Origin of the sequence: Mesorhizobium sp. M0615 (assembly GCF_040320805.1) — a bacterium.
Lineage (GTDB): Bacteria > Pseudomonadota > Alphaproteobacteria > Rhizobiales > Rhizobiaceae > Mesorhizobium.
Genome location: NZ_JAMYQI010000011.1, coordinates 280,864 through 321,934, shown reverse-complemented (window position 1 = coordinate 321,934; position 41,071 = coordinate 280,864). Strand labels below are relative to the sequence as shown.

48 protein-coding genes (1 of these 48 cut by a window edge) are annotated in these 41,071 nt (G+C 63.3%); 25 read left to right on the top strand and 23 right to left on the bottom strand.

All coding sequences use genetic code 11. The annotated features are described in order from the left end of the window. Window positions 1-106: 106 nt before the first annotated feature. The 6 genes from NKI46_RS21780 to NKI46_RS21755 are packed head-to-tail and all read right to left on the bottom strand — an operon-like array spanning window position 107 to window position 5,541. Window positions 107-1,717, bottom strand: coding sequence for an NTP transferase domain-containing protein (locus NKI46_RS21780; protein ID WP_352747860.1), 1,611 nt, complete (start codon window positions 1,715-1,717; stop codon window positions 107-109). Then, complete coding sequence (locus NKI46_RS21775; RefSeq protein ID WP_352747858.1) at window positions 1,714-2,418, bottom strand: XdhC family protein; 705 nt, start codon at window positions 2,416-2,418, stop codon at window positions 1,714-1,716. Before NKI46_RS21775 ends, NKI46_RS21780 begins: the two co-directional genes overlap by 4 nt. A gap of 2 nt (window positions 2,419-2,420) precedes the next feature. Continuing rightward, window positions 2,421-2,759 carry an XdhC family protein gene (locus tag NKI46_RS21770; RefSeq protein ID WP_023669077.1) on the bottom strand — a complete coding sequence of 113 codons (339 nt, stop codon included), beginning with the start codon at window positions 2,757-2,759 and terminating at the stop codon, window positions 2,421-2,423. Between the two features lie 58 nt (window positions 2,760-2,817). After that, window positions 2,818-4,083, bottom strand: a complete 1,266-nt coding sequence (locus tag NKI46_RS21765; protein ID WP_023708627.1) for a vWA domain-containing protein — start codon at window positions 4,081-4,083, stop codon at window positions 2,818-2,820. A 4-nt stretch (window positions 4,084-4,087) separates the two neighbouring features. Beyond that, window positions 4,088-5,017 carry an AAA family ATPase gene (locus tag NKI46_RS21760; protein WP_023700847.1) on the bottom strand — a complete coding sequence of 310 codons (930 nt, stop codon included), beginning with the start codon at window positions 5,015-5,017 and terminating at the stop codon, window positions 4,088-4,090. Further along, window positions 5,014-5,541 carry a flavin reductase gene (locus NKI46_RS21755; protein ID WP_352747855.1) on the bottom strand — a complete coding sequence of 176 codons (528 nt, stop codon included), beginning with the start codon at window positions 5,539-5,541 and terminating at the stop codon, window positions 5,014-5,016. Before NKI46_RS21755 ends, NKI46_RS21760 begins: the two co-directional genes overlap by 4 nt. Before the next feature lie 180 nt (window positions 5,542-5,721). Between NKI46_RS21755 and NKI46_RS21750 the strand changes: the two genes are divergently transcribed. Both NKI46_RS21750 and NKI46_RS21745 read left to right on the top strand, forming a co-directional pair. Beyond that, window positions 5,722-6,792, top strand: coding sequence for a branched-chain amino acid ABC transporter substrate-binding protein (locus tag NKI46_RS21750; protein WP_352747852.1), 1,071 nt, complete (start codon window positions 5,722-5,724; stop codon window positions 6,790-6,792). Next, a complete protein-coding gene (locus NKI46_RS21745; RefSeq protein ID WP_352747849.1) occupies window positions 6,792-7,808 on the top strand; it encodes a P1 family peptidase in 1,017 nt (338 codons plus the stop codon). The genes NKI46_RS21750 and NKI46_RS21745 overlap by 1 nt, the downstream gene beginning before the upstream one ends. 7 nt (window positions 7,809-7,815) lie before the next feature. Here NKI46_RS21745 and NKI46_RS21740 read toward each other — a convergent pair whose 3' ends face one another. Beyond that, a complete protein-coding gene (locus NKI46_RS21740; RefSeq protein ID WP_023669083.1) occupies window positions 7,816-8,070 on the bottom strand; it encodes a DUF2171 domain-containing protein in 255 nt (84 codons plus the stop codon). Between the two features lie 137 nt (window positions 8,071-8,207). On the opposite strand from NKI46_RS21740, the gene NKI46_RS21735 reads away from it, so the two are divergent. Genes NKI46_RS21735 through purB form a run of 3 tightly spaced genes read left to right on the top strand, consistent with a single transcriptional unit; the run spans window position 8,208 to window position 10,815 of the window. Continuing rightward, window positions 8,208-8,933 carry a DUF2259 domain-containing protein gene (locus NKI46_RS21735; RefSeq protein WP_023724193.1) on the top strand — a complete coding sequence of 242 codons (726 nt, stop codon included), beginning with the start codon at window positions 8,208-8,210 and terminating at the stop codon, window positions 8,931-8,933. Between the two features lie 56 nt (window positions 8,934-8,989). Continuing rightward, window positions 8,990-9,454 carry a hypothetical protein gene (locus NKI46_RS21730; protein WP_023726917.1) on the top strand — a complete coding sequence of 155 codons (465 nt, stop codon included), beginning with the start codon at window positions 8,990-8,992 and terminating at the stop codon, window positions 9,452-9,454. Between the two features lie 59 nt (window positions 9,455-9,513). Next, window positions 9,514-10,815: an adenylosuccinate lyase gene (purB, locus tag NKI46_RS21725; RefSeq protein ID WP_352747846.1), complete on the top strand. Its 1,302-nt coding sequence runs from the start codon at window positions 9,514-9,516 to the stop codon at window positions 10,813-10,815. A 174-nt stretch (window positions 10,816-10,989) separates the two neighbouring features. Here purB and NKI46_RS21720 read toward each other — a convergent pair whose 3' ends face one another. Beyond that, window positions 10,990-11,805: a VOC family protein gene (locus NKI46_RS21720; protein WP_023669088.1), complete on the bottom strand. Its 816-nt coding sequence runs from the start codon at window positions 11,803-11,805 to the stop codon at window positions 10,990-10,992. A gap of 193 nt (window positions 11,806-11,998) precedes the next feature. On the opposite strand from NKI46_RS21720, the gene NKI46_RS21715 reads away from it, so the two are divergent. Continuing rightward, on the top strand, window positions 11,999-12,553 hold the full coding sequence (locus tag NKI46_RS21715; protein ID WP_023684890.1) for an RBBP9/YdeN family alpha/beta hydrolase: 555 nt from the start codon (window positions 11,999-12,001) through the stop codon (window positions 12,551-12,553). Window positions 12,554-12,572: 19 nt separating this feature from the next. Here NKI46_RS21715 and NKI46_RS21710 read toward each other — a convergent pair whose 3' ends face one another. Together NKI46_RS21710 and NKI46_RS21705 are read right to left on the bottom strand one after the other, a co-directional pair. Further along, window positions 12,573-13,346: an HpcH/HpaI aldolase family protein gene (locus NKI46_RS21710; RefSeq protein ID WP_023669090.1), complete on the bottom strand. Its 774-nt coding sequence runs from the start codon at window positions 13,344-13,346 to the stop codon at window positions 12,573-12,575. A 185-nt stretch (window positions 13,347-13,531) separates the two neighbouring features. Next, window positions 13,532-13,852, bottom strand: a complete 321-nt coding sequence (locus tag NKI46_RS21705; protein ID WP_023669091.1) for a DUF1476 domain-containing protein — start codon at window positions 13,850-13,852, stop codon at window positions 13,532-13,534. A 275-nt stretch (window positions 13,853-14,127) separates the two neighbouring features. Here NKI46_RS21705 and purC point away from each other — a divergent pair, with 275 nt between their 5' ends. The 7 genes from purC to NKI46_RS21670 all read left to right on the top strand — a co-directional run bounded on the left by purC (window position 14,128) and on the right by NKI46_RS21670 (window position 17,588). Beyond that, entirely contained in the window at window positions 14,128-14,922 is a 795-nt protein-coding gene (purC, locus tag NKI46_RS21700) for a phosphoribosylaminoimidazolesuccinocarboxamide synthase (protein ID WP_013532127.1), read from the top strand. 88 nt (window positions 14,923-15,010) lie between these two features. After that, window positions 15,011-15,253 carry a phosphoribosylformylglycinamidine synthase subunit PurS gene (purS, locus tag NKI46_RS21695; RefSeq protein WP_023715988.1) on the top strand — a complete coding sequence of 81 codons (243 nt, stop codon included), beginning with the start codon at window positions 15,011-15,013 and terminating at the stop codon, window positions 15,251-15,253. A 42-nt stretch (window positions 15,254-15,295) separates the two neighbouring features. Then, window positions 15,296-15,532, top strand: coding sequence for a hypothetical protein (locus tag NKI46_RS21690; RefSeq protein ID WP_352747843.1), 237 nt, complete (start codon window positions 15,296-15,298; stop codon window positions 15,530-15,532). 62 nt (window positions 15,533-15,594) lie between these two features. Beyond that, window positions 15,595-15,819 (top strand): hypothetical protein, encoded by a 225-nt coding sequence (locus tag NKI46_RS21685; protein ID WP_155921663.1) that lies wholly within the window; start codon window positions 15,595-15,597, stop codon window positions 15,817-15,819. Further along, complete coding sequence (gene purQ / locus NKI46_RS21680; RefSeq protein ID WP_023715991.1) at window positions 15,816-16,484, top strand: phosphoribosylformylglycinamidine synthase subunit PurQ; 669 nt, start codon at window positions 15,816-15,818, stop codon at window positions 16,482-16,484. Before NKI46_RS21685 ends, purQ begins: the two co-directional genes overlap by 4 nt. A 44-nt stretch (window positions 16,485-16,528) precedes the next feature. Further along, window positions 16,529-16,939, top strand: coding sequence for a hypothetical protein (locus tag NKI46_RS21675; protein WP_023715992.1), 411 nt, complete (start codon window positions 16,529-16,531; stop codon window positions 16,937-16,939). Window positions 16,940-16,943: 4 nt separating this feature from the next. Next, window positions 16,944-17,588, top strand: a complete 645-nt coding sequence (locus tag NKI46_RS21670; RefSeq protein WP_023715993.1) for a Pr6Pr family membrane protein — start codon at window positions 16,944-16,946, stop codon at window positions 17,586-17,588. 12 nt (window positions 17,589-17,600) lie between these two features. Here NKI46_RS21670 and NKI46_RS21665 read toward each other — a convergent pair whose 3' ends face one another. Further along, the gene (locus NKI46_RS21665) at window positions 17,601-17,846 is read right to left on the bottom strand and encodes a DUF1127 domain-containing protein (protein WP_023715994.1); all 246 of its coding nucleotides are present in this window, start codon (window positions 17,844-17,846) and stop codon (window positions 17,601-17,603) included. Between the two features lie 93 nt (window positions 17,847-17,939). On the opposite strand from NKI46_RS21665, the gene NKI46_RS21660 reads away from it, so the two are divergent. Then, window positions 17,940-19,352, top strand: a complete 1,413-nt coding sequence (locus NKI46_RS21660; protein ID WP_023715995.1) for an aminotransferase-like domain-containing protein — start codon at window positions 17,940-17,942, stop codon at window positions 19,350-19,352. Window positions 19,353-19,394: 42 nt separating this feature from the next. Here NKI46_RS21660 and NKI46_RS21655 read toward each other — a convergent pair whose 3' ends face one another. Further along, on the bottom strand, window positions 19,395-19,559 hold the full coding sequence (locus tag NKI46_RS21655) for a hypothetical protein (RefSeq protein ID WP_023669098.1): 165 nt from the start codon (window positions 19,557-19,559) through the stop codon (window positions 19,395-19,397). Between the two features lie 188 nt (window positions 19,560-19,747). On the opposite strand from NKI46_RS21655, the gene purL reads away from it, so the two are divergent. The 3 genes from purL to NKI46_RS21640 all read left to right on the top strand — a co-directional run bounded on the left by purL (window position 19,748) and on the right by NKI46_RS21640 (window position 22,833). Continuing rightward, the gene (purL, locus tag NKI46_RS21650) at window positions 19,748-21,979 is read left to right on the top strand and encodes a phosphoribosylformylglycinamidine synthase subunit PurL (protein WP_352747836.1); all 2,232 of its coding nucleotides are present in this window, start codon (window positions 19,748-19,750) and stop codon (window positions 21,977-21,979) included. Continuing rightward, window positions 21,976-22,500, top strand: coding sequence for a hypothetical protein (locus NKI46_RS21645; RefSeq protein ID WP_023715997.1), 525 nt, complete (start codon window positions 21,976-21,978; stop codon window positions 22,498-22,500). Before purL ends, NKI46_RS21645 begins: the two co-directional genes overlap by 4 nt. 99 nt (window positions 22,501-22,599) lie before the next feature. Then, on the top strand, window positions 22,600-22,833 hold the full coding sequence (locus NKI46_RS21640) for a BolA/IbaG family iron-sulfur metabolism protein (protein ID WP_010909092.1): 234 nt from the start codon (window positions 22,600-22,602) through the stop codon (window positions 22,831-22,833). A gap of 12 nt (window positions 22,834-22,845) precedes the next feature. On the opposite strand, the gene NKI46_RS21635 is transcribed toward NKI46_RS21640, so the two are convergent. Then, entirely contained in the window at window positions 22,846-23,655 is an 810-nt protein-coding gene (locus NKI46_RS21635) for a phosphodiester glycosidase family protein (protein ID WP_023715998.1), read from the bottom strand. A gap of 160 nt (window positions 23,656-23,815) precedes the next feature. On the opposite strand from NKI46_RS21635, the gene grxD reads away from it, so the two are divergent. Together grxD and NKI46_RS21625 are read left to right on the top strand one after the other, a co-directional pair. Next, on the top strand, window positions 23,816-24,151 hold the full coding sequence (gene grxD, locus NKI46_RS21630) for a Grx4 family monothiol glutaredoxin (protein ID WP_023669102.1): 336 nt from the start codon (window positions 23,816-23,818) through the stop codon (window positions 24,149-24,151). Between the two features lie 118 nt (window positions 24,152-24,269). Next, window positions 24,270-25,538 (top strand): multidrug effflux MFS transporter, encoded by a 1,269-nt coding sequence (locus tag NKI46_RS21625; RefSeq protein WP_023715999.1) that lies wholly within the window; start codon window positions 24,270-24,272, stop codon window positions 25,536-25,538. A gap of 63 nt (window positions 25,539-25,601) precedes the next feature. Here the strand turns inward: NKI46_RS21625 and NKI46_RS30960 are convergent, their stop codons facing one another. From NKI46_RS30960 to rpsD, 4 genes are all read right to left on the bottom strand, one after another. Then, window positions 25,602-26,012 carry a UCP034077 family protein gene (locus tag NKI46_RS30960; RefSeq protein WP_023716000.1) on the bottom strand — a complete coding sequence of 137 codons (411 nt, stop codon included), beginning with the start codon at window positions 26,010-26,012 and terminating at the stop codon, window positions 25,602-25,604. A gap of 85 nt (window positions 26,013-26,097) precedes the next feature. Continuing rightward, window positions 26,098-26,925, bottom strand: coding sequence for an inositol monophosphatase family protein (locus tag NKI46_RS21615; protein WP_352747831.1), 828 nt, complete (start codon window positions 26,923-26,925; stop codon window positions 26,098-26,100). Next, window positions 26,915-27,802: a tRNA 2-thiocytidine(32) synthetase TtcA gene (gene ttcA, locus NKI46_RS21610; RefSeq protein ID WP_352747829.1), complete on the bottom strand. Its 888-nt coding sequence runs from the start codon at window positions 27,800-27,802 to the stop codon at window positions 26,915-26,917. The genes NKI46_RS21615 and ttcA overlap by 11 nt, the downstream gene beginning before the upstream one ends. Window positions 27,803-27,909: 107 nt before the next feature. Further along, window positions 27,910-28,527 carry a 30S ribosomal protein S4 gene (gene rpsD / locus NKI46_RS21605; protein ID WP_023669107.1) on the bottom strand — a complete coding sequence of 206 codons (618 nt, stop codon included), beginning with the start codon at window positions 28,525-28,527 and terminating at the stop codon, window positions 27,910-27,912. Window positions 28,528-28,913: 386 nt separating this feature from the next. Between rpsD and NKI46_RS21600 the strand changes: the two genes are divergently transcribed. Beyond that, window positions 28,914-29,114: a hypothetical protein gene (locus NKI46_RS21600; RefSeq protein WP_023690200.1), complete on the top strand. Its 201-nt coding sequence runs from the start codon at window positions 28,914-28,916 to the stop codon at window positions 29,112-29,114. Window positions 29,115-29,197: 83 nt separating this feature from the next. On the opposite strand, the gene NKI46_RS21595 is transcribed toward NKI46_RS21600, so the two are convergent. Continuing rightward, complete coding sequence (locus tag NKI46_RS21595) at window positions 29,198-29,386, bottom strand: DUF3008 family protein (RefSeq protein ID WP_023684876.1); 189 nt, start codon at window positions 29,384-29,386, stop codon at window positions 29,198-29,200. 162 nt (window positions 29,387-29,548) lie between these two features. Between NKI46_RS21595 and NKI46_RS21590 the strand changes: the two genes are divergently transcribed. After that, the gene (locus tag NKI46_RS21590) at window positions 29,549-30,931 is read left to right on the top strand and encodes an RNB domain-containing ribonuclease (RefSeq protein WP_352747827.1); all 1,383 of its coding nucleotides are present in this window, start codon (window positions 29,549-29,551) and stop codon (window positions 30,929-30,931) included. An 84-nt stretch (window positions 30,932-31,015) separates the two neighbouring features. On the opposite strand, the gene murI is transcribed toward NKI46_RS21590, so the two are convergent. The 3 genes from murI to NKI46_RS21575 form a co-directional block, all read right to left on the bottom strand. Next, a complete protein-coding gene (murI, locus tag NKI46_RS21585) occupies window positions 31,016-31,804 on the bottom strand; it encodes a glutamate racemase (protein WP_023684874.1) in 789 nt (262 codons plus the stop codon). Window positions 31,805-31,950: 146 nt separating this feature from the next. After that, window positions 31,951-32,559 (bottom strand): DUF805 domain-containing protein, encoded by a 609-nt coding sequence (locus NKI46_RS21580; protein WP_502896827.1) that lies wholly within the window; start codon window positions 32,557-32,559, stop codon window positions 31,951-31,953. Window positions 32,560-32,640: 81 nt separating this feature from the next. Beyond that, window positions 32,641-33,489 carry an RNA methyltransferase gene (locus NKI46_RS21575; protein WP_352747823.1) on the bottom strand — a complete coding sequence of 283 codons (849 nt, stop codon included), beginning with the start codon at window positions 33,487-33,489 and terminating at the stop codon, window positions 32,641-32,643. 217 nt (window positions 33,490-33,706) lie between these two features. Here NKI46_RS21575 and NKI46_RS21570 point away from each other — a divergent pair, with 217 nt between their 5' ends. From NKI46_RS21570 to NKI46_RS21560, 3 genes are read left to right on the top strand one after another with little or no spacing between them, the layout of a single operon-like run. After that, window positions 33,707-34,918, top strand: coding sequence for an NADP-dependent isocitrate dehydrogenase (locus NKI46_RS21570; protein WP_023669114.1), 1,212 nt, complete (start codon window positions 33,707-33,709; stop codon window positions 34,916-34,918). A 10-nt stretch (window positions 34,919-34,928) separates the two neighbouring features. Further along, entirely contained in the window at window positions 34,929-35,543 is a 615-nt protein-coding gene (locus NKI46_RS21565) for a glutathione S-transferase family protein (protein WP_023825120.1), read from the top strand. A 14-nt stretch (window positions 35,544-35,557) separates the two neighbouring features. Continuing rightward, on the top strand, window positions 35,558-36,139 hold the full coding sequence (locus NKI46_RS21560) for a demethoxyubiquinone hydroxylase family protein (protein WP_352747821.1): 582 nt from the start codon (window positions 35,558-35,560) through the stop codon (window positions 36,137-36,139). Window positions 36,140-36,255: 116 nt separating this feature from the next. On the opposite strand, the gene alaS is transcribed toward NKI46_RS21560, so the two are convergent. Beyond that, window positions 36,256-38,922 carry an alanine--tRNA ligase gene (alaS, locus tag NKI46_RS21555; protein ID WP_352747818.1) on the bottom strand — a complete coding sequence of 889 codons (2,667 nt, stop codon included), beginning with the start codon at window positions 38,920-38,922 and terminating at the stop codon, window positions 36,256-36,258. A 271-nt stretch (window positions 38,923-39,193) separates the two neighbouring features. Continuing rightward, the gene (gene recA, locus NKI46_RS21550) at window positions 39,194-40,297 is read right to left on the bottom strand and encodes a recombinase RecA (protein WP_023669117.1); all 1,104 of its coding nucleotides are present in this window, start codon (window positions 40,295-40,297) and stop codon (window positions 39,194-39,196) included. Window positions 40,298-40,578: 281 nt separating this feature from the next. Between recA and NKI46_RS21545 the strand changes: the two genes are divergently transcribed. After that, window positions 40,579-41,071, top strand: partial view of a carbohydrate kinase family protein gene (locus tag NKI46_RS21545; protein WP_352747815.1) — the 5' portion only. It continues 452 nt past the right edge of the window; only the first 493 of its 945 coding nucleotides appear in the window; it begins with the start codon at window positions 40,579-40,581; its stop codon lies beyond the right edge, outside the window.

Sequence of the window (41,071 nt, the reverse complement as noted above, 5' to 3'; positions counted from 1 at the left end):
CCCCTCTGGCCTGTCGGCCTGGCCGGCAGGCCAGAGGGGGGTAGAAGCGCTGAGGCAAGTAAAGAGAGAGCCATGCTAAAGGCATGCGTTTTTCGGCTTCGCTTTGTCAATCCTGCAGCACGCCGCCGGCTCCTTCCATTGCTTCACGGGTGTCGACATCGATCGACGCGCCGTCGCCGATCTCGACGTCGATGACATCCAGTCCCTCGGCCTCGACCAGATGGCGGGCGCCGGTGTCGCCCTCGAGGTGGGCGATGCCTCCAAACAGCGCGCGTGGCAACAGCACCGGATTGCCGCGGCGGCCGTCATGGGCGGCACGCACCACTGAGCGGCCGCCGTCCCTACGGAAGGCCTCGATCAGCCTGTCGAGATCGGTCGAGGAAATGCCCGGCATGTCGCCGAGGACGATCATGGCGCCGGCCGCCTCGGCTCCAACGCGGGCAATGCCGGCTTTTAGAGACGAGGACAGGCCGTCGGCAAAATCCGGGTTGTCGGCAAAGATCACGTCGAGGCCCGAGAGCACGGCGTGCACCCGCTCGCGCTGATGGCCGGTGACGACAACGGTGGCAGAAGCCTTGGAATCGAGCGCCCGTTCAGCGGTGCGGCGCACCAGCGGCTTGCCGTCGAACAGCGCCAGAAGCTTGTTCGGCCCGCCCATGCGGCTGGAGCGACCGGCGGCCAGAAGCACGATCTCGACCTTCAGCCCGGCTCTCGCCGGCAGCGGCTCGCGCGGCTGCGGCCGGGTCGGGATTTCCATCAAGAGGCCGCCAACGCCCATGCCGGCAATGTCCTTGGCTGTGACGTCGAGGCCGGCGATCAGCCTGTCGAGCACCCAATCGAAACCGTTCTCCTTGGGGCTGCGGGCGCAACCGGGCGCCCCGATGACGCGCTTGCCGTCGAGCGTGCCCAGCACCAGTAGATTGCCGGGATCGACGGGCATGCCCGCGCGGATCACCGTGCCACCTGCTGCCTCGATCGCCGCCGGAACGACATCGTTGAAATCGCTCATCGCCGAGGCGCCGAAGATCACCACCATGTCGTTGTCGCGCGCCAGCGCGGCGGCGGCCTCGGCGACGGGCGCAATTTCGTGCGGCGTGCGGCGCTCCGTCGTCAGCCGGCCGCCGGAGCGTGCCAGCCGCGCTTCGGTGACGCGCAGCGTTTTGTCGAGCACGCCGGCCTTGATGCCGGGCAGAACCGTCTGGATGACGCCGATGCGCACCGGCCGGTAAGCGTTGACGGCGAAGATCTCGCCGCCGGCGCAGATCTTCGTCACCTTGTCGACCAGAGCCGTGGCAACAGCGAACGGGATGATCTTGACCGTCGCCACCATTTGCCCCGTCTCGACAGGTGCGTGCTGCGCCAGCGTGGCGATGGTGATGGTCGGGTCGACGGCATTGATGGCGTCGATCATCGTGGCATCGACGGTGAAGACGCCGGCGGCCTTGGCGTGAAGGTTGACCCGGCCGGTCGCGGCAGGTTTTGCCTCGATGTTGCGGGGGGCCATGCTGGCAGCAATCTTTTCGGCCGCCGCATCCTCGCTGAGGTCATCGGCGGCAAGCACCGCCACGACGATCTCGGTAATGCCGGCCGCCTTCAGCACGGCCACGTCCTGCGTGCTTAGCCTGTGCGCCTTGCGGAAACGCCGCTCGCCGGCCGTCGTGGCATGCGCCAGCACCGCGCCTTGCGCCTGGTCGATTGGAACCGGACCGAATCTCACGCCGCAGCGCCTTTCGATTCCAGCCCGCGCGAGCGGAAGGCGTGGATCGTCTGCGCCAGGACGGCGACGGCGATCTCGGCCGGGCTCGCCGCGCCAATGTCGAGGCCGATCGGGGCGTGGATGCGAGAGATCTGGTCGGCGGTCGCGCCCAGCGCCAGCAAGCGCTCGACGCGCTTGGCGTGGGTTTTGCGGCTGCCGAGCGCGCCGACATAGAAACAGTTGGCGTCGAGTGCGGCCTTCAGCGCGAAATCGTCGATCTTCGGATCATGGGTGACGGCGGCCAGCGCCGTGTAGCTGTCGAGCGGCTGGCGCTTCACCACATCCTCCGGCCATTCGGCATGCAGGGCTACATCGGGAAAACGGTCCGGGGTGGCGAAGGCGGTGCGCGGATCGACGATCTCCAGGGGATAGCCGGCGATCCTGGCCATCGGCGCCAGCGCCTGACTGATATGGACGGCGCCGACTACCACCAGGCGCGGCTGCGGCAAATGCGCGTTGAGGAAGAAGGTGCGCCCTTCAGCCTCGACCGAACCGGAATTGCCGGTGCGAAATGCCTTGGCGATCGCTTGCCCGAGTTCCCCGGCAACCTGGTCGCCTTCGCGCACGATGCGGTCGCGGCCGTCGCCGAGATCGGTGACCAGGATCGCGGCGCGGCGGGCCCGGCGTTCGGCATTGAGCGTTTTGAGAGCGTAGGGATCCATGCCTAACCAAGCCGCTCCACATAGACCTTGATGCGGCCGCCGCAGGACAGGCCGACCTGCCAGGCGGTTTCGTCGGCAACGCCGAACTCCAGCATCTTCGCTTTTCCCGAGTCGATGACGTCCATCGCCTCGCTCACCACGGTACCCTCAACGCAGCCGCCCGAGACCGAGCCGTGAAAATTGCCTTCGGCGTCGATGACCAAGTGGCTGCCGGCCGGCCTCGGCGCCGAACCCCAGGTCTCGACCACAGTGGCGATGGCGACATCCTTGCCGTCCTTCATCCAGCCTTCCGCGATGATCAAGGGGTCGCGGGCCTCATCGAGATAGATGCTGTTGTCCATGATCGCTTGCCTCAAAGTCTGTTTTTCTCTGGGAGCCTGTTTTCGGAATCCAATATGGCTATGCGGCGCGCCTGACACCAGCGTCCAGCCAGCGACGCGGATCGACCGAAGCGGCGGATTTCTTGTCCAGCGAGGCGCAGAGGTCGGCCAGCGCATCGAGATTGTGTACCGAGCGGAACTCGTCGACATGAGGCAGCATCGCTCTGACGCCGCGGGCGCGGGCCTCGAAACCGTCGAAGCGCAATAGGGGATTCAGCCAGATCAGCCGCCGGCAGGATTTGTGCAGGCGATCCATCTCCTCCGACAGGCCGGCGACATCGTCGCGCTCCAGCCCGTCGGTGATCAGCAGCACCACCGCGCCCTGCCCGAGCACGCGGCGTGACCAGTGCTTGTTGAACTCCGCCAGCGTATCGCCGATGCGGGTGCCGCCCGACCAGTCCTTGACCGCCGCCGAGCAGTCGGCAAGGGCGGCATCGGGGTCGCGATGGCGCATCTGCCGCGTGAGATTGGTCAGCCGCGTGCCGAAGACGAAGGTGTGCACGCGCCGCCGTTTTTCGGTCAGCGCATGCAGAAAGTGCAGGAAGATGCGCGTGTACTGGCTCATCGAACCGGAGATATCGGCGAGAACCACCAGCGGCGGATGCACTTCGCGGGCTGAGCGGAATTTCGGCAGGATCAGTTCGCCGCCGGTGCGCGCGGCCGAGCGCATCATGGCGCGTGGATCGATACGGCGGCCATGCAGGTCTGCCTTGAAGCGTCGGGTACGGACCATGTCGAACGGCAGCCGCAGCCGGGCAATCGCCTTCTTGGCGTCTGCCATCTCGTCGGCATTCATCTGGGCAAAGTCCTTGCCGCGCAGCACTTCATTCCCGGAGAAGGTTAGCCGGGCGTCGACTTCGATCTCCGGGATTTCCCTGACCGGCCGATTCTTCTCGTGGCCTTCGAACATGGCCTGGCTGACGCGGTTTTCTGCCGCGCGCGGCTTTTGCTTCTCCCTGGTGTCGGGCGCCACAGGCGAGAACATCGCCAGAAGTTTCTCGATCAGCTCGCGCGATTTCCAGAACAGCCGGAAGGCTTCGTCGAAAACAGGGTGATCCTCGTGCCGCGACACCAGCACGGCATGCAGCGTCCAGTAGAAATCGTCGCGCGAACCGATGCCGGCTGCCAGCACCGCCTCGATCCCATCCTTGACCGAAGCCGGCCCGACCCGCATGCCGGATTTGCGCAAGGTGCGGGCGAAATAGACGATGTTGTCGGCGATGCGCCCGTCTTCCGTCGCCTCTCTGGGGTCGGTCTCTTTGGGGTAAGCACCCGGCGCCTTCACTGCCCTACTCCGCCGCCGCCAGTTCGGCCTTGACCTCATCGAGGATGCGCCGGCCCTCGCCCGCGCCGATGCGGGCAATGTCGTCCTGGTATTTCAACAAAACGCCGATCGTGTCGGAGACGGTTTCGGGATCGAGCGCCACCTTGTCGAGTTCGGTCAGCGCGCCGGCCCAGTCGATGGTTTCGGCGACACCCGGCGCCTTGAACAGCTCGACCCGGCGCAGCTTCTGGATGAACGACACCACTTCCGCGGAAAGTCGGCTGTTGGCCTGCGGCACCTTGCGGCGCACGATCTCCAGCTCGCGCTCGGCATTGGGATAGTCGACCCAGTGATAGAGGCAGCGCCGCTTCAGCGCGTCGTGGATTTCGCGGGTGCGGTTGGTGGTGATGATGACGATCGGCGGCTCCTCCGCCTTGATCGTGCCAAGCTCGGGCACCGTCACCTGGAAGTCGGACAGAATTTCGAGCAGGAATGCTTCGAAAGCCTCGTCGGTGCGGTCGAGCTCATCGATCAGGAACACCGGGGCCGCACCCGCCTTGCCGGTCAGAGCATCGAGCACCGGGCGGCGGATCAGGTATTTTTCGGAAAAGACATTGCGCTCCATGTCGGAGCGGTCGACCGAGCCTGCCGCCTCCTCCATGCGGATTTCGATCATCTGCGCAGCGTAGTTCCACTCGTAGACGGCGGACGAGACGTCGAGCCCTTCATAGCATTGCAGGCGGATCAGCCGGCGGCCGAGTGCCTGCGCCAGCACCTTGGCGATCTCGGTCTTGCCGACGCCGGCCTCCCCTTCAAGGAACAGCGGCCGCTGCATGCGCAGGGACAGGAACAGCACCGTTGCCAGCGAGCGGTCCGCGACGTAGTCCGCGCCGGTCAGGAGATCGAGCGTTTCGTCGATCGTCCGCGGCGCGGGGCGCGGTTTCAGCTCGGTCATTCTTTCTCCGTTGCCGCCTCTGCTCCGCTCTGCAGCACGTGGTAGTCGCGGGCGTGGTAGATCAGCGGCCGCAAATTATCGCCCATGCGCAGGCCTGTCACCTTGCCAAAAAGCACACGATGGGTGGCGAGATCCTTGGTGTCGATCAATTCGCAGTCGAAAACCGCAAGAGCGCCCTTCAGGGTAGGCGCGCCCGTCGATATGACATCCCACTCGCCAAGCCCGAAACGCTCATCGGCCGACAGCCCGGTCAGGCCTGAAAACGCCACCGATAGGGGCTGCTGGTGCGAAGCCAGCGTGTTCAGCGCAAACCGGCCGTTTTGCATGAACAGCTCGTTCTTGGCATTCTCGCGGTTGAGACAGACGAGAACCGTCGGCGGCGTGTCCGACACCGAACAGGCGGCAATCACCGTCGTGCCGCGTTTGCCGGCGGCCCCGTCGGTGGTGACCACATGGACGTGGCCGGCAAAATGCGCCATCGCGTCGCGATAGGCCTGAGGCCCTATGTCGTTCAACTTCAACACCGATGATTTTCCATAAGCGGGAACCCAAGCGTTATATATGGCGGCACACAATAGGCCACAAGCGAAGTGGTTGACGCCAATCCGGAAATTCCCGTGTTGCGCCTGGGGCGGGCAGCCTTTAGGTCTTGGCGGAAGAGACGCTGGAAGCATGCGACCGGCACGGAGGAATTCGTCGTCAGAATGCGACCCCCAACAGCTGTAATAGCGGCACTGCTCTGGCTGCTGCCGGCAAGCGCCGGCGCGCAGACGCTGCTTGTCGGCGTCGCCGCGCCCCTGTCCGGTCCGTCGGCGATCCTGGGCAAGCAGATCGAGGCGGGTGCTGCCCTGGCAGCAGAAGCCAACGGCGCCGAGATCAGGACGGTCGACGATGCCTGCACCGCCGATGGCGGGGCTGCCGCCGCCAGGGAATTCGCCGCTGCGAAGGTCGATATCGTCGTCGGCTTCCTCTGCACCGAGGCGATCCAGGCGGCGCTGCCGATCCTCAAGGACGCCAACATACCGGTCATCACCGTTGGCGTGCGCACCGAAAGCCTGACCGATCGCCGCGCCAAAACCGGCTGGCCGGTCTACCGGCTGGGGCCACGCGGCGACGACGAGCGCAATGCCGTGGCCGGCATCCTGACCCGGCTGTGGCAGAGCGAATTGTTCGCCATCGTCGACGACGGGACCATCTATGGCCGCGAAATTGCCGAGACGCTGCGCGCAGCGGCCGAACAGGCGGCGCTGAAGCCGGTCTTCACAGACACGTTCCGGCCCCAGCTCGACAACCAGATCGGGCTGATCGGCCGGCTGAAGAAATCAGGCGCGACGCATGTCTTTGCCGGTGGCGACGGCGACGACATCGCCATTATGGGCCGCGACGCCGGCCAGCTCGAGGCCGGCATCGTCTTTGCCGGCGGCGAGAATTTGCGCACGCCACCCGGCGATGTGCCTTACGCCATCGGCACGCTGATGATCGCGCCGCCGGAATGGGCCGATGTCGCCGATCCCAAGGTGCTGGCGGCGTTTACGGCCAAAAGCATCGCGCCGGATGGCTATGCCTTGCCGGCCTACGCGGCGGTGGAGATTGCCAAGGCGGCCTCGGCCGCGCCCGAGACCTCGGGCAAGGGGCTGGCCGACGCGCTAACCGGGCATGATTTCACCACCGCGATCGGCCCGCTGCGGTTCGACGACAAAGGCGATCTGAGCCAAAACCTCTATCGCGCCTTCCGCTTCGACGGGACGCGTTTCGTGCCGGCGGAGACGAACTGATGTTTCGCACCGGGCCGCGCAATCTGATCACCGATGTCGCCGGCCTGCGCGTCGGCAACGCGTCGGACGCCAAGCTGAAATCGGGCGTCACCACCGTATTGTGCGACGAACCGGCGGTCGGTGGCGTGCAGATCCTCGGCGGCGCGCCGGGCACGCGCGAGACCGACCTGCTCGAACCGCACAATTCCATCGAGGCGGTTCATGCCGTCGTGCTGTCGGGCGGCTCGGCCTTCGGCCTCGACGCCGCCTCCGGCGTTCAGGCAGCGCTGCGCGAAAAAGGCATTGGCGTCGATGTTGGCGGCTTTCGCGTGCCGATCGTGCCGGCGGCGATCCTGTTCGACCTGCGCAATGGCGGCGACAAGGATTGGGGCCGTTATCCTCCCTACCGCGACCTCGGCTACGAAGCCGCCCAGGCGGCAACAGTCGACTTTCCGCTCGGCACAATCGGCGCCGGCACCGGGGCGCTGAGTTCCGGGCTGAAGGGCGGCCTTGGCTCTGCCTCGACTGTGCTCGACAGCGGCGTCACCATCGGCGCACTGGCCGCCGCCAACCCGACCGGCTCGGTAACGATCGCGCGGACCCGCTATTTCTGGGCAGCACCCTTCGAGATCGGCGATGAATTCGGAGGCCTCGGCTATCCCTCGATGCCGGACGACGCCAGGCGGATCCTGTTGAAACACCGCGACAAGCGTGTCGGTGGACAAGCCGAGGCCGGTGGCAACACCACTATCGCCGTCATCGCCACCGACGCCGTGCTGACCAAGGCGGCAGCCAAGCGGCTGGCCATTTCAGCGCATGACGGTTTCGTGCGCGCCATCTGGCCCGTGCACACGCCGGCTGACGGCGATCTGGTGTTCGCGCTGGCGACGGGGAAGAGCGGCACAGAACTCAGCGCCGACGATGCCATCGATTTCTTTGCCGCCGCCGGCGCCACCATGGCGCGCGCCATCAGCCGCGGCATCCATGCCGCGACGCCGGCCGATGGCGATCTGTTTCCGGTGTGGTCGTCGCGCTGACTTTCAGTCAGGTCGGGTCGGACTCCTCTTCCTCGAAGCTGACCGCGACATCCGAATTCGCCGACAGCCAGACTTTCTGGCCCTCGACCTCGGCAAGCAGGCTCAAGGGAATGTAGTGGTGATGCCCCTGATGGGCGCCCTCGCCGCTGTCGGCCTTGGTCAACTTGATCCGCTCGCCATCGACCCTGTCGACGGTGCCGATGTGAACGCCGTCGGCGCCGACCACTTCCATATGCTCGCGAATCTTGCTGGCCTCAGTCATGGGGTGTTCTCCTTTTGAAAACGATCGACGATAACAAACAGAGGCGGAATTGGATGCATCGCCCTTCGAATAGCACGATGTTTTGACTGTCTCGTGATAGGGAACGATCGAACCACGGCAGGCGGAGCGGAACCCCGATGCGAAATCTCGTCCTGATTGGCGTTTGCCTGCTGGTCCATCTGGCATCCGCCATGGCCGCCCGAGCGGGCGATGTCGCCGAGCTTGAAATCCTCGGCTTCAGCAAGGATGGCGGCGTCTTCGCCTTCGAGGAATATGGTGTGGCAGACGGTTCGGGCTTTCCCTATGCCAACCGCTACTACATCAACACCGCCGACGACACGTTCCTGAAGGGCACGCCAATCCGGGTCCGGCTGGAGGATGAGACCGCCTCGCTCGACACGGCCCGTCAGCAAGCCAGGCAGAAGGGCGAAGCCGTCGTTGTGCAGGCCGAACTCACCGCAAACCGCGGCATCACCGCCGGCTTCAACCCGGTGACCGAATTGTCGGCCGACCCGTTCCGCATGGTGGTGAACCCACGGCCGATCTTTTCGCCGGTCGACCCGCCGCTGGAATTCCGGCTGGACGAGATCGGCATGAATGACACCGAAAGCTGCCAGAGCCAGGGCGAGGTCAACGGTTTTCGCCTGCTGCGGATCGAGGCCAGGGATGGCGGCCAGACCCATCTGCTGCATGAGGATAAATCGATCCCGAAAAGCCGTGGCTGCCCGAACGGCTACAGGATCGGCGCGGTGCAGACGTTCTCGATGGACAGCATCAGCGCCTATGCGGTGCTGATCGCAGTGCGCCAATACGGCTTCGAAGGACCGGATTTTCGCTGGATCGCCGTGACCGGACGCCTGTGACATCGCTCGATCAATCCAGTTGGCGCAAGCGCGCCGGAAATCGCGTCAGCCGCGCCATACCATCGACGGGCGCGGCGCTTGTCGGCGCCTTGCTGTGGGCGATGGCCATGGGCGCCAGCGCGCTGACCGGTCTTTGGCTCGACAATTGGGAGACCCCGGAAAAGATCCGCTTCGTCGCCCTGCTGTTTGCGACCGGCGCGGCATTGGCCTTTCCCGTCGGGTTGTTCGCGGCGCGGCTGGTCTCGCTCGACCGGCATTGGGAGGTGGCGTTCGCCGCCGCCTTCGTCTGCCTGCTTGCCACGACGCTCGCCTTCACCGGCGGGTTGTTTGCGCTGCAATACCGCTCCTATTATGCCGAATGGCACGCGGAGGCCTTCACCGCCCGGTGGGCGTTCGAACTGGTCTTCACCTCGCTGACGGCGCTCTACCAGTTCGTGGTGCTGGGTATCAGGCTCTATTTTCCGCTCGGATTCATCGCGCTTGCCGCCGCCAGCGTGTGGTTTGCACGCCAGCAGCGTTGAGCATTCGGTCCGCCTCTGATAGGAGGCGCACTTAACCACCGACATATCAGGACTGACGGATGATCCCTCGCTATTCCCGGCCGGAAATGGTCGCCATCTGGTCGCCGGAAACCCGCTTCCGCATCTGGTTCGAAATCGAGGCCCATGCCTGCGATGCGCTGGCCGAGCTCGGCGTCATCCCCAGAGAAGCCGCCAAGACCATCTGGGAAAAAGGCGGCGCCGCCCAATTCGACGTCGGCAAGATCGACGAGATCGAGGCCGTCACCAAGCACGACGTCATCGCCTTCCTCACCCATCTCGCCGAATTCGTCGGGCCGGATGCGCGTTTCATCCACCAGGGCATGACCTCATCGGATGTTCTCGACACCTGCCTTGCGGTGCAGCTCAGCCGCGCCAGCGATATTTTGCTGGCCGACCTCGACGGCCTGCTCGCCGCGCTGAAGCGCCGGGCCTTCGAGCACAAGGACACCGTCACCATCGGCCGCAGCCACGGCATTCATGCCGAGCCGACCACGTTCGGCGTCAAGCTGGCGCAGGCCTATGCCGAGTTCTCGCGCTGCCGCGAGCGGCTGGTGCACGCGCGAGAGGATATTGCCACCTGCGCTATCTCCGGCGCGATCGGCACCTTCGCCAACATCGATCCCTATGTCGAAGAGCATGTGGCGAAAAAGCTTGGGCTCAAGCCGGAGCCGGTGTCGACGCAGGTCATCCCTCGCGACCGCCATGCCATGTTCTTCGCCACGCTCGGCGTCATCGCCTCGTCGGTCGAGCGGCTGGCGACCGAGATCCGCCATCTGCAGCGCACCGAGGTGCTGGAAGCGGAAGAGTATTTTTCGCCGGGCCAGAAGGGCTCGTCGGCAATGCCGCACAAGCGCAACCCGGTGCTGACCGAAAACCTCACCGGCCTTGCCCGCATGGTGCGCTCCATGGCGCTGCCGGCGATGGAAAATGTGGCGCTCTGGCACGAGCGCGACATTTCGCATTCCTCGGTCGAGCGCGTGATCGGCCCGGACGCCACGGTAACACTCGATTTCGCGCTGTCGCGGTTGACCGGCGTCATCGACAAATTGCTGGTCTATCCCGACAACATGCTGAAGAACATGAACAAGTTCCGTGGCCTTGTGCATTCGCAGCGCGTGCTTTTGGCGCTGACGCAAGCCGGCGCCAGCCGCGAGGACGCCTACCGCCTGGTGCAGCGCAACGCCATGAAGGTATGGGAACATGGCGCTGATTTCCTTGGGGAATTGTTGGCCGACAAGGAAGTCACCGCAGCGCTGCCCGAAGCCGAGATCCGCGAGAAATTCGACCTGGGCTATCACACCAAGCATGTCGACACGATCTTCAAGCGGGTTTTCGGATAGGCCCGCTACGCCCTCGCTACGCGCAAGGACGGACAATGGTCGTTCAGCCATCACGTGGTCAATTATGACTGGACCGAGGCGTCCAGCCGCGCGACAGCCACCGGCTTCGACAGCTGGGCGCATGGGCTGCTGACGGGCTACGCCGCCAATTCCTTGTAAGAACCGAGCGGGCGCTCAGCCGGCGGCGCCCGGCACGGTGCGGATCACCGTGCCCCACGGATCTTCCCGCGTGGTTTCAGCGGTTGTCTTGTCCGAGCGCATCTCGACCCAGGCCAGCCCTGAGCGGGACGGATCGCGGCGCCCGGCGCCGGCGCTGTGCCACGAATTGCCACCGATATGATGGTGGTAGCCTCCCGACGACAGGAACACCGCCTGCCCTCCATACTTAGCGACCGTGTCGAAGCCAAATTCGTCGTGCCACCAGGCCTCGGCATCTTCCGGCCGGCCGACGCGCAGATGGACATGGCCGATAATGCTGTTTTGCGGCGCGCCCTGCCAGCCGGCGTCACCGGCCGGCACGCTGCCAACCACGGCGGCCAGATTCAGCCGCTCGGTCGCCATGGCGATCTTGTCGCCGTTCCACTTCCACTCCTGCGGCAGACGGTCCCTATAGATTTCAATGCCGTTGCCTTCGGGGTCGGTCAGGTAGAGAGCCTCGCTGACCAGATGGTCGGAGGCGCCCTCGATGCGGATTTTGTTGGCGGCGGCATGGTTTATCCAACGGCCGAGATCGGCGCGGCTGGGCAGAAGGAAAGCGGTGTGGAAAAGGCCGGCGCTGCGCGGATCGTCGGGCTTGGCCGCTGCGTCAGGCTCGATCACCAGCAGCGGGCGCTCGGCAGCGCCCAGCGTGATGGCGCCATCGGCGCGGCTCAATTCCTGCAGGCCGACAACAGCCCGGTAGTAATCGGCAAGTCCTTCGGCGTCTCGCGCCTTCAGGCCCACGCGTGACACGCTGACGGGGGTCGTCGCGGCAAAAGGCAGTTCGCTCATAAAACTCTCCGTTCAGCGCGTTATCCCCAGGCCGCGCCACCAGTCTATCTGTTGTCCATCTCTCGCGCCTCAAATCGTCGATCCTGATCGTTCACACAAGATGGAAAGAATCGAACAGGTTGTTCACAATCGTGATGCACCGCATACGTCAGCGCGGGTTGCACGAGACACGGCCGCTCGCTATCTCAGCGCCATGAAAGTCAAAGACGCAGATATTCTGATCGTGCCGGGCTACACCAATTCCGGCCCCGAACACTGGCAGACACGCTGGCAATCGAAACTGTCGACGGCGCGCCGGGTCGAGCAGGCGGAGTGGTCGAAGCCGGTGCGCGAGGACTGGACGACGAGCGTGGCGAACGCTGTCAACGAGGCCGAGCGACCGGTGGTGATCGTTGCCCATTCGCTGGGTGTGGCGGCCGCGGTGCAGGCCATTCCGCAGTTCAGGAAGCCGGTCGCCGGCGCGTTTTTTGTCGCGCCGCCCGACGTCGCCAACCCGGAGATAAGGCCGCGTCACCTGATGACCTTTGGTCCCTATGCGCGCGAACCGCTGCCCTTCCCGTCCATCGTCATCGCCAGCCGCAACGATCCGTTCTGCGCCTTCGAGGTTGCCGAGGACATTGCCGGCGCCTGGGGTTCGCTGTTCATCGATGCCGGCGAAACCGGTCACCTCAATGAGGATGCCGGCTTCGGCCCTTGGCCGGAAGGGTCGATGACCTTCGCCAAGTTCCTGACCGACCTCAAGGCCTGACCGGGCAAGGCACCACGCCTCAGCCCTTTATCGAATCGTTCATGCTTTTGATGAGTATCTTTGCGCCGAGCGAAATCAGCGCATGGTCCGAGCCCATCGCCAGCAGCCGGTAGCCCATCGCCACGACGCGGCCGGCAATCGCCGGCTCAACGACGTAGATCGCCGCATGCTTGCCCGCCTTGCGCGTCCGCTCGGCGATGGAGGCGACGGTTTCCATCATGCTTTCCAGCGTCGAATTGACGGTGGCACCATTCGACCAGGCGATGGAGAAATCCGATGGGCCGAGGAAGATGCCGTCAATGCCCGGCGTGTCGAGGATGCCGTCCAGCGCATCGAGTGCGGCGCGCGTTTCGACCATGGCAAAGGCCATGGTGCGTTGATTGGTGTCGCGCAGCCATTCGGCGTGGTCGCCTTTGCCATGGCGCGGAAAAGCATAGGTCGGGCCCCAGGAGCGCTCGCCCATCGGCGGATATTTCATCGCCGCGGCAAAGAGTTTTGCATCGGCCACCGAATTCACCATCGGTGCAATCACCGCCTCGGCACCGAAATCGAGGGCGCGGCTGGCCATGTCGAAGCGGCCGACCGGAATGCGCACCAGCGCCGGCTTGTTGGCGGCCAGCACCGGCACCAGGCCGCGCAAGACCGAGTCTTCGTGGTGTCCGCCATGCTGCATATCGAGGGTGACGGCGTCAAAACCCTGCTTGGCGATGATTTCGACCGTCAAAGCGTCCGGAACGCCGGACCAGGCGGTGAACAGCGTTTCATCCGCCGCCAGGCGTGACTTCAGGGACATGGGTGCTTTCCTCATTGGGTAGAGCCTTGTAACAGGCCTACGCACAGTTTCAGCCGGAAAAGGCTGAAAAGGCAAAGAAAAACCGCCCGGCTGGGCCGAGCGGTCGATTGGTCCAGTCATTCCAGGTTTGTCGCAGGTTCTGTCACAGATCGCAGAACGCTTTTGCGGAACCTGTTTCGGTCCGATCAGGTGTTCTTGATCTGCTCGATCGCCTGCGCCATCAGTTCGTCCATGGTGCGGCGGATCTGGTGATCCGACTGGTCGACGCCGGCGGCGTCGAAATCCTTGCGGATCTTGCGGAATACGTCGTGATCGCCGGCTTCCTCGATGTCGGAAACCACAACTTCCTTGGCATAGGCGTCGGCGTCAGTGCCGGACTTGCCCAGCTTTTCGGCTGCCCACAGGCCAAGCGCCTTGTTGCGGCGTGCCGAAGCCTTGAAGCGAAGTTCTTCGTCGAAGGCGAATTTGCGCTCAAAACCCTCTTCGCGGTCTTTCATGCTGCTCATGGCTTCCCTCCGATGAAATCGATTCGCGTTGGTGATGGATATGTGTGCTGCCGCAGCACAAACCAAAAGGGCGCGGGCCGGTCAATATGCTACATCGCTTGCTGCGCTGCGGCATTTCATTCCTGAAAGCGGTCGATGGAAAGGATTTGCCGATTGAGCAAACGCTGTGATTGGGATAGACCCGGCATTGAACCCCACCCGTCGCCGCACCAATTTAGGCAGACGGACAGGAACTGGTCGCTTGCCGCCTGCCCGCAAATCCAGAGAAAAATCAGATGAAAAATCGCCGCCGCATTTATGAAGGCAAGGCCAAGATCCTCTATGAGGGACCGGAACCGGGCACACTTATCCAGTTCTTCAAGGATGATGCGACCGCATTCAACAAGAAGAAACATGAGGTCATCGACGGCAAGGGTGTGCTCAACAACCGCATTTCCGAGTACATCTTCAACCATCTGAACCGCATGGGCATTCCGACCCACTTCATCCGCCGGCTCAACATGCGCGAGCAGCTGATCAAGGAAGTCGAGATCATTCCGCTCGAAGTGGTGGTGCGCAATGTCGCCGCCGGCTCGCTTTCCAAGCGTCTCGGTATCGAGGAAGGCACCGTTCTGCCGCGCTCGATCATCGAATTCTATTACAAGGCCGATGCGCTCGACGATCCGATGGTGTCGGAAGAGCACATCACCGCTTTCGGCTGGGCAAGCCCGCAGGAGATCGACGACGTCATGGCGCTGGCCATCCGCGTCAACGACTTCCTCTCCGGACTGTTCATGGGCGTCGGCATCCAGCTCGTGGATTTCAAGATCGAATGCGGCCGCCTGTTCGAGGGCGACATGATGCGCATCGTCGTTGCCGACGAGATCTCGCCGGATTCGTGCCGGCTGTGGGACGTGGCAACGCAGGACAAGCTCGACAAGGACCGTTTCCGCCGCGATATGGGCGGCCTCGTCGAAGCCTATCAGGAAGTTGCCCGCCGCCTTGGCATCATGAACGAGAACGAGCCGCCGCGCCCGACCGGCCCGGTGCTCGTCGCCTCGACCGATGGCCTCAAAGGCAAGCCGCACTAAGTCTTCATTTCTTGACGCAATTCCGGACGGAAAACCGCTTCACACTTTTCCTGGAATTGCTAAGTCTTCGAACAGGAACCTGTCCAGCATGATCAAGGCCCGCATCACCGTCACCCTCAAGAACGGCGTGCTCGACCCGCAGGGAAAAGCCATAGAGCACGCTTTGTCCGGACTGGGCTTCGGCGGCGTCGGCCAGGTGCGGCAGGGCAAGGTGTTCGACCTCGAGCTTGCCGAGACCGACAAAGCCAAGGCCGAGGCCGATCTCAAGGCCATGTGCGACAAGCTGCTGGCGAATACGGTGATTGAGAATTATAGTGTGACGCTTACCTGAGGTTGTATCCGGGGGCACTATGCCGGAAGTCACGATGAGCTGATGTACGAACTTCTCAAGAAAATCCATTCACGAATGGATCGGCTTAAGAATGGTCTGGGCGAAGTCAAGCAAGAGATCCTTGCGATCCGGCTGCAGGCGTTGAGCACGCAAACGGATGTCGGCAATATCTACGCGATAACTGGTCGTATCGATCAACGTCTTGAGCGGATTGAGCAGCGCCTTGAATTGCGGGGACTCGCCGAAAAGCCTCAAACACCTTACGACCCAAGGCCATGAGATTTCCGTTTTGGCTTCATCGAAATGACGGCCGATCGACCTTGGCAACCGGATTGCACGTGTTGGCATTGGTGCTGACCTTACCCGCAATGCTGTTTGCGGCTCTCATGCTTCACGACTGGATCCGGGTTTCAACTGACTGGCACGATCTGTTATTTGGACCGAAGAGCGGGCTAGGCTGGTTCGGCTTGATGATTCTAGGGTTCACGCTGCTTGCTTATGTCTGCCTCGCGCTGCTGGCGCGCAGGATCAAACCGTCCCCAACGACCAGGGTGCCAACACCATGAAATCCGCCGTTGTCCTTCTCCCTGGCCTCAACCGTGACCGCGACATGATCGCGGCGCTGACCAAGATTTCGGGACAGGCGCCTGCGACCGTCTGGCAGACCGACACCGAAATCCCCGATGTCGACCTGATTGCCATCCCCGGCGGCTTCTCGTTCGGCGACTATCTGCGCTGCGGCGCCATTGCCGCGCGCATGCCGGTGATGCGGGCGGTTGCGGAAAAGGCGGCCAAGGGCGTCATGGTGATCGGTGTCTGCAACGGGTTCCAGATCCTGGTCGAGGCCGGCTTGCTGCCCGGCGCGCTGATCCGCAATGCGTCGCTGAAATTCGTCTGCCGTGAGGTGAAGCTGCAGATCGCCAATGCCAACACAATGTTCACCCGCCGCTATCAGCCGGGCCAGATCATCCGCACGCCGGTTGCGCATCATGACGGCAACTATTTCGCAGATCCCGACACGCTTGCCCGCCTCGAGGGTGAGGGACAGGTGGTGTTTCGTTATGCCGAGGGCACCAATCCCAACGGCTCGATCAACGACATTGCCGGCATCATCAGCGAAAAGGGCAATGTGCTCGGCCTGATGCCGCATCCGGAGAACCTGATCGAGGCAGCGCATGGCGGCAGCGACGGCCGCGCACTGTTCGAAGGCGCGCTTGGCATCGCCGCCTGAAATCCTTTTTAGAAATTCCTTTCAAAGCGCGGGGGCGGCTGACCATGAGACTGACGATTGTTCGCCTGGGTCTTCTGGCTGCCGCCGGTTTTGCGCTGGCATCCTGCCAGTCGAGCCCGAAGAGCGTGCCCGTGCCGACGGGCAAAAGCGCTTCGCTGCTGGCCATGGAGCAGGTGGCGATATCGGCCCACAAATGCTGGATCGCCAGCAAGGATCCCGCCTTCAAATCGTATCAGATGGCCAATGAGCTGAACTCGTTCAGCGGCACGCCGCGCTTCCTGCTGGTGCCGGCCAAGCATTATGGCGGCAAGCCGCTGCTGGTCGTCCAGGCGCAAGGCAATTCCAGCCGCGTCGACGTGTTCGGTCCGCTGATGGACGATCCGCTCGGCGCGCGCATCGGCTCCGACATTGCGCGCTGGCAGACGGGCAACCCCTCCTGCAACGCGGCCGCCTGACGCCATGAGCCGCTTCCTGCAGATTGCGGGATTGGTCATCGGTCTGGCCGGGCTTGTCCTGCAAGCCTGCATTACCATCCCGGCTTCGATGGAAGCCGGCCGCAGCTTTTTCGGCTCCATCGTCTTCCTGTTCAGCTTCTTCACCATCCTGACCAACATCGGTGCGGTGCTGGTCCACACCTCGCTGCTGTCACCTTCGGGCTACGCCTGGCTGCCGGCCTTTGCCGGGCCGCGGATGCGCGCCGGCGTCGCCGTGTCCATCGCGCTGGTCTTCATCGTCTATGCGACGGTGCTGGCCCAGCTCTGGCAGCCGCAGGGCCTGTTCCTGCTCTGCGACGTGCTGCTGCACTATGTGACCCCGGTGCTGTTCGTGCTGTGGTGGCTTGTGGTGGGCGCCGACGGCAGGACGCGGTGGAGCGACATCTCCTGGTGGATGGTCTATCCGATCGCCTATCTCGCCTATGCGCTGGCCCGCGCCCCAATCGCAGGTGAAGTGCCCTACCCGTTCCTCGACGTTGCGAAGAACGGCGTGGCCAGCGTCGCGCTTGCAGCGCTGGCCGTCACCGGGGTTTTCCTGGTGCTGTGCATCCTCGTCGTGCTTGCCGACAAGGGCGTCTCACGCCTCAGGGCTCCGGGCACACGCCGCTGACCAGACTACGGGTCAGTCCCAGAACCGCCTGATGCCTTCGCGGTGAGCGTCGTCACGCGACACACCGATATCCCTGAGCTGCTCGTCGGTCATTTCCAGCAAGACCAGGCGGCCGCGACGGCGCTCGATCAACGCGTCGATCCATCGCGCCAGCGACCTGACCACATGCACGATCCGGCTGACAAAGCCTCGCCGGCTCGACGGGCGCGGCCCGACCAATTCAATGCCCGCGCAACGGATTGTCTCGATTGAATCCATTTTCTTTCTGCCAAGGTTGCAAATTGTACCCATTTCGGTACGCGACTGATATGTATTGACACCCAATCCGGTGCAATATACAAAATTGTCACCATGACAAATTGGCTCCCTGACCTCACCATCGGTTCCGGCCCGCTTTACCAGCGCCTTGCCGACAGCATCGAGTCGGACATCGACAAGGGCGTCATCGATGCCGGGGCAAAACTGCCGCCGCAGCGCGATCTCGCCTACGACATTGGCACGACGGTCGGCACGATCGGCCGGGCCTACCAGTTGTTGCGCGAACGCGGGCTGGTGAGCGGCGAAGTCGGGCGCGGGACCTATGTGCTGGCGCAGCAATCGGAAGCGGCGTCACCAGAATTCGCCGAGCCGGCCGTGCAAGGCACGCGCTATGTCGATGCACCGCCCGGCAAACTGCGCTTCGACAGCACTGCCGCGCCCGACATCGGCCAGGGCGCCATTGTCGCCGACATGTTGCTGCGCACCGTGCAGGATCATCCGCACGAGATTTCGAGCTACACCAGGGACTTTCCGGAGCGCTGGTTCGAGGCCGGCGCCCGCTGGCTGTCGCGCAATTCGTTCCGTCCGGCGGCCGACACCATCGTTCCCACGCTTGGCACACATGCCGCGGTGATGGCGGCGATTGCGGCACTGACCACACCGGGCGACTATGTCGCCTTCGAGCACCTCACCTATTCGCAGATCGCCCGCAGCGCCGGGCTGATCGGGCGGCGCATAGCACTGGTGGCATCGGACGAAGAAGGCCTCGATCCCGAGGATTTCGAACGCGTCTGCGCGCAAAAGCACCCGAAGATGATCTTCCTGATGCCGACGGTGCAGAACCCGACGCTGGCGATCCTGTCGGTTTCGCGCCGCGAGGCGATCGCCCGCGTCGCGCGCGCGTACAATGTCATCGTCATCGAGGACGATCTCTATGGCGGCCTGACCGAAGATCCGACGCCGCTCATCGCCGAATATGCACCCGAGCGCACCATTGTCGCCGGCGGTCTGTCGAAATCGGTCGCGGCAGGTGTTCGCGGCGGCTGGCTCTCCTGCCCGCCCGCCTATCGCCATCGCATCCGCGTCGCCCACAAGATGATGACCGGCGGGATGCCGTTCCTGCTGGCGGAGGTGAATGCGCGGCTGGTGCTGTCTGGGCAGGCTGGCGATATCCGCAAACGCAGCATTGCCGAAATTGCCGCCCGCATCGCCATCGTGCGCGAGACACTGGCGGGTTTCGCCTTCAAGTCACACGGCAGCGTGCCCTTCGTCTGGCTGACGCTGCCCGATCCCTGGCTGTCCGGCACGTTCAGGAGCGCATGCCTCGAAAATGGCGTGCTCCTCGACGACGAGGACGAGTTCAAGGCGGGGCGTTCCGAGCAGGTTTTTCACGGCGTGCGTTTCGGCGTCTCGCAGCCAAGGCGGCGCGAGGACATCACTGGCGGCGTCGCGGTGATCCGGCGGCTGCTGGAGGAAGGCCGCGCCGGCTACGACAGTTCGTCCTGAATCCTTGGCGCTAAGCCGTGCGCCTGTGTACCGATCTCAGGTTCAGCCCTCTGCCTTGAAGTTTTTGGCTTCCTTCGCGCCCTTGTCCTTGCCGTGCTTCTCGGCCAGGTCCTTGGCCTGCTTGGGCGAAACGTCGGTGGTCTCGGCAATATGCATGGCCTCCTTGTCGGAGAGGCGATTGTCTTTCTTGCCTTGCTTGGTGGCCATGTCGAAATCTCCTGATTGGTTTGAGGCCTAACGGCCGGGATGCCATAGCGTTCCCCAGCGGCTCCCCGCTACCATCGTCGCCCTGTGGTTTTCCGGCGTTTTTCGTCATCCAATGGGGTGTATCACGCTAAAGCTTGCGATATGAGGGGACTCAAATTCCCCTCTCCCATGGACATCAATCGCCGCCCATGACCATTTCCAATTCCGTGCCGATCACCCCGGAACTCATCGCCGCGCATGGGCTGAAGCCCGACGAATACCAGCGCATCCTCGACCTGGTCGGGCGCGAACCGAGCTTTACCGAACTCGGCATCTTCTCGGCGATGTGGAATGAGCACTGCTCCTATAAATCCTCGAAGAAATGGCTGCGCACGCTGCCGACCACCGGGCCGCAGGTCATCCAGGGTCCGGGCGAGAACGCCGGCGTGGTCGATATCGGCGACGGCGACTGCGTCGTCTTCAAGATGGAGAGCCACAACCATCCCTCCTACATCGAGCCCTACCAGGGTGCGGCGACCGGCGTCGGCGGCATATTGCGCGACGTCTTCACCATGGGCGCGCGGCCGATTGCGGCGATGAACGCTTTGCGCTTCGGCGCACCGGACCATCCCAAGACCAGGCACCTGGTCAGCGGCGTGGTTTCCGGCGTCGGAGGATACGGCAACGCCTTTGGCGTGCCGACCGTCGGCGGCGAGGTCAATTTCGACGCCCGCTACAACGGCAACATCCTGGTCAACGCCTTTGCCGCCGGCCTCGCCAAGACAGATGCGATCTTCCTGTCGGAAGCCAAGGGCGTCGGCCTGCCGGTCGTCTATCTCGGCGCCAAGACCGGCCGCGACGGCGTCGGCGGCGCCACGATGGCCTCGGCCGAGTTCGACGACAAGATCGACGAGAAGCGCCCGACCGTGCAGGTCGGCGATCCCTTCACCGAAAAATGCCTGCTCGAAGCCTGCCTTGAGCTGATGGCGTCCGGCGCCGTCATCGCCATCCAGGACATGGGTGCGGCCGGCCTCACCTGTTCGGCGGTCGAGATGGGCGCCAAGGGCGACCTCGGCATCGAGCTTCACCTCGACCAGGTGCCGGTGCGCGAAGAGCGCATGAGCGCCTATGAGATGATGCTGTCGGAGAGCCAGGAGCGCATGCTGATGGTGCTGCGCCCCGAGAAGGAAAAGGAAGCCGAGGCGATCTTCCACAAATGGGGCCTCGACTTCGCCATTGTCGGCAAGACCACCGACGATCTGCGCTTCCGCGTCATTCACCAGGGTGACGAGGTCGCCAACCTGCCGATCAAGGACCTTGGCGACAAGGCGCCGGAATATGACCGCCCCTGGGTCGAGCCGAAGAGGCCTGCGGCGCTCGCAGCCGGCGATGCGCCGAAGGCCGATGTCGCCGATGCGCTGTTGAAACTGCTCGGCGGGCCGAACCTGTCGTCGCGGCGCTGGGTGTGGGAGCAGTACGACACGCTGATCCAGGGCAATTCGCTGCAGCTTCCGGGCGGCGACGCCGGCGTGGTGCGCGTCGAAGGCCATCCGACCAAGGCGCTCGCCTTCTCCTCCGACGTGACGCCGCGCTATTGCGAGGCCGACCCGTATGAAGGCGGCAAGCAGGCGGTGGCCGAATGCTGGCGCAACCTTACCGCCACCGGCGCGCTGCCGCTGGCGGCGACGGACAACCTCAATTTCGGCAATCCGGAACGGCCCGAGATCATGGGCCAACTGGTCGGCGCGGTGAAAGGCATTGGCGATGCCTGCCGCGCGCTCGGCTTCCCGATCGTGTCGGGCAATGTCTCGCTCTACAATGAAACCAATGGCCAGGGCATCCTGCCGACGCCGACCATCGGCGGCGTCGGGCTGATTGCCGACTGGTCGAAGATGACCCGTATCGGCTTTGCCGCCGAGGGCCAGATGATCCTGCTGGTCGGCGCACCCGCAAGCTGGGGCAGCCATCTCGGCCAGTCCGCCTATTTCAGGGACATCCATGGCCGTACCGACGGGCCGCCGCCATCCGTCGACCTCGCCCATGAAAAGCGCGTCGGCGACCATGTGCGCGCGCTGATCGCGTCGGGCGTCGTCACCGCGGCGCATGACCTTTCCGATGGCGGCCTTGCGGTGGCCCTGGCCGAGATGGCGATGGCGTCCGGCATCGGCGCCTCAATTCCGGGGCTCGCCGGCACCGACCCGATCCCGGTCTGGTTCGGCGAAGACCAGGGCCGGTACCTCCTGACCCTGTCCGTCGATCCGCAGAGCAAGGAATGGGACGCCATCCGCGAGGAACAGAGCAAGCTCGGCATCTTTGCGCCATGGATCGGCTCGACCGGTGGAAACGAACTGAAGCTCGGCGATGCCAGGGCGATCCCGGTCAGCGAATTGACCGCCGCCCACGAAGGCTGGTTCCCGAACTTCATGGACAAGTCCATTTGACCAGCCTGGCAGCCCGGACGCTGATCGCAGTCGTCTTCTGGCCGTCGCTGTTCTTCTTCTGGTTCCTCGGGCCGTTCGTCTTTTTCCTGCTGTCGACGATCTCGAGCGAGGTCTGTCCGCTGCTGGAAAGGCGTGACCAGTTCCTTGAGGCGGCCAATGGCACACTGCCGATGCTGGCCTTGCAAAGCCTGATCTATGCGATCCCCATCGTCTGCCTGGTGCTGTGGAGCCGCCTTTTGCCGAACCCGGCGCGCGCAAGGCATGTCGCCATCTGCATCAAGCTATTTGCCATTGCGGTCATTACCGGCGCGCTGTGGGAATACGGGTCATCGCTGATCTGCGACGGCTATGGCCAACCATTCTTTTCGCCCTTGTGGCAGATGACCAGCTATCTCCCGATTATCACCCTGGCGCTCAACATCCCGCTCTATGTCCTGGTGTTCAGCCTTGGCCGGGGGTTCTCGACCCGCGACGACATTACCGAAGATGGTGTGGTTCACCCGCGGCAGGATGGCCCTTAGACACTGCGTCGCCGACAGAACGGCTTCAACCCGGACCAGAAAGGCTTTAGGCTGCCGTCCGAGTCACTCGTGCCTAGCCGCCCAGAACAGGATTTTGCCATGGCAATGGATGCCCACGACATCGAAAAACTGATCAAGGACGGCATTCCGGACGCCAAGGTGACGATCCGCGACCTCGCCGGCGACGGCGATCACTATGCAGCCGAAGTGGTGGCCGAAAGCTTCCGCGGAAAGAGCCGCGTCCAGCAGCACCAGATGGTCTATGATGCGCTGAAGGGCAATATGGGCGGCGTGCTGCACGCGCTGGCGTTGCAGACCAGTGTGCCGGACTGACGCCAGGCTGGCCTAGCGCGTCGGCGGCTGGCTTGCCAACACGGCAATGATCGGCCCTGCCGGATATCTTCCGCCGACAATCATCCTGTCGCCATCCGACAGCGCGGAGACCGCGCCGTCGAGGAACAGCGCGTTGCGGCATTGTAGCGCGTCGCGAAACAGCCGCGCAAAGCTGCCGAAACTTACCTCAGACCGCGAGATCGCCAGCAAAACGGTGTTTTCACCGCGCACGCCGACGCCGTTGCGGACGTAGCGCGAGGTTCCGTTCGGCTCGAAGCGTGGATGAATCTGGCCATCGATCACCAGCATCGGGCCCGACTGCGTGGCGAAGGCGACATCGGGTTTGGCGGCGGCATAGGCGTTGCTTTCCATGACAGCCGCCTTGCCGTCCTTGCCGACCAGAAAGACGCCGTTCGGCTTCAGGAAGAAATTGCCTTCGCCGTCGGCAAGATTGAGCCGTGACTTTTCGCTGCCGTCCTCGACCAGCAGGCCGACCGGCGACAAATCCTCGTGATACATGCCGCCATTCATGGCGAGCAGCACCGGCCTCCCCTCGCCCGCAACCGCCTTGTCGAAGGCTTCGAGCGAACCAAAAGGCTTGCCATCGGCGCCGGCGTGGAAAACACCGATGATGTCGGCGCGAAGATCGGTCTCGCAGACGACATAGGTCACCGCCTCGAAGGCGACATTCCGGCAAGGCGCGGGCAGGTCACCGCCAATGACCAGCGGCGGCGGCTCCGGGCGTCTCGGCCACCAGACAACGGCAATCGCGGCCAGCAGGATGGCGATCAGAAGGGCGGCGCCATATCGTCTTTTCATCATGTCCCGGAGGCTGCAATCGGCAGGGATGCTTGGCCCAAGACAGGCGATCCTTTGCGCCATTACCGCGACGGCGGCGCAAACATCTTGTTTCGGCCCATCTATGGGTTTATTTGATGGCTATGCTTCGAGCCTGACTCCCACAGGCGTGAAAGGATATCTCATGAGCGGCATCAACGACTACATCGACAGCGAAGTGAAGGGCAACGACGTCGTCCTTTTCATGAAGGGCACGCCCGGTTTTCCGCAGTGCGGCTTTTCCGGCCAGGTCGTCCAGATCCTCGATTACATCGGCGCCGACTACAAGGGCGTCGACGTGCTGACCTCGGCCGAACTGCGCCAGGGCATCAAGGAATATTCGAACTGGCCGACGATCCCGCAGCTTTACGTCAAGGGCGAATTCGTCGGCGGCTGCGACATCATCCGCGAAATGTTCCAGGCGGGCGAGCTGCAGACGTTGCTCGTCGACAAGGGCGTCAGCGTCAAAGCGACAGCCTGATTCTGAGTTGAGACGGGGCAGCCCCGCCCCGGCAAAATGTTACCTCCCCCTATCGGAGTGAGGACGAACTTATGCGCCGGTATGCCGGCGCATATTCGTTTTGAAGATCGGACCCGCCGTGGACCAGCCAGCAAAAGCGCCGCAACAGGCACGCAAATTGCCTATTCCGCGCTGGGAATTCATCGCGCTGTGCGCGGCGCTGATGGCGTTGAACTCGCTGGCCATCGACATCATGCTGCCGGCACTGCAGCAAATCGGCGCCACGCTTGGCGTTGAGAATGAAAACCACCGCCAGTATGTGATCACCGCCTATATATTGGGCTTCGGTGGCGGACAGCTTTTCTTCGGACCGATCTCGGACCGGTTCGGGCGCCGCGCGCCGCTCGTTGCCGGGCTGGCGATTTATGTCGTGGCGGCGGCAGCTGCCGCCATCGCCCCGTCATTCGCCGTCCTGCTGCTGTGCCGGCTGGTGCAAGGCATCGGTGCGGCGGCGACCCGCGTCATCGCCGTCTCGATCGTGCGCGACACGTTCGACGGTCGGCGCATGGCCGAGGTGATGTCTCTGATCTTCATGGTGTTCATGGCCATCCCGGTGATCGCGCCTGGGATCGGCCAGTTCATCATGCTGTTAGCAACATGGCACTGGATCTTCGTCACCATGGCCGTCGGAGCGCTGATCGTGTCGGCGTGGTCGCTGCTGCGGCTGCCGGAGACGCTGCATCCGGAGTACCGCCGGCCGCTGACAGTCTCATCCGTCGTCGGTGGTTTCCGCATCGTGCTCACCAACCGCATGGCGCTTTGCTACGCCTTTGCCAGCACCTTCATTTTCGCCGCCATGTTCGGCTTCATCGCCTCCGCACAGCAGATCTATGTCGACATTTTTCATGTCGGCGAATTGTTTCCTGTCATCTTCGCGGGTGTCGCCGGCGTTCTCGCTTTTTCGAACTACCTCAACTCGCGCCTGGTCGGCCGCATCGGCATGCGCCGCCTGTCGCAGAGCGCACTGCTGTTGTTCCTAGTGATCAGCCTTGCCTGGCTCACCGTTTCGCTTCAAATGAAGATGCCACTCTGGCTGTTCATCACCTTCTTCGCCAGCGCGATGCTCCCGTTCGGCGCGCTCGGCGCCAATTTCAACGCGCTCGCGATGGAGCCGCTCGGCCAACTGGCGGGCACCGCGTCGTCCATCCTGGGCTTCATGCAGACTTTTCTCGGCGGCATCCTCGGCACGCTGATCGGCCAGGCCTTCAACGGCACGGTGACGCCGCTTGCCGCCGGCTTCTGCAGCGTCTCGGTCGCGGCCCTGCTGATGATCCTGATCGCCGAGCGCGGCAAGATGTTCCAGCCGCACAACCCACCCATTTCAGGGCACGTCACCGACCTGCATTGAGCAACTGTTCTGCGCTACGAGTTTTATTTGTCTCAGACCGCAGCCACCTTCAAGCGACGCGTTTCAGGATGCGCCGCCAATCACTGCCGTGAAACGAGGGAACAGCGGGCGCCCTGCGAAGGCGCCACCCATGCTGTCCGAAAGAGGCATCGGCAGAGCCTTGTCGAGAGCTTCGAGCACGGATGACACAAAGACCCGGTTGAGCGAGGCATCATCTCCCATATGGGAGAAAGTGGCGCGCGGTTTGCCCATCAGCGTGCCGTTTTTGCGAATTGAGAAACTCAGCGTCAGGGTCATGCCAGCACTTCCAGGCGGCGGCTGCCAACAGGCAAAGATCGCGGAAAACATCTCGTCTATGGTATCGACGGGATCGCGACTGCCGCACGCGCGTTCCTGCGATCTTGCCTCAGTGGCGCCAGCGGCGGCCAAGGCAAGTGCAAGCGCCGTTGCAACAATTGCGGACCGATGTTTCATTTCGCAGCTTCCGACTTCGCGAGAGATTGGACACTATAACAGAGCCAATATACTTGACGAAAGCCTCTACCAGCAGTTGGGCCGATTATTGCGCCCAGAGTTCCCTGCGCAACTCCTGCCAGCTTTCCTTGTCCGGGGCGACAAGAATGCCGCCGTCGATATGCGAGGGCAGATAGGCGCTGCCGTCGATCCGCGCGGTGTAGCCGCCGGCCTCGGCGTGGATCAGCACACCGACCAGATGGTCCCACGGCATCAGTTTGTTGTAGACGACGAAATGGGCATGGCCGCTGGCCAGAAGACGGTATTCATGTGCCGCGCAGCGATAGCCGAACTGCGACAGGGCCTTGGTCTGGTTGCGCGCCAGGAGCGAGCGTTGCGGTTCCGCCAGATATTGCCAGGAGACGGAGCCGGTCATCTGCGAGATCGGCACGGCATCGGCGACGTGCACCGTCTCCAGCGCGCCATGCGCATGGCGGATATGGCTGCCGGCGCCCTTGGCGCCGATCAGCCAGTCCCGGCCTACGGGGTCATGGATGATACCGGCGACGGTTACGCCCTTGACGACGACGCTCAGCATGACGCCGAAGAGCGGCACGCCGGAGGCGAAGTTGAAGGTGCCGTCGACCGGGTCGACGACGAAGGCGAGGTCGGCATCGCCGAGCCCCTGAAGCAGCGCCGGATTGTCGGAACAGGCTTCCTCGCCGACGATCATCGCCGTGGGATAGCGCTCGCGCAGCCTGGCCGTGATCAGCCGCTCGGCGTTGATGTCGGCCTCGGTCACCAGGTCGGCAGCCGAGGTCTTCTGTCTGATGTCGCCCTCGCCCAGCCGGCGAAAGCGTGGCATGATTTCGGCCTTGGCTGCATCGGCGAGAAGCTCGGCCAGCCAGTCGATCGCTTGGTCGTCAAATATCATCGGAAATGTCTTGTCCTGTGCTGAGGCTGCCATTGAGGGCGGCAAAGTCGAACAGCTTTCTGTCGAGCAGATGCGACGGCCTGGTGTTGGACAGCGCGCGCAGCATCGTATCCTTGCGGCCCGGCATGCGCTTTTCCATATCGTCCAGCATCGCCTTCATGGCGTTGCGCTGCAGGCCTTCCTGGCTGCCGCAGAGATCGCAGGGAATGATCGGGAATTTCATCGCGGCGGCGAATTTTTCCAGATCGACCTCGGCGCAGTAGCTCAGCGGCCGCAGCACCATGACGTCGCCGTCGTCGTTGAGCAGCTTTGGCGGCATGGCGGCAAGGCGGCCGCCATGGATTAGATTCATGAAGAAGGTTTCGAGAATGTCCTCGCGGTGGTGGCCGAGCACCAGCGCCGAACAGCCCTCCTCGCGCGCGATGCGATAGAGATGGCCGCGCCGCAGCCGCGAGCACAGCGAACAATAGGTGCTGCCCTGAGGCAGCTTGTCGGTGACCACCGAATAGGTGTCCTGATACTCGATGCGATGGGCAATGCCATGCGCATCGAGGTAGTCGGGCAAAATGTGCTTCGGAAAGTTCGGCTGGCCCTGGTCGAGATTGCAGGCCAGCAGCTCGACCGGCAGCAGCCCGCGCCATTTGAGATCGAGCAGCACGGCCAGCAGCCCGTAGGAATCCTTGCCGCCGGACAAGGCCACCAGCCAGCGGTCGCCGGGCCTCGCCATGGCGAAATCATCGACCGCCTGACGGGTCAACCGCAACAGCCGCTTGCGCAGTTTGTTGAACTCGACGGAAGACGGCACGTCGGCAAACAGCGGATGGAAGCCGCCTTCAGCAATCGGTTCAACTGTTTCGATGTCTGCCAGCATGTTCATGGCTTGTCGCTTTCCATAGCCGAGAGTGCCGGATTAGCGGACATGGCCGACAAAGAAAAGGCCGCCTCGACGGGCGGCCCTTTCCGGTATCGCAGAAAAGCGATCGATCAGCGCGAATAGAATTCGACGACCAGGTTCGGCTCCATCTGCACGGCGAACGGTACGTCGGCCAGGCCGGGGATGCGCGAGAAGGTCGCGACCATCTTGTTGTGATCGACTTCGATATAGTCCGGCACGTCGCGCTCGGCGAGGCCGACCGCTTCCAGCACGATGACCAGCTGCTTCGACTTTTCGCGCACTTCGACGACGTCGCCCGGCTTGCAACGGTACGAGCCGATGTTGACGCGCTTGCCGTTGACGTTGACGTGGCCGTGGTTGACGAACTGGCGAGCCGCGAAAATGGTCGGCACGAACTTGGAGCGGTAGACGACCGCGTCGAGACGCGACTCGAGCAGGCCGATCAGGTTCTCGGAGGTGTCGCCCTTGCGGCGATCAGCCTCTTCATAGACCTTGCGGAACTGCTTTTCGGAGACATCACCATAGTGACCCTTCAGCTTCTGCTTGGCGCGCAGCTGCAGGCCGAAATCGGAAAGCTTGCCCTTGCGGCGTTGGCCGTGCTGGCCGGGGCCGTATTCACGCTTGTTGACCGGGGACTTCGGGCGGCCCCAGATGTTTTCGCCGAGACGGCGGTCGATCTTGTACTTCGCGGATTCGCGCTTGCTCATCGCATTCCCTTTCAAAACAAACCACCCGGAGCCTCATGGTCCGGGTGAAGGAAACGCGCCCTCCTCTGGCCTCCGTTTTCGAGGCCTGACAGGGTTTTCCCACGCAACGCGGCGGAAAACCCACGGGACACGTCAGTCTAGACAAAACCCAGGAAACGATAAACCTGCTTTCCCGGGCTTGCCATGCAAAAGAAACAACCGGGCATTGCGGCCCGGTGTTGGTGCGCTCGTTAAACGGAGATTTGAGCAGAGTCAAGCGCGTCGCTGGCGCTGGGCCCGGCAACCATATCACGTCTTTGGCGTTGAGTGCCGTGCCGGATGCGGCGGGAGGTTGTTGCGCCGACGGCATTTAGGAAGGGACTGGAGCCAAAGGAGCCCGAAGTCGCATGAAGAAGTTTTTCCTCTCGTTGGTCGGTGCAGCCGTCCTGGCCGGGACGATGTCGATCGCCGTGCCCGAGCCAGCGATGGCCAAGCATTGGCAGGGCCACAAGCATCGTCAGACCTGCCATGTCGTGGTGAAGAAGAAGGTCATCTGGCGGCATGGCCACAAGAAGGTCATCCGCTACAAGGTGAAGCGCTGCTGGTGACGTCAGGGGTTTCGGGCTTGGCCTGAACCGAAGAAGCCCGTGGTTTCGGCCACGGGCTTTGTTTATCGACTCGGTTCAAGGTTTCAGTCTGCCGATTTCTTCTCCGGCAGGCCTTTGCGCTTGGTCTCTGCGAATTCCTCGAGCTGTTTTTCGCTCATCGAATTGTACATCGACTTCGACGCGCCTTGAAGTTCGCTCTTCCTGGTCTCGCCGCGCTTGGCCGACAGGGCTGCGCCAGCGGCCTTTTGCTGTGCTTTTGAGGTTGCAGGCATATCGGCTCCTCCTTTGCTGCCAGAGGAAGAAACGTTGCGCTCCGGCGACGGTTCCAGCGCTGGCGGTCAACTTCCGTTCCGCGCTCATGCCTGCCCATGGTCGGCCGGCACTGCCGGCAAAACCACCTTCCCGTGCCCGCAACGCCGGTGTAGGACGGCGCCATGAAATCGTTGAACGATCCCTCGCAGGCACTCGCCACCGGCCTCGCGAAAATCCGCACCGAGTTCCATGTGCCGGAGGGATTTCCCCCTGATGTAATGGCCATGGCACAGACGGCGGCCAGGCGCGTGCCCGACCAGCATGCCGACCGCACGGCGATGCCCTTCGTGACGCTCGATCCCGCGACTTCCACCGATCTTGACCAAGCGTTTTCGATCGAAGCGAGCGGTAGCGACCTTCTGTTGCACTATGCCATTGCCGACGTAGCCTGGTTCGTCGCGGACGGCGACGCGGTGGATCGCGAAGCCTGGGCGCGGGGCGAAACCCTGTATTTGCCGGACGGCAAGGCCGGGCTCTATCCCCGGGTCATTGCCGAGGGCGCCGCGAGCTTGCTGCCCGGCGGTCCGCGTCCGGCTGTCATCTTCACGGTCCGGATCGCCGACGACGGAGCGGTAAGGCTGGATGGCGCGGAGCGGGCAATCATTCAAAGCCGCGCCAAGCTCGCCTATGACAGCGTGCAGGCCGCCGACGTCCCAGTCGGCTTCGCCGAAATCGCGCGACGCATGGCGGCGGCCGAAGACCGTCGCGGCGCTTCGCGCGTCGACCCGCCCGAGCAGGAGGTGGAACAGCTTGCCGATGGCACATTCCAGCTTGCGTTCAGACCGCTGCTCCAATCCGAGCAAGACAACGCAGCACTTTCGCTGGCCGCCAACATGGCGATTGCCGACGCCATGCTGGCACACCGGACCGGCTTGTTCCGGGTGATGGCGCCGCCCGATGCTTCCAAAGTACAAAGACTGCGCAGCGCGGCACGGGCCTTAGGCCTGTCCTGGCCTCCTTCGACCAGCCTGTCCGACTATCAGCGAACCCTCGATCCGACCAACATGCAACAGGCAGCGCTGATGCTGGAAATCCGCCGCGCCGGCTCCGGTGCGTCCTACCAACCCTATGAAGAAGGCGTTGTCCCCTGGCACGAGGCGATGGCCGCGACCTATGCCCACGCCACCGCGCCCCTGAGGCGGCTGGCCGATCGCTACGTCGTGCGCTGCGTGCTGGCCATCGCCAACGGCCAGCCGGTGCCGCAAGCCGTTACCGAGGCGTTTTCCAGACTGCCGAAGGTGATGGGCCGCGCAGGCGCCCGCGCCTCGCAGATCAACCACGCGGCCATCGACCTTGCCGAGGCGGTGATGCTGAGGGGGCGCATGGGTGAAACATTCAAGGCCGTCGTCACCGACGTCGGTGATCAGCGTGTGCGCGTTCAGCTCTCGGACATGCCTGTCGTTGCGAATGTGAAGGCCTCAGGGTTCAGGCAGGGCGATGGCCTGACGCTAAGGCTTGTTTCGGCCGATCCGGATCGGCGCGTCATTGTCTTCGAACCTGTCTAAAGCGCGTCGGCGACGCGCTTTAGTTTTTTTGTTTTTATGCATGTCGTTGTCCCAAAACCGCTGCGCACTTTTGGGCGACATGCATTAGCGTGCGCTCAATCCAAAACCCTGCATCAGCCGGCTGATTGCGAAGTCCGCCTTTCCCGAGGTAAAGACGGCGATGTCGGGCTCGCTTTGCGGCAATGGCCCGTCGACAGCCGGAAGCAGCGACAGAGCGCGCCGCGCAATCGCTTCGGCCGGGTCGATCCAGTCGACCGGCCAGGGCGCGGTCTTGCGCATGCGATTGGCCAGGAACGGATAGTGCGTGCAGGCGAGCACGACGATGTCCGTGCGCAAATCGTCATGCTGGACAAAACACGGTGCGATCTCGGCACGCACGGCCTCCTCGTCGACAAAGCCCTCGCGCATGTAGGCCTCGGCCAGTCCGGCGAGATTGTTGCTGCCGACCAGCCGGACATGGCATTTCTGCGCCCATTTGCCGATCAGGTCGCGCGTGTACTGGCGCTTCACCGTGCCCGGCGTCGCCAGCACCGAGACCAGCCCGGACCGGGTGCGCTCGGCAGCCGGCTTGATTGCCGGCACCGTGCCGACAAAGGGATGGCCAGGGAATTTTTCCCGCAACGCATCGATCACCAGCGTCGAAGCGGTATTGCAGGCGACGACCGAAATTTCCGGATCAAAACGGTCGAGCAGCTTGGCGAAGAGCTCGACTATATGGGCCTGCAGCGCCGGCTCTTCCCACGCGCCGTAGGGAAAGGCCTTGTCATCGGCGACGTAGACGAAGCGCCGGTCGGGCATCAGCACGCGCGCTTCGCGCAGCACGGTCAATCCGCCAACGCCGGAATCAAACATCAGGATCGGACGGTGGCTCATTGATATCGGACCATGAAAGAGGCTGGATCAGAAGGCTTGGCGGTCATTGGCCAATGCCGTTCTATCTGCAACCATCATGGCCTTGAAGTGGCGAATGTTAGCAACATCCATGCAAAGCCGGCGAAGACGACCTTGCCTCGGTTGCTCTAGAGCCCGCGCTTGCCGAAGCCGGCGGGCCGCGGACGGCCCAGAGGCTGGGCGGACGGCACCGAGCGCGTGGCCGGTGTGGCGTTGCGCATGGAAGACTGTGCCGTGCTGCTGGCCGTCCGGCCGGATGCCGCAGGCATGGGCGTATCGCCATCGAAATCGAAAACCGATGTCAGTTCGTCGATATTGATGCCCGCCACCGGCTTAGCCATCAGAATCGTGCACCAAAGGCCAAAGATCGACAGCGCAAGCAGGTTCAAACCGCTGGACGTGCTTTCCGGATTGTTGAAATCGATGACCAGCAGCGTGCCTGCCTGCAGAAAGGCGTAGATGGCGCAGAACACGATGTAGGACCACAGGATCCAGGCTTTGCCGTTGGCGTCGCGGCTGCGTCGCCAGGCGATGTTGGCACGCATGACCACGGCCAGGAGGGAAACGACCAGAACCGCGCCTGCCATCCCTTGCCGCGATGGACCGGGCGCCGAGTTGACCAGCCCCTCAAAGCCGACCGTGCCAACGATGCACAGCACAGCAAGAACGGCCTCGAGCAGGGCTACGCCGAGCGAATAGAAGAAGAAGCGCATACGGCCGATTTTGGACGTGAACATCTGCCACCCCACCGTTTTGACAACAATGGATGAGAAGCAAATAAAGTTTGGTTACTTCAGCCGTTCGAAGCTTAGCGATTTCTAATCTTCTTTGTCTGCCTGGCGTTTTCGCGCAGCGGCCGGCAAACGCCTTGGATCGTCTCCCGGCGAGCCGTCACCGCGCGGCATGGCCGGCGAAAACCGGTCGAGCGACGAGATGATGCCGCGCAGCACTTTCAGTTCCGGCTCGGCGAAACCGGCGCGCGTCAAGACGGCGCGCAGATTGTCGACCATCTTGGGTTTCTTGGGCGCCGGGCGGAAATAACCGCGCGCTTCGAGCGCGCCTTCGAGATAGGCAAACAGGCCGTGCAACTCTTCCTTGCTTGCCGGCTTCATTTCAGGACTGGAGAAATTAGTCGCCGTCTCGTCCTCCAGGCCGGATTTCATCCATTCATAGGACATCAACAGCACGGCCTGGGCGATGTTGAGCGACGAAAAGCCGGGATCGACCGGAAAGGTGACGATCTCGTCGGCCAGCCCGACCTCGTCATTGTAGAGCCCAAAACGCTCGCGGCCGAACAAGATGCCGGTGCGCAGGCCGGCCATCTGACGCGCCCTCAGCGCCCTGCCCGCCTCGACCGGACCACGCACGGGTTTGAAGCCGTCGCGCTCGCGCGCCGTGGTGGCGAAGACGAAGTTGAGGTCGGCGACGGCGGACGCCAGGTCGCCGAACACTGTTACGGCATCGATGACATGGTCGGCGCGGCTGGCGGCGGCGCGCGCCTTCTCGCTCGGCCAGCCGTCACGCGGATTGACGAGACGCAACTCGGCAAGACCGAAATTGGCCATGGCGCGCGCAACCATACCGATATTCTCGCCGAGCTGCGGCTCGACCAGGATGATCGCCGGGGCGGCGGCGGATGCGTCTTCAGGATGATCGACGGCGGACATGATCTCAGTGAACTGCTGTTTGCGGCATGTTCATCGTTCCCTGCCACATCCGCTCGGCAAAATGAAGCTTTTGCGAAAAACCGCCGCAGCACAGACGACCCATTCTGCACGGATCGTCGTTTGCGCGGCCAAATAGGCTTTGATATACGCTCCGCATACCCGGCCGAAGCCATGCGGGCGAGGCCGTTTTGTTCCCCAAAAGCGAGGCATTCTTTTCATGGCGAAGATCAAGGTGGCGAACCCGGTCGTCGAGCTCGACGGCGACGAGATGACCCGCATCATCTGGCAGTTCATCAAGGACAAGCTGATCCACCCTTATCTCGACCTGAAGCTCGAATATTACGACCTCGGCGTCGAGCACCGCGACGCCACCAACGACCAGGTGACCATCGATTCGGCCAATGCCATCAAGAAATGGGGCGTCGGCGTGAAATGCGCGACGATCACGCCCGACGAGCAGCGCGTCGAGGAATTCAAGCTGAAGAAGATGTGGAAGTCGCCGAACGGCACCATCCGTAACATTCTCGGCGGCACCATTTTCCGCGAACCGATCATCATGAAGAACGTGCCGCGTCTGGTGCCGGGATGGACCAAGCCCATCATCGTCGGCCGTCATGCTTTCGGCGACCAGTATCGCGCCACCGACTTCCGCTTCCCCGGCAAGGGCAAGCTGACCATCAAGTTCGTCGGCGAGGACGGCAAGGTGATCGAGCATGACGTATACGACGCACCCGGCGCCGGTGTTGCCATGGCGATGTACAATCTCGACGATTCCATCCGCGAATTCGCCCGCGCCTCGCTGAATTACGGCCTGCTGCGCAATTATCCGGTTTATCTCTCGACCAAGAACACCATCCTCAAAGCCTATGACGGCCGCTTCAAGGACATTTTCCAGGAGGTCTACGAGGCTGAATTCGAGGCCGAGTTCAAGGCGAAGAAGCTGTGGTACGAGCACCGGCTGATCGACGACATGGTGGCCTCCGCCCTGAAATGGTCTGGCGGCTATGTCTGGGCCTGCAAGAATTATGACGGCGACGTCCAGTCCGACACGGTGGCGCAAGGTTTTGGCTCGCTCGGCCTGATGACCTCGGTGCTGATGACGCCGGACGGCAAGACGGTGGAAGCGGAGGCCGCGCACGGCACCGTGACGCGCCACTACCGCCAACATCAGAAGGGCGAGGAAACCTCGACCAATTCGATCGCCTCGATCTTCGCCTGGACGCGCGGCCTCGCCCACCGCGCCAAGCTCGACGACAATGCCGAGTTGAAGCGGTTTGCCGACACGCTGGAGAAGGTCTGCATCCAGACGGTTGAGAGCGGCTTCATGACCAAGGACCTGTCGCTCTTGATCGGTCCCGACCAACCATGGCTGTCGACCACCGGCTTCCTCGACAAGATCGACGAGAATTTGCAGAAGGCGATGGCATAAGCCGGCAGCCATGGCCAAGCCGGTCGTCTACGGGGCGGACTACAGCGTCTATGTGCGCATCGTCCGCCTCGTGCTGGCGGAAAAAGGCATCGACTACGACCTTGTGCCGGTCGATGTCTTTGCCGCCGAGGGCACTCCCGCCTGGTACTTCGAGCATCACCCTTTCGGCCGCATTCCGGCCTTCGAGCATGACGGGTTTCGCCTGTTCGAAACCAGCGCAATCGCTCGCTATGTCGACGAGGCGTTCGACGGCCCGGCACTGCAGCCAAAAGACGCCCGCACCCGCGCAACGATGAACCAGATCATCGGCATGCTCGACGCCTATGCCTACAGATCGATGGTCTGGGACGTCGCCGTCGAGCGGCTTGAGAAGGAAGCGCCAGACGAGGCACTGGTCGCCAACGGGCTGCGCCAGGCGGAAACGGTGCTGCGGGTGCTCACCGCACTCAAGCCTCCCGGGCCGTGGCTGCTCGGGGACCATCTGACGCTGGCCGACCTGCATGCGGCATCCATCATCGCCTATTTCGTCAAGGTCGCCGACGGGCAAAAGCTGCTTGCGGCGTTCGCCGACATCCAGGCCTGGTGGGAGGGCATCGCAAAACGTCCGAGCCTGGTGGCGGGCTGATATGGGTTCGGGCCATGGCTGACCCATCTCGCCAGGACGCGCTCACCGTCGCCAGAATTGTCAGGGTCAACCACGCCGGTGAGTTCGGTGCGATCAGGATCTATTCGGCGCAGATTCTTGTCGCCAGGCGCTTATGGCCGGATTGCGTGCCATCCTTGTCGGAGATGCTTGGGCACGAGCGCACGCATTGGGCGGCGTTCCGCGCCGCCATGCCGGCGCGGCGGTCGCGACCGTGCCGGGTAATGCAGTTCTGGAGCTGGGGTGGCTGGGTGCTGGGTTTTGTCACCGCCCTGCTCGGTCCGCAAGGCATCTGGGCCTGCACGGCGGCGGTTGAAGCGGCGGTGCATCGCCATCTGGACGATCAGCTGTTTTTCCTCGCCAATCGCGACCACGACTTGCACGGCATCATCCTGGCGATCCGCGAGGAAGAGCTCGCCCATCTCCATCACGCCGAAGAGCAGCTGAAATCGCCCGGCCCGGCGCTGAACTTTTTACGGTCGCTGATTTCGATCGCCACGGACGTGCTGATCTGGCTGTCCACCTGGGGCGATTCCAGCAGAATGACGCGCGCCCTGAAAGCGGCGAAAAAGAACTAGCTAGACGGACCGTCTAAGAGCTGATTGCAGGCTTGCCACTATCAGCCACAGAATGGCAAGCACGGCGGCGAAGGCCGGAAAGCCGCACACGAACCAGATACGACATAGGGTGGCTTTCAGGCTGCCTCCAGCGCCGCCCTCACCGCAGCGATCGCATCATTGGCCTTCGAGGCGTCCGGGCCGCCGGCTTGCGCCATGTCGGGCCGTCCGCCACCGCCCTGCCCGCCCAATGCGGCCGAGGCAACGCGCACAAGATCGACGGCGCTGAAGCGGCCGACGAGATCGTCCGTCACTGCGACCACGACGCTTGCCTTGTTGTCTTCGCCCGCACCGACGAAGACGACGACGCCTGAGCCGAGCGAAGTCTTGCCGGCATCGGCCAGCGGCTTCAAATCCTTCGGCGACACGCCGGAAACCGCTTTGCCGAGGAAGCCGATACCGGCGACGGTTTCGGTGGTGGCCGGAGCATCGGCCGCGGCACCACCGCCCAGCGCGAGTTTCTTGCGGGCTTCGCTCAGTTCCTTCTCGAGCTTCTTGCGTTCCTCGAGCAGCGCCTCGACACGCGCCGGCACGTCGGCCGGCGAAATCTTCAACACAGCCGCCGTCGCCTTCAGGCGCCTGTCCTGCTCGTCGAGATATTTTCGTGCGGCTTCGCCGGTCAGCGCCTCGATGCGGCGCACGCCGGCGGCGACCGCGCTGTCGGAGACAACGCGAACCAGACCAATATCGCCGGTCGCCCGGACATGGGTGCCACCGCAGAGCTCGACCGAATAGGGCCGGTTGGCCTTGGCGCCATGCACGCCGGTGCCCATCGAAACGACACGCACCTCGTCACCATATTTCTCGCCGAACAGCGCCATGGCGCCTTCGGCGATGGCGTCGTCGACCGACATCAGCCGCGTCGTCACCGGGCTGTTCTGGACGACGATTTCGTTGGCCATGCGCTCGACCTCTTCGAGGTCTTCGGCCGAGATCGGCTTGTTGTGCGAGATGTCGAAGCGCAGGCGCTCGGGCGCGACCAGCGAACCTTTCTGCGCGACATGGGTGCCCAGCACCTCGCGCAGCGCCTCGTGGATCAGATGCGTTGCCGAATGATTGGCGCGCAGCCGGGTGCGGCGCGCATGGTCAACCTTCAGCTCGACGGCTGCCCCTGGCTTGACCGTGCCGTTCGTCACCTTGCCCAGATGCACGAACAGGCCGTCGGCCTTTTTCTGCGTGTCGGAAACCTCGATCGAGAAACCTTCGCCGGAGATGATACCGGTGTCGCCCATCTGGCCGCCGGACTCGCCATAGAACGGTGTCTGGTTGACGACCACCGCCACCATGTCGCCCTTGCCGGCGCTATCGACGGTCTTGCCGTCCTTGACCAGTGCCTGGATGAGGCCTTCCGCCTGTTCGGTCTCGTAGCCGAGGAATTCGGTGGCGCCGGCCTTCTCGCGTACAGAAAACCAGATGGTCTCGGTGGCCGCGTCGCCGGAGCCAGCCCAATGCTTGCGCGCTTCGGCCTTCTGCTGCTCCATCGCATGGGTGAATCCGGCAAGGTCGACCGAGATGTTGCGCTGGCGCAGTGCGTCCTGCGTCAGATCGAGCGGGAAGCCGTACGTGTCATAGAGCTTGAACGCCGTCTCTCCATCCAGCATATCGCCGGCGTGCAGCGTATCCGTCGCCTCCGAGAGCAGGCCGAGGCCGCGCAGCAGCGTCTTGCGGAAGCGTGTCTCCTCGAGCTTCAGCGTCTCGGTAATCAGCTGTTCGCCGCGCAGCAGTTCGGGATAGGCCTGGCCCATCTCACGCACCAGCGCCGGCACCAGCTTCCACATCAACGGCTCCTTGGCGCCGAGCAACTGCGCATGGCGCATGGCGCGGCGCATGATGCGGCGCAGCACATAGCCGCGGCCTTCGTTCGACGGCAGCACGCCATCGGCCACCAGGAAGGAGGACGAGCGCAGATGGTCGGCAATGACGCGGAAGGAGGCGACCGTCTCCTTGTCCGGGCCCTGCCCGAGCGCTGAGGAGGCCGCATCGATCAGATGACGGAACAGGTCGGTCTCGAAGACGCTCTCCACCCCTTGCAGGATGGAGGCCATGCGCTCCAGGCCCATGCCGGTGTCGATCGACGGCCGCGGCAGGTCGATGCGCTCATCCTTGGTGACCTGCTCATATTGCATGAACACCAGGTTCCAGAATTCAAGGAAGCGGTCGCCGTCCTCCTCCGGGCTGCCGGGAGGGCCGCCCCAGATGTGCTCGCCACGGTCGATGAAGATTTCCGAGCACGGCCCGCACGGTCCGGTGTCGCCCATAGCCCAGAAATTGTCGGAGGTCGGGATGCGGATGATGCGGTCATCGGAGAAACCGGCGATCTTCTTCCAGAAGCCGGCCGCCTCGTCATCGGTGTGATAGACGGTGACCAGCAGCTTGTCCTTGTTCAGCCCGAACTCCTTGGTGATCAGGTTCCAGGCCAGTTCGATGGCGCGCTCCTTGAAATAGTCGCCGAAGGAGAAATTGCCGAGCATTTCGAAGAAGGTCAGATGGCGCGCGGTGTAGCCGACATTGTCGAGGTCGTTGTGCTTGCCGCCGGCGCGCACGCTTTTCTGCGCGGTGGTGGCGCGCGAATAGGACCGCTTCTCCAGGCCGGTGAAGACGTTCTTGAACTGCACCATGCCGGCATTGGTGAACATCAGCGTCGGGTCGTTGCGCGGCACCAGCGGGCTCGAGGCCACGACCTCGTGGCCCTCCTTGCGGAAATAGTCGAGGAATGTCGACCGGATCTCGTTCACGCCACTCATGAGTGCTGCCTTTTCGCGAAAACCGCCGGCACGGCCGGCGGACACTGGTCTCTGGTTTTTAGAAAATCGCCTTGGCCTTTTAGCGGGCACGCCCTACCCTGTCCAGAAACACGGAATTGGGCCAATCCGGCAACTGCCAAGCCGGCTTCACGCTGCCCAAAAACGAAAACCGCCGGCGCGAAGGCCGGCGGTTTGAAACGCAATACTAAAGAACTCGGTTACTTAAGCATCGGGTAATAGACCGGATTTATGGCCGAACTCTGGCCGTACCCTACATGGCGCCGGATTCTTCCTCGAAGCCGTCGTCGCTTTCGCCGCGCTCGGGGCCGCCATTTTCAAGAAACTTCTCGGCGATCAGCCCGGCATTCTGCCGCAGCGCAAGTTCGATCTCACGCGCCGTGTCGGGATTGTCGCGCAGGAACAGTTTGGCGTTTTCGCGACCTTGGCCGAGACGCTGCGAATTGTAGGAGAACCAGGCGCCGGACTTCTCGACCACGCCGGCCTTGACGCCGAGATCGACCAGTTCGCCGGTCTTGGAGACGCCCTCGCCATACATGATGTCGAACTCGACCACCTTGAAGGGCGGCGCCAGCTTGTTCTTGACCACTTTGACGCGGGTCTGGTTGCCGACGACCTCGTCGCGGTCCTTGACCGAGCCGATGCGGCGGATGTCGAGGCGCACCGAAGCGTAGAATTTCAGCGCGTTGCCGCCGGTCGTGGTCTCGGGCGAACCGAACATCACGCCGATCTTCATGCGGATCTGGTTGATGAAGATGACCATGGTGTTGGAGCGCGAGATCGAGGCGGTCAGCTTGCGCAGCGCCTGGCTCATCAGACGCGCCTGGAGACCGGGCAGCGAATCGCCCATCTCGCCTTCGATTTCGGCGCGCGGCGTCAGCGCCGCCACCGAATCGACGACCAGCACGTCGATGGCGCCTGAACGCACCAGCGTGTCGCATATTTCCAGCGCCTGCTCGCCGGTGTCCGGCTGCGAGATCAAGAGGTTTTCCAGATCGACGCCGAGCTTGCGGGCATAGACCGGATCGAGTGCGTGCTCGGCATCGACGAAGGCGCAGATACCGCCTTTCTTCTGGGCTTCGGCAACTGTGTGCAGCGCCAGTGTCGTCTTGCCCGAGCTTTCCGGCCCGTAGATCTCGACGATGCGGCCGCGCGGCAGGCCGCCGACGCCAAGCGCGATGTCGAGGCCCAGCGATCCGGTCGGCACGGTTTCGATCTCGACGACCTGCTCGTTGGCGCCAAGCCGCATGATCGAGCCCTTGCCGAAGGCGCGCTCGATTTGCGACAGCGCCGCGTCCAGAGCCTTTGATTTGTCCACCGCTTTGTCCTCTACAAGCCGCAAAGAATTCTGAGCCATGATACATCACCCCTTGGTCGTCAATGAAGGCCGGACAATCCGTAATCCCTGCCCATTTTGTACTACTTTTGTTCTCGTTTGGCAAGAGGGGTCAAATATCTGAAAAGCAATCTTTATCCGGATCTGTTCTTTTTTTGTCTCATGGTTTCGTTTCCGGATGTATCACCATTGGGCCAGACGCGCCGGCTGTTTCGATCGGCCGAATCGCCGGCTTGCCTGCGAAGCTCCGCCGCACAGCGTAGCGCTTGTGCGGCTCGAATAACAAAGGTCATATCGCCGGCATGGTGAAATCAGCAAAGATACTGGCGGTGGGCGGCGCCCATATCGATCGCCGCGGCCAGGTGTCGGGCACGTACGTGCCCGCGGCGTCCAACCCCGGCACGATGCGCGAGGATGTCGGCGGCGGCGTCTTCAACGCGCTGCGCAGCCTGGTGCGGCGCGGCGTCTCGGCCTCGCTTTTGTCGGTGCGCGGCGGCGATGCCTCGGCCGAGACGGTTGCGCGCGCCATCGCCGACTCCGGCATTGCCGACCTGTCGGCGGTTTTCCTCGACCGCACGACGCCGAGCTACACGGCGCTGATCGATCGCGACGGCGAGCTGATCACCGGCTTTGCCGATATGGCGCTCTACGATTTGGCGTTCCCCAAGCAGATCCGCCGCTCCAAGGTGCGCGAGGTGGTCGCCGAGGCCGATGCGGTGCTCTGCGACGCCAATCTGCCATCAACGGCGCTGGAGCGGCTGGTGGGGCTCGCCGCCGGCAAGCCGGTGTTCGCCA

Excerpts from the sequence above, each read along its gene's own strand:
- NKI46_RS21600 (WP_023690200.1), top strand. The coding sequence starts at position 28,914 with ATGAAGAAGTTTTTCCTCTCGTTGGTCGGTGCAGCCGTCCTGGCCGGG.
- NKI46_RS21745 (WP_352747849.1), top strand. The coding sequence starts at position 6,792 with ATGTTTCGCACCGGGCCGCGCAATCTGATCACCGATGTCGCCGGCCTG.
- NKI46_RS21565 (WP_023825120.1), top strand. The coding sequence starts at position 34,929 with ATGGCCAAGCCGGTCGTCTACGGGGCGGACTACAGCGTCTATGTGCGC.
- NKI46_RS21570 (WP_023669114.1), top strand. The coding sequence starts at position 33,707 with ATGGCGAAGATCAAGGTGGCGAACCCGGTCGTCGAGCTCGACGGCGAC.
- NKI46_RS30960 (WP_023716000.1), bottom strand. The coding sequence starts at position 26,012 with ATGAAACATCGGTCCGCAATTGTTGCAACGGCGCTTGCACTTGCCTTG.
- NKI46_RS21715 (WP_023684890.1), top strand. The coding sequence starts at position 11,999 with ATGAAAGTCAAAGACGCAGATATTCTGATCGTGCCGGGCTACACCAAT.
- NKI46_RS21770 (WP_023669077.1), bottom strand. The coding sequence starts at position 2,759 with ATGGACAACAGCATCTATCTCGATGAGGCCCGCGACCCCTTGATCATC.
- NKI46_RS21720 (WP_023669088.1), bottom strand. The coding sequence starts at position 11,805 with ATGAGCGAACTGCCTTTTGCCGCGACGACCCCCGTCAGCGTGTCACGC.
- NKI46_RS21640 (WP_010909092.1), top strand. The coding sequence starts at position 22,600 with ATGGCAATGGATGCCCACGACATCGAAAAACTGATCAAGGACGGCATT.
- NKI46_RS21750 (WP_352747852.1), top strand. The coding sequence starts at position 5,722 with ATGCGACCCCCAACAGCTGTAATAGCGGCACTGCTCTGGCTGCTGCCG.
- recA (WP_023669117.1), bottom strand. The coding sequence starts at position 40,297 with ATGGCTCAGAATTCTTTGCGGCTTGTAGAGGACAAAGCGGTGGACAAA.
- NKI46_RS21740 (WP_023669083.1), bottom strand. The coding sequence starts at position 8,070 with ATGACTGAGGCCAGCAAGATTCGCGAGCATATGGAAGTGGTCGGCGCC.
- purQ (WP_023715991.1), top strand. The coding sequence starts at position 15,816 with ATGAAATCCGCCGTTGTCCTTCTCCCTGGCCTCAACCGTGACCGCGAC.
- murI (WP_023684874.1), bottom strand. The coding sequence starts at position 31,804 with ATGAGCCACCGTCCGATCCTGATGTTTGATTCCGGCGTTGGCGGATTG.
- NKI46_RS21710 (WP_023669090.1), bottom strand. The coding sequence starts at position 13,346 with ATGTCCCTGAAGTCACGCCTGGCGGCGGATGAAACGCTGTTCACCGCC.
- NKI46_RS21560 (WP_352747821.1), top strand. The coding sequence starts at position 35,558 with ATGGCTGACCCATCTCGCCAGGACGCGCTCACCGTCGCCAGAATTGTC.
- NKI46_RS21575 (WP_352747823.1), bottom strand. The coding sequence starts at position 33,489 with ATGTCCGCCGTCGATCATCCTGAAGACGCATCCGCCGCCGCCCCGGCG.
- NKI46_RS21665 (WP_023715994.1), bottom strand. The coding sequence starts at position 17,846 with ATGGATTCAATCGAGACAATCCGTTGCGCGGGCATTGAATTGGTCGGG.
- NKI46_RS21660 (WP_023715995.1), top strand. The coding sequence starts at position 17,940 with ATGACAAATTGGCTCCCTGACCTCACCATCGGTTCCGGCCCGCTTTAC.
- NKI46_RS21760 (WP_023700847.1), bottom strand. The coding sequence starts at position 5,017 with ATGACCGAGCTGAAACCGCGCCCCGCGCCGCGGACGATCGACGAAACG.
- NKI46_RS21635 (WP_023715998.1), bottom strand. The coding sequence starts at position 23,655 with ATGATGAAAAGACGATATGGCGCCGCCCTTCTGATCGCCATCCTGCTG.
- purL (WP_352747836.1), top strand. The coding sequence starts at position 19,748 with ATGACCATTTCCAATTCCGTGCCGATCACCCCGGAACTCATCGCCGCG.
- alaS (WP_352747818.1), bottom strand. The coding sequence starts at position 38,922 with ATGAGTGGCGTGAACGAGATCCGGTCGACATTCCTCGACTATTTCCGC.
- NKI46_RS21590 (WP_352747827.1), top strand. The coding sequence starts at position 29,549 with ATGAAATCGTTGAACGATCCCTCGCAGGCACTCGCCACCGGCCTCGCG.
- NKI46_RS21655 (WP_023669098.1), bottom strand. The coding sequence starts at position 19,559 with ATGGCCACCAAGCAAGGCAAGAAAGACAATCGCCTCTCCGACAAGGAG.
- NKI46_RS21705 (WP_023669091.1), bottom strand. The coding sequence starts at position 13,852 with ATGAGCAGCATGAAAGACCGCGAAGAGGGTTTTGAGCGCAAATTCGCC.
- ttcA (WP_352747829.1), bottom strand. The coding sequence starts at position 27,802 with ATGAACATGCTGGCAGACATCGAAACAGTTGAACCGATTGCTGAAGGC.
- purC (WP_013532127.1), top strand. The coding sequence starts at position 14,128 with ATGAAAAATCGCCGCCGCATTTATGAAGGCAAGGCCAAGATCCTCTAT.
- NKI46_RS21735 (WP_023724193.1), top strand. The coding sequence starts at position 8,208 with ATGCGAAATCTCGTCCTGATTGGCGTTTGCCTGCTGGTCCATCTGGCA.
- NKI46_RS21615 (WP_352747831.1), bottom strand. The coding sequence starts at position 26,925 with ATGATATTTGACGACCAAGCGATCGACTGGCTGGCCGAGCTTCTCGCC.
- NKI46_RS21690 (WP_352747843.1), top strand. The coding sequence starts at position 15,296 with ATGTACGAACTTCTCAAGAAAATCCATTCACGAATGGATCGGCTTAAG.
- NKI46_RS21775 (WP_352747858.1), bottom strand. The coding sequence starts at position 2,418 with ATGGATCCCTACGCTCTCAAAACGCTCAATGCCGAACGCCGGGCCCGC.
- purB (WP_352747846.1), top strand. The coding sequence starts at position 9,514 with ATGATCCCTCGCTATTCCCGGCCGGAAATGGTCGCCATCTGGTCGCCG.
- grxD (WP_023669102.1), top strand. The coding sequence starts at position 23,816 with ATGAGCGGCATCAACGACTACATCGACAGCGAAGTGAAGGGCAACGAC.
- NKI46_RS21580 (WP_502896827.1), bottom strand. The coding sequence starts at position 32,559 with ATGTTCACGTCCAAAATCGGCCGTATGCGCTTCTTCTTCTATTCGCTC.
- rpsD (WP_023669107.1), bottom strand. The coding sequence starts at position 28,527 with ATGAGCAAGCGCGAATCCGCGAAGTACAAGATCGACCGCCGTCTCGGC.
- NKI46_RS21595 (WP_023684876.1), bottom strand. The coding sequence starts at position 29,386 with ATGCCTGCAACCTCAAAAGCACAGCAAAAGGCCGCTGGCGCAGCCCTG.
- NKI46_RS21675 (WP_023715992.1), top strand. The coding sequence starts at position 16,529 with ATGAGACTGACGATTGTTCGCCTGGGTCTTCTGGCTGCCGCCGGTTTT.
- NKI46_RS21670 (WP_023715993.1), top strand. The coding sequence starts at position 16,944 with ATGAGCCGCTTCCTGCAGATTGCGGGATTGGTCATCGGTCTGGCCGGG.
- purS (WP_023715988.1), top strand. The coding sequence starts at position 15,011 with ATGATCAAGGCCCGCATCACCGTCACCCTCAAGAACGGCGTGCTCGAC.